A 56,388-nucleotide genomic window follows, 5' to 3' on the forward strand; every position below is an offset into this window, starting at 1 on the left:
CCCGCGCAAGCGGGAGTTCGACTCCGTCATCCTGGCCGCAGTGAAGTGGCCGGAGATAGATGGATGGGGACGCGAGTTCCCCCGACGATTCAAACGACGATGCAGTTGAACCAACAACCCCATGCAGCCCTGGCCCAAACCGAAGAACCTCGCTGTCAAGGAACGAAGCTCAGAAAGGACACCTGAGCTTCGTTTTCGGCCCGAGCTTATGCGCGTGGGGAGCGGGGTCAAGGGTCAAGATGAACGCCAAAAAACGGCGCCCTTGACCCCGCTCCCCACGACCGCGCCTTACTTCGCCCTTGACACCGCCAACGTCGTTAGAGATGTCAAGCCCTCAACGCACTTAAACAACGCCCCATCAACAACATAAAAGTGCCGATTGATTACCCCAATCCGCTATACTGGATATAAGCTTGAAAACACAGAAAGCCCCGGGAACCACACCGGGGCTTCCCTGCATCTGCTCAACAGGAAGTACCAACCTAAGTCCAATCAATCTAATACTTTGACGCAAAATGACGGGGGAGGATACTCACTGCACCCCGCGATACCCTTCACAGCATCACACGTTCGAACGAAGAAAGGCCCGGCCATGGCACCTCGTCCCCGAACCCTCCTGATCGTCCTCGGCAGCATCATTGCCCTCGTCCTCCTCGCCGCCCTCGCGATCCCGCTCGTCGTCAACGCTGACAACTTCCGCACCCGCATCGAGCAGGAGTTCTCCGAATCCCTCGGCCGCAAGGTCTCCCTCGGCAAGCTCGACCTCTCCGTCCTCTCCGGAGGCCTCGTCGCCACCAACGCCAGCCTCGCCGACGACCCTGCCTTCTCCACCGAGCCTATCCTCCAGGCCGCCCAGGTCAAGATCGACGTCGAGATGATCCCCCTCATCGTCAGCCGCCAGGTCCACATCACCGGATTCTCCATCCAGAAGCCCACCATCAACCTCATCCGCCACGCCGACGGAACCTGGAACTACTCCACCATCGGCAGCGCCCAGGCCAAACAGCCCTCAGGCGGCTCCGGCTCCATGACCGGCGTCACCATCGGCCACATCACCGTCTCCGACGGCACCCTCCACGTCTCCACCGAGCCCTCCGGCGGCGCCTCCGCCACCCCCAAGCGCACCTACGACCACCTCAACCTCGAAGCCAAAAACTTCGCCTTCACAAAAACCTTTCCCTTCACCCTCTCCGCTCACCTCCCCGCCGACGGAACCGTTTCCCTCGCCGGCAACGCCGGCCCCATCAACCAGAAGGACGCCTCCCTCACCCCCTTCGGAGCCAAACTCGAGGTCAAGCACCTCGACCCCATCGCCGCCGGCTTCCTCGAACCCTCCTCCGGAATCTCCGGAACCATCGACGCCATCAACGTCGAGTGCACTTGGAACGGACTGCAGCTCCACGTCACGAATCTCCTCATCGACACCCCCAAGCTCACCATCGTCCGCAAGACCACGCCTTCCGCCGCAGCCCCGCAAAGGGCGCCCAACTCCAGCGACATGCTCAGCACCCTCTCCGCGGACCACATCCAGGTCAGGAACGGCGCCCTCGCCCTCACCACGCCAGGCGAACCCAAGCCCGCCGTCTACCAGCAGCTCAACACCGAGATCACCAACGTCTCCCCCACCGCCTCCTCTCCCTTCAAACTCACCGCCCAGATCCCCGGCGGAGGCTCGATCACCGCGGACGGAACCGCCGGCCCCCTCAATCAGCAGTTCCCCGCCGCGACCCCGCTCAACGCCCACGCCACCCTCACCAACATCGACCTCGCATCCAGCGGCATCATCGCGCCCGACGCCGGAATCAGCGGCCTAGCCAACGTCGACCTCAGAGCGGTCTCCGATGGAAAAAATCTCAACGCCAACGTCTCCGCCAACGCCCAGAACCTTCGTCTCGCGGCCAACGGCTTGCCTTCCACCAAGCCCGTGAACCTGCAGATGTCGCTCGCCCAAACTATGACGTCCCTGGCCGGCCAGATCCAGAAGGCCGTCGTCACCGTCGGAAGCGCCGCCATCAACATCGCCGGAACCTACCAGACCAGCGGCCCCACCACTGCAATCAATCTCAAGGTAACCGGAAACTCCATCCCCATTGACGAGATCGAGGCCTTCCTTCCGTCCGTCGGTGTCCACCTCCCCACCGGCTCCCGGCTCCAGGGTGGAACCCTCACCGCAAACCTCGACGTCACCGGCTCCACCGCGCAGCCCATCATCAGCGGACCGATCTCGCTCAATAACACCAATCTCGCCGGCTTCGACCTCGGCTCCCAGCTCTCCGCAGTCACCGCGCTCACCGGCGCGAAGACCGGCTCCGCCACAGCCATCCGTTCCCTCACGACCAACATCCACGTCGCTGGCGGAAACGTCCGCACCGACAACCTCGCCCTCGACGTTCCCGCACTCGGCACAGCCACCGGCGCAGGCACCGTCGCGGCCTCCGGAGCGCTCAACTACAACGTCATTCTCAAGCTCACCGGGATCGTCGGCACCGGGAACAGCGGAGGTTCAACCTCCGGAGTCGGCGGAATCGCAGGCTCTCTCCTCGGCATGATCCCCAACAGCGGCACCGCAGGCGCCGTCGGAGGCTTCGCCACCAGCGCCCTCCGCAACGGAGTCCCCGTCGCCATTGGCGGAACCACCTCCAACCCCACCTTCACCCCAAACCTCAGCGGAGTCGCCGTCAGCGGAGCCTCCGCCTTCACCGGCGGCAACAAGGCGCCCAGCCAGGGCAAGCAGAGCACTACAGACGCACTCACCAACGCCATCGGAGGACTCCTCGGCAAGAAGCAATGACGATCGGTTTACCGCTCGCGCATCGCCATCACAACCTTGGCCGTCGTCACCGCCTGGCCCACATGCCTCTGCGTGTGATCTGCACAGTGCACCAGCAGCCCGCCCACTGTCGTCGGCAGTTTCTTCCTGCCCACAACGCACGGTTGATCGTAGCTCTCCTGAGAGATCGCAAGCACTCGCGTCACCGCAACCTCGATCCCCTCGGTGAACTCCATAAAAAGAGCCTCGCGATCCTGACCGTCCATCTCGCTCTTCAGCATCGTCAGCTGCCGCTCGCTCAGTTGCTGACCCTCCGCATACGTCAAGAGTCGGTCGAGCGATCGCGCAATGTGCCGCAAATGAAACCCAACCGGGGCCAGCCCGACCGGCCGCGCCCCAAGCTCCTCGTCGCTCAACCCCTTGCACCACCGAGCCACATCCTCCGCCGCAAGCTCGAGAGCATGAATCACACCACGTCTCACAGCATCCACATCCATCCGCGTCCCACGCAGCCACGGCTCAACCTTCTGTTCCATCAGCAGCCTCCATCCGCTCCACGCGAAAGTCGAAGCACCCCGCCTCATGATCGCGCACGAAAACATACTGCACCGCCGCATCCGCAAAGATCTCTCGCAGCACCATCTCGTGATTCCCGCCCGCAGCCGTGCGCTGCGTCACCAGCCGCTGCTCGAGATCATAGCCGTCCATCACCACCGGATACTCAAGCAGCTGCCGCGGATAACCCGCCGTCTCGTTGTACCGTTCGCACCCCTCCGTATGGATAAACACCGGCCCCGGCGCAGGAACCGGAGCAACCATATAAAACGCATTGCACGTAAACAGCGTCCGCAATTCCTCCCCCACACGAAACGTCTGCAGACCATGCCGGCACGGCCCATACCCCGACGCCAACTCCGTATACGCCGGATGCCCATACCCCGGCGATCTCTTCGTCCACAAAACCCTCTCGACCGTCTCGGTCGGCAACCGGATCACACGAATCTCAGTCATCTCTCAGCTCCGCGGCCCTCCGCCGCCAAAGCAAGTCTCACTAAATAGCATCAAATCGACACTCCGCAATGTTCACCCAAACTCAGGTTTCACCGCTTCTCAGCGATTCGCATCACTCTTCCCGTCTTTGGATCAAACAACCATTTGCTCAAGAAACCGTCGGGTTTGCGGCCTCCGTCAGCGTGCGCAATTACTACTACCTGTCCATCATCGCGGACACTTTCGAGCGTCTCGTAATAGTTCTCAGAGTCAACCAGCTTCTCTGTTGAATGCTTATAGATCTCATCGTTGATACTTCGAAACGACGACTTGCCCTCCTTCAGGTCCACTAGCTTTACTCGATGCTCAGTCCCATCTCCTTCCGCCAGCCAGAAATCAGCAACTAGTTTCGTCCCATCCGATGAGAACCCAATCAAATCCACGCCGGCGATTTCCCCCTCTTCGGTATGCCAATCCAGACCGGTCATCTGACTAAATTTCCCTTGTCCCTCTTCCATCATCAACCTGTAAACCACGGAACATCGCTTAGCACGAACGTCCTCTTCGGTACGTCGATGCCCCAGTACTCCATATGCTCGCCTACCCGTGACCGCGTTCCGACTGATTGCGGTCTTCTGGATATCTGGTTGCACGGTGACGTCTCCGCCGCACTCTCCTCCATCGACCGAAAACTTCTTTTGAGCCGAAAGAGCAGGTCCATTTATGAAAACCAGCATCATGAAAAACAGTAATGTCCTCAAAGCCCCTTCTCCTTGCGAAACTCCCGCACAACCTCCGCAACATCCTTATGTTGCCCATCCACAGCATCGTTCATAGCCCGCATCTCGTCAGCCGATATCTTCCCCGCCAACCGGTCCATTGCCGCCTGAATCCCCGGATGCCTCTTCAGCGAATCCTCCCGCACCAGCGGTACGGCCTCATACGGCGGAAAGTAGTGCTTATCGTCCTCAAGCGCAACCAGCCCCAGTGCCCGTATCGGTCCATCCGTCGAGTTCCCCGCCACCATATCCACCTGGTTTGACGTAAGCGCCCGATAAAGCAGCCCCAGATCCATCGTCCTCGGATCGCCGCTGAACCTCAGGCCGTACGCCGCCTCCAGCCCGCGCAGCCCATCCGGCCTCTCCTCAAACTCATACCCTACTCCCAAACGCATCTCCCCAGCACGCGGCACAGCGTCGGAGATCGTCCGCAGACTCCACCTCCTCGCATCGTCGCCTCGAACCACCATCGCAAACGTGTTCTCAAACCCCAGCCCTCGCTCCGCCTTCACGTGATAGCGCTGCGCATACAACCGCGCGACCGTAGCAAACACCTGCGCCCCACCGCGCTGGCCAAGCGGAGGCAGCGGCTGTTTCAGAATCGCCGTCAGCGCCGTTCCCGTGTACTCCACATACGCGTCGATCCTCCCACTCTCCAGTGCCTGCTGGCAGATATAACTCCCTGCCAGATAAAACCGCCGCGCAACCGGATCGCCCGTCACTGCTTCGATCTCCTGCGCCAGCAGTTCGCCGAGCACCACCTGTTCCGTAAAGTTCTTCGCCCCAATCGTCACCCGCGAAGACCGCGGCGGCGCACAAGCGACACAAAGCAGCAGCAAACATAGCGCCCCAGCCTGTGACCACCGCCCGAACCAGCAGTCCGCTGACTCGCTGACTCGCTGACTTGCTGACTTGCTGCGTCTCATATCCGCCGCACCGTCAAACGCTTCTCCACCCAACCCAGCAGCGTGTCGGCCAGCAGTGCCAGCAGTGCCGCAGGAACCGCCCCCGCAAGCACTAGTCCGTTGTCCACGCTCGCCACGCCGCGAAAGATCAGTTCTCCCAGGCCGCCCGCGCCGATCGCCGCCGCAATCGTCGCCACGCCGACGCACGTCACCGTCGCCGTCCTCAGCCCAGCCATGATGACGCTCGCCGCAAGAGGCAGCTCGACCTTCTTCAATCTCTGCCAGCCGGTCATCCCCAGAGCATCGGCCACATTGGCCAACTCATCGTCCACGCTCTCAATGCCCGCATAGGTGTTCCGCAGAATCGGCAACAGCGCATAGCCGGTCAGCGCCACGATCGCCAGCCGCGCCGCGTTCTCCCCCAGCCACGGAACCGGCAGCAGCAGTCCGAACAGAGCAAGGCTCGGCACCGTCTGCACGACGTTCGCAAAACCGATCACAGGCCGCGCCAGGGCGGGCCGCCGCGTCAGCAGAATCCCCAGCGGGAGCCCGATCGCAACAGCCAGCAGCATTGCGCTCGCCGTCAGCCACACGTGCTCGAAGGTCAGCCGCGCAATCTCCCAGCCGTGCGATGACAGGAAGCGCATCATCCCTTCACCACGCGACGAACTGCCGAGACATAATCTCTCACCTGTGGATGGAACGAGGCCAGCACCTCCTCCGGCTTCAGATCGGCAAACACCTCGCCATCGGCCAGGAACAGCACGCGATCCGCCAGATACAGCGCCTCATCCAGATCATGCGTCACCAGCAGAACCGTCTTCTTCATTCCCCGCAGAAGGTTCTTCAGCATCGTCTGCATCTCGGCCCGCGTCAGCGGATCGAGCGCTCCAAACGGCTCATCCATCAGCAGCACCGCGGGGTCCAGTGCGAGCGCCCGCGCCAGCCCGACCCTCTGCCGCTGCCCGCCTGAGAGCTGCCACGGATAGCGCCCCTTCACTCTGCCGAAGTCGAGCCCCACCAGCCCGACCACCTCACGCGCCCGCGCCGCCGCCTCTTCCTTCGAGCGTCCCTCCAGCTCCAGGCTGAGCCCGGCGTTCCGCTCCACCGTCATGTGCGGAAAGAGCCCCGTCTCCTGGATGACGTAGCCAATGCCACGCCGCAACGCGACCAGGTCCTTCTCCGTCTCAAGCCCGGCCACAGACCGTCCATTGACGATGACGTCTCCCGCAGTCGGCCGCACAAGCGCATTCACCATGCGCAGCAGCGTCGTCTTGCCTGACCCGCTGCGTCCGAGCAGCGCCGTCGTCGTCCCGCCCTCGAGCGCAATCGAAACGTCGCGCAAAACAAGATGCCCACCTGCCGGCGTATAGCTCACCTTCGCGAACTCGACGCCAACCGTGGGCATGTCGTCTACTCTACCGCGTGCTGTACCCTACTCCGCGGCCTCCGGATCAGCGCTGGTGCCACCCTGTTCTGCAGCGGCAGCCGGCTCGCCAGCCGTTCCCGGCTGTCCCTTCACCCGGACGACCGTGATCTTCTCAAAGCCTTCCTTGAAGGTCGGCGGCCGCAGACGCTCGGCCATCTTCTGCATCACCTCATCGGTCACGGCGCGCTCGCGCTTGCGGTTCCGGTCCATGCACACGGCCAGCGGAACGTCGAAGAACACCGCCTGAACCTCGTAGCCGAAACTCTTGGCCATCTTGATCCACTGCCTGCGCTCGTGCGGCGAAAGGTTCGTCGCATCCACGTAGTTCCATGGCATCTTGGCGATCAGCCGCGCCCGCAGCAGGCTGCGCAGCGTGGAGAAGACCAGCCCCTGGTAGCGCTGCTCCGTAATGTCGTCGAACAGGATCGTGCGCAGCAGATCGCTCGAAAGCGGCGTAACCCCGCGGCGCTTGTACCATGTCGTCTTGCCCGAGCCCGGAAGCCCAATGGTCAGCACCACGAAGCCCTTGGGCGACTTCAGCGCCGGCAGCTCGGCCGGCGGCGTCGCCAGCGACTCCGGCTGCGTCTCCACCACGACCTTCTGTTCCTGCAGTGGCTGCTCCTCCACAGGAGCGGCGGGGGCCGCAACCGATTCCTCGGGCTTCGCTTCAGCCACCGTTTCGGCCGGGCGCACCGGAGCCGCCTCGGGATACGACGGTCTCAGGGGAGCCGGTTGATTTGTGGGCAGTTCCTGCCCGCTCTTGCCCGTGGACTCCGAGTCATTCGGTCCACGTCTTGGGCGTCGTCTCATCTTTTCGCTTATCCAATCGCGCAGTTCGCGCATACGTCGCTTGTAACACACGGTCGAAGCCGCCCGCAAATCACCGAACCTACCCCGACACCTACCCCGACACCTACCCCGACACCTGCCCGGCCGTTTTGCAGCACTCGTCCGTGGGTGATAGCATCCGGTCCTGATGGCATGCTCGCCACTCTGCACGTTCTACAATGGTTAAACGCATAAATACCCTCGCATTATCGAGACAGGAGCAACCGCAATCATGGCTGTAAAGGTAGGTATCAACGGCTTCGGCCGCATCGGACGCAACGTATTCCGCAGCGCTCTCGGAAACCCTGACATCGAGTTCGTCGCCGTCAACGACCTCACCACGCCGGCCACGCTCGCCCATCTGCTCAAGTACGACTCCATCCTCGGCAACCTGCACCACAACATCACCCACGGGGCGGACTGCATCTCCGTCGACGGCAAGCAGATCAAGGTCTTCGCCGAGCGCGACCCCGCCAAGCTCGATTGGGCCTCCGTAGGCGCCCAGGTCGTCGTCGAGTCCACCGGTTTCTTCACCGACGCCGAAAAGGCCAAGGCGCACCTCGGTTCCACCGTCAAGAAGGTGATCATCTCCGCCCCAGCGACTAACGAGGACATCACCATCGTCCTCGGCGTCAACGAAGGCAAGTACGATGCCGCCAAGCACAACGTCATATCGAACGCCAGCTGCACCACCAACTGCCTCGCGCCCGTCGTCAAGGTGCTGCACAACGCCTTCGGCATCCAGTCCGGCATCATGACCACGATCCACAGCTACACCAACGATCAGGTCATCCTCGACACGCCGCACAAGGACCTTCGCCGCGCCCGCGCCGCCGCGCTCTCCATGATCCCGTCCAGCACCGGCGCCGCCAAGGCCCTCAAGCTCGTCATCCCCGAGATGGACGGCAAGCTCGACGGCTTCGCGGTACGCGTTCCCACCCCGAACGTCTCCGTCGTCGACCTCACCTTCGTCACCGAGAAGCCCATCGACATCAAGAGCGTCAACGCCGCACTCAAGGCCGCATCCGAAGGCGAGATGAAGCCCTACCTCGGCTACACCGAGGAAGAGCTCGTCAGCTCCGACTTCAAGGGCAACGCCCTCTCCTCCATCGTCGACTCCAAGCTGACCAAGGTCATCGGCTCGACAGGCAAGGTCATCAGCTGGTACGACAACGAGTGGGGCTACTCCAACCGCGTCAAAGACCTCATCCTCTTCCTGGTGAAGAAGGGTCTCTAAACCAGCGAGAACCTGCAGAAGATGAAGACATTCATCTCTGCAGGTTCTCCTGCTTCAGCTTCAGAACCGAACGAACTTCAAAATCCGCCAACTCCTTCCTTCTCCTCCCCAACCGAGTCCCAACTGAGAGAAGCATCATTTTTATCGGCAGCCTGCGGTATTCCTGTCCTCTAACTAAAGAGGCTTATACCTCTCGAAGAGTTGCTGGAACACGCGGGAAGGGCTGCATCACAGATTTTCTGCGGGATGTTTCCTTTAGGCGTTGTATGGTTGTGGAAAATGCCACCCGGATGATCAGCAGAAGATATAGAACGCCTATTGGATGGCATCAATGACAGAAGCCACGAAGCACGGGCGGATCTCACAGCTGGATGGCGTGCGGACCATCGCGATTCTTACGGTGGTTCTGAATCATGCCTTCAGTATCAAGCTGTTATGGATAGGCGTAGACCTGTTCTTCATCCTGTCTGGCTTTTTGATCACGGGAATCCTGCTGAAGCACAAGAAGTACCCGCTTGGCCGCTACTTCAAGGGGTTTTACAGCCGCCGGGTCCGCCGCATCCTTCCGCCGTATGCCCTGCTGATGATCGTCACGACGATCCTGTTCGGCACCGCGTGGATGAAGCATGCGTATCTTTATGTTTTGCTGATGAACTTCATACTGGCCTTCTCACTTGAAGACCCGAGACGCTTGGCATGCTATGGTCGCTGGCTATTGAAGAGCAGTTTTATCTATTTTGGCCGTTCGCCGTTTATCTGCTAAGCGAGGCCGCGCTGGGTTGGACTGCCGCGGTTCTGGTAGTAGCGGTTCCCGTCCTCCGTTGGGTCTGCACGCCGCTGTTCTCGAACCACTGGCCGATCTACTGTCTGACTCCATTCCGCATGGATCTGCTGCTGGTGGGTGCGCTGCTGGCGTTGGCTTGGATTCATCACCGGAAGACGATTGAGCGGTACGGGCATCTTGGTCTTCTGCTGCCGCCGATCGCCGCCGCGTATCTGTTCTACCTGGGGACACGTCTTCATGTGACCACGGATTCCAACTCGCGCCTGTCGAACACGATGGTGTACGAGGCGAGCCTGGTGGCGTGTACAGGCATCATGTTATGGGCGCTGAGTGGGAGATGGGTTGGCGTGTTGAAACTCGCGCCCGTGATGTATCTCGGTCGCATCAGCTACACGGTATACCTGATCCATGTGACCGCGCTTTACCTGGCAAGACGGGCGTTTCACAACACTGCCGCCATGGCAGCCATGGCCTTTGCGATGACGCTCGCGTATGCCACGCTTTCGTGGCGCTTTATGGAGCTCCCACTGCTGGGGCGGAATCCGAAGGAGTCGTCAGTCCTGATTACGAGTCAGTCCTGATTACGAGATAGCCGGAACGGGGCGAGTCATCTTGAGGTCGTTGATTCACCCCCAGATCGCATCCCCATAGGGAAACGGCCGATGCAGCTTACTCCTCCAGAAATAAGCCAGAATAATCACGCTGGCCGCCGCGGCATAAGCACACCACAGCGAAGTAAACGCGTACCGCTTCACCGCCATCACCGTCAGCAGAATCGCCAGATTCGCCGCGCCAAAGACCACCATATCTCTCACCTTCGAGAAGAACAGCGACCCGCACGTCGAGATCACATACAGCACCGCCAGTGCCGTGTTGTTCGTCCCGTCGTTGGTATAGACGATGCTGTTGTTCTGAACGAAAATCTGCAGCGGATACGCAATCAGCGCCCACAACATATAGAGCGCAGTTCCCGTTCCAATGGCAAGAAATGGCAGCATCCGTTGCCGGCTCCTGCGGTCCGGCTCAAACAGCAGCACGCTCAGCGGAATCACAAACGGCAGCAGGCCCTGCGCGTACAGCACAAACGCGGCTCCCGTCTTGTGCGTCACCTCAGGCGACAACACACCATCCAGCCCCAGCCACACAAAGCCGTCGATAAACTGATGGACCGCAAACAATGTCGGCAGCGAAGCGAACAGCAGCTCCCGTTTATGCTTCACCTTGGTCAGCGTCACCACCCCAACCGCCCCAAGCACTCCGCTCCCGACAAAGTTGGCCGCCGCAGAAAAGCACATCGATCCTGCCTCCTCAATCCGGATCAGCCGATCATACGTGATGTCCGGCAGATGGCCTCAATTGCCTGCATCACTGCCACTACAATCCATCCATGACCCAGCGCACCAACATCCCTGGCACATCTCCCTACGAGCCCATCATCGGCTTCTCCCGAGCCGTCCGCATCGGCAACTACGTCCACGTCTCCGGCACCGGCCCCGTCGGCGCCGATGACGACGACATCACCCGGCAGACCGAGCAGTGCCTCACCCTCATCGCCACTGCCCTCAAAAACGCTGGCTCCTCTATGGAACACGTCTATCGCACCCGCATCTTTCTCACTCACACCCAAGACTGGGAGGCCGCCGGTCGCATCCACGGGAAATTCTTCTCTCACATCCGCCCCGCCGCCACCATGGTCATAGTCAAAGAACTCCTCAACCCAAACTGGCGCATCGAGATCGAGGCCGACGCTCACATCCCCGAATAACATTTCCGCGCGCAATTGCTCCGGCTGTGGCTAAAATCGGTGCCAATGACAATCGCTGCGCGCCCGAGCCTCATCCAGGTCATCGCCGGAGCCGGTCTTCTCGTCGGCACGCTCGACATCCTCGACGCCATCGTCTTCTACGGACTCCGTGGCGTCTCTGCCACACGCATCCTGCAGGGCATTGCCTTCGGCCTCATCGGCCGCACCGCCTTCACCCAGGGCGTGCGATCAGCCGCCCTCGGCCTGCTCCTCCACTTCTTCATTGCAACAACGTGGGCAGCGATCTATCTACTCGCCAGCCGCAGGCTCCCGCTCTCGCGTCACCCGTGGATCTCCGGCACGCTCTATGGCATCACTGTCTACATCATCATGAACTACGTCGTGCTTCCGCTCTCGCACGTCGGCCTCCGACCGCTGCCGCCGCTCATTCCTCTCATCAACGGAGTCGGCGCGCTCATCGTGTGCATCGGACTTCCCCTCGCCTTCATCGCCCGCCGCTACATCTCCCATCAGGCCGCCTGAACTTTTCACAACCCCTGATCCCTAAGCTTTCCCCCGAACCGCTATGATGGAAGGCCGGAGACGTTCTCGTCACAGACGGAAGCTCCAGACTCTTGCCTGAAGGAACTCGCATGTCGAAGTTGTCCATCCGCGACCTTGATCTCACCAACAAGCGCGTTCTCATCCGCGTCGACTTCAACGTTCCCCTCGCCGTGAATGGTCCCGACAGCTCTCCGCGCATCAGCGACGACACGCGCATCCGCGAGACCATCCCCACCATCGAGTACGCCCTCCGCCGCAAGGCGCGCGTCATCCTCTGCTCGCATCTCGGCCGCCCCAAAGGCAAGGTGGTTCCCTCCATGAGCCTTCGCCCAGTCGTCGATCGCCTCCGCGAGCTGCTCGATCACGTCATCAGCGAGGAGGAGAACGTCGCCTTCTCTCCCGAGTGCGTTGGCGACATCGCCTCAGAGATGGTCGGCAACCTCGAGCCCGGCCAGCCTTTGCTCCTTGAAAACCTCCGCTTCCACGCCGAAGAAGAGCAGAATGATCCCGAGTTCGCCCGTCAGCTCGCCTCGCTCTGCGACATCTACATCAACGACGCCTTCGGCAGCGCACACCGCGCCCACGCCTCCACCGAGGGCATCACCCACTTCGTGCCTGTCGCCGCCGCCGGCCTGCTCATGGAAAAGGAGCTCACCTACCTCACCAAGGCGGTCGCCGACCCCATCAAGCCCTTCGTCGCCATCATCGGAGGAGCCAAGGTCTCCGACAAGATCGAGGTCATCGACAGCCTCCTCGATCGCGCCACCTCGCTCATCATCGGCGGAGGCATGGCCTACACCTTCCTCAACGCCCAAGGCCAGACCACCGGCAAGTCCCTCGTCGAGACCGACAAGATCGACGTCGCCAAAGCCGCGCTCGAAAAGGCAGAGAAGAAGGGGGTCAATCTCCTTCTCCCCGTCGACCACGTCCTCGCCGACAAGTTCGCCGCCGACGCGAAGACGCAGACCTTCTCCGGCACCGGTCCCTTCCCCGCCGAATGGATGGGCCTGGACATCGGCCCCGCCTCCATCGACCTCTTCAAAAAAGAGATCGCCGACGCCATCACCATCGTCTGGAACGGCCCTATGGGAGTCTTCGAGATGCCAGCCTTCGCCAAGGGAACCAACGCCATCGCCAAAGCCGTCGCCGCCAACCAGGACGCCACCAGCATCGTCGGCGGCGGAGACTCCGTAGCAGCCGTCCAGCAGTCCGGAGTCGCCGACAAGATCACCCACATCTCTACCGGCGGCGGAGCCTCCCTCGAGTTCCTCGAAGGCAAGACCCTGCCCGGCGTCGCGGCACTGACTGACAAGTAGTGAAACGCATTTTGTCGTCATTCTGACCCTGAGCGCAGCCGAAGGGGGAAGAATCTCAGCATTCGTCTTTACGCTGTTGAACCCTAGATGTTGAACCCTAGATATTGCTGCGAGGAATACTGTCTCCCATGCGCAAACTGCTCATCGCTGCCAACTGGAAGATGTACAAGACCCCCGCCGAGTCCACCGCCTTCCTCACCGCCTTCGCCCCTCTCGTCAAGCACCACGACAAAACCGAGATCGTCCTCTGTCCCTCGATGACCTCGCTCCCCGCGCTCGTCGACGCCGCCCGCTCCAAATCCGTCTCCATCGGCGCGCAGAACATGCACTGGCTCAACGAAGGCGCCTACACCGGCGAAACATCGCCCACAATGCTCACCGCCATCGGAGCCACCCACGTCCTCATCGGCCACTCCGAGCGCCGCCAGTACTTCAACGAGACTGACACTACCGTCAATCTCAAGCTCAAGTCCGCCCTCGCGCACTCGCTCACCCCCATCGTGTGCGTCGGCGAGCACCTCAACGAGCGCGAATCCAACCTCACTGCCAACGTCCTCAAACTTCAGGTCTCCGTAGCCCTCGAAGGCATTGACCCCGCCGCTCTCGCCCCGCTCGTCATCGCGTACGAGCCCGTCTGGGCCATCGGCACCGGGCGTACCGCCACCCCCGAGATCGCCGAGGAGGCCCACAAGATCATCCGCACCCAGATCGCCCAGGTCGCCGGCTCCAGCGTCGCCGCCGCAACCCGCATCCTCTATGGCGGCTCCGTCAAGCCCGACAACGCCACCGCGCTCTGCCGCCTCGACGACATCGACGGAGCCCTCGTCGGCGGAGCCTCACTCGACCCCGCCTCCTTCGCCCAGATCATCATCAACGCCACCCACTAGCCCCGCGCCGTCCAAAAGCCAAAAGCCGCGCGGCGAAGCCAGCACGGCAACTATTTTCCTACTCCCTATTCCCTACTCCCTGCCTTACCTCACTACTCCCACCTGCTCCATCGGCCAGTACACGAACGCCGCCTTCCCATAGATCAGGTCACGGTCCACTGGACCAAAGTCCCGGCTATCGCTCGAGATCGACCTGTGGTCGCCCATCACGAAGTACTCGTGCGCTGGCACCCTCGTCTCCGGCAGCGAGCGGTCGTCCTCGAACCGCGGCGGAACGTACTTCTCCACCAGCTCCTTGCCATTCACGAAGACATGGCCATGCTCAATTTTAAGATCGTCCCCCGGCAGCGCGATCACGCGCTTGATATAGCTCTTCTGGTGATCGTGCGGATAGAGGAACACCACTACATCCCCGCGCTGTATCTCGCCCACACGATACGCCAGCTTGTTGATGAACAACCGGTCCTGATCCTCGAGCATCGGCAGCATGCTCGTCCCCTCTACGCGCACCGGCTGATACAGGAAGATGATGATGAACGTCGAGACCGCCACCGAGACCACCAGGTCCCGAAGCCATGAATGCATCCCGCTCTTTCGCTTGCTGGTCTCACGCGGGTTGTTCCCTGGGCCAGCCGAAGCGGTCACCGGAGCCTCGCCGATCTGCTCCTCGTTCTGCACCTGATTGTTCGTCTCCTGTGTCATTTAGACGCACCCGATCCGGCTCCGGCAGCAGGCAGCGCAGCCAGTCCCAACCCGGGAACCAGCGTCTTGCCGTCCAGGCCCTCCGGCGACCAGGCCTCCACGATCTCCTTCGCGAGCCGTGCAACCATCATCTCAGCCTGATTGTCCGCCGTCCAGCTCTTGTCATCGTTGTCATACGTAAAGATCGAGATCACCATCGGCCCTGACTTCCCCGCCACGATCGCCACGTCGTTCCGTACCGCATTCAGGCTCCCCGTCTTGCTCGCAATCCCCGACCCCGTCTCGCTTGAATCCAATTTCTCAAGATATCGCGGTATCGTATTGCGATAGAACTGATTACGCAACATGGTCAGCGCCACCTGGCAGATCGTCGCATCCCCCGACTGCCCGGCCTCCCCTGGCCCCGCCAGCTCGCAGCGGCCGATCCGCTCCATCACCGTCGCCATCTCGCGTGCCGTCGTCTTCCCCAGCCCGAACTTCGGCTGGTCCGCCGGCATCGGCCCCGTCGCCGGCTTCATCACTTTTTTGTAAAGATGCGTGTCTTTCAGCCCCAGCCACGCGATCCGCGAATTCACCGCATCCACCCCGAACCGGTCGATCGCCAGGTTCGTCGCCGTGTTGTCGCTCACGATCACCATCATCGTCAGTACGTCCTTCAGCGTTAACGTCACGGGAGTGTCAAAAAATGTAAGCACCCCCGAGCCGCTCACCCCGTCGCCCTTCTGCAATGTCAATTTTTCGTCCCAGTGCGCCTTACCGGCTCGCACCTCCTCCATTGCCTCAAACAGGATCGTCAGCTTGATCACCGAAGCCGTCTGCACCGGCCGATCCGCGTCCACCGCGACCGTCTTCCCCGTGTTCAACTGCGTCGCATACAGGGCCACATGCCCCTTCAGCTGCGCTGCCAGCGCCTCCAGCCTCTGCTCCAGAGCACCATCCACGCCTCCGGCTCCAACGGGGACACCCCCGCGAGCGGCTTCCGCGTCTAATATCATGGCTGGAGGCTCCGCCACCATGCGTGCGGTCGTCGCCATTGCAAGAACAATCGCTCCCGCAGCGAACAGGGTGCGGACAAAGTTGTTGGTCATGTCTTGCATCTTACAAACAACCGCTGGATTCGTGACGGCTTTTGCGGCCGAACTTTCTCTAGCACATATTTCCCACTTCGCCCACAACAACTTCGTACCGTGCTGCTCACCCGGTACCAAACGGGAACGTTTCTATGCGCATCTAACTCCGAATAGGACTAGAATCGAGTAGGAATCCCCGCAAGTTCGTAGCAGGATCTTTTTATGGCAACCCTAACCATGCTCGAGCCGGCTCAGCAGAAGACTGTATCAGCCCCGACCCCTAATGGCCCCGACGAGTTCCAGGGGCTCATCACGGAGACCTCTAACGCCGCCTCCGAAGGACTCGATACCAAGTCCGCTCTCGAAATAGCACGCATCATCAACCACGAAGACGCCAAGATCGCCGCAGCCGTCAAGAAGGCGCTGCCTGAGATCGCCATCGTCATCGACACCGTCGCGCGTTCCCTCCGCGACGGCGGCCGGCTCATCTACGTCGGCGCGGGCTCCTCCGGCCGCATTGCGTCGCTCGACGCATCAGAGTGCCCGCCCACCTTCTCCACCGCGCCTGCGCAGGTACAGTACATCATGGCCGGCGGACCCAAGGCTCTCGCCTCCGCCTCTGACGTCAACGAAGACTCGCCCGAGCTCGGCCAGCGCGACATCGCCCGCCGCCGTCCCACGCGCAAAGACATCGTCATCGGAGTCTCCGCCTCCGGCCGTACGCCTTATGTTGTAGGTGCGGTCGAGTACGCGCGCGCCCGCGGAGCCAAGACCGCCGCCATCACCTGCAACCTGAACACCGCTCTCGCCGACGTCGCCGACACCACCATCGTCACCGAGGTCGGCCCCGAGGTCATCTCCGGCTCCACGCGCATGAAGTCCGCCTCCGCCCAGAAGATGATCCTCAACATGATCACCACTGGCGCCATGACGCGGCTCGGCTACGTCTACGACAACCTGATGGTGAACGTGCACATGAAGAACGCCAAGCTCGTCGAGCGCGGCATTCGCGTGCTCATGAAGGTCTGCAACATCGACCGCGAGGCCGCCATCCGCACCATCAAGTCCGCAGGCAAATCCATCCCCATCGCCGTCGTAATGCTAAAAGCAAACGTCGACAAGATGGAAGCCGTCCGCCGCCTCACCAAATCCGACGGTAACGTCCGCCTAGCCATCGACGACTCCAGACTCGAACTATAAGACCTCCTTTGATCAAGCCCATCGCAACGCTCACGTTGTTGGCCGCAGGTGTGTGCTTTGCACAGTCACCGCAGCTCCCGAAGTCTTACGACTGCCACCACACCAAAAAGCCCCTCACCATCGACGGCAAGCTCGACGACTCCGCATGGAAGAACGCCGCATGGACCGACGAATTCGTCGACATCGAAGGCGAGGCCAAGCCCAAGCCCCGCTTTCGCACCCGCATGAAGATGCTCTGGGACGCGACCTACCTCTACGTCGGCGCCGAGCTCGATGAGCCCGACATCAAGGCAAAGCTCACCCAGCACGACTCCGTCATCTTCCACGACAACGACTTCGAGCTCTTCCTCAAGCCGCCCACCGGAACCCCCGGCTACTTCGAGTTCGAGATCAACGCCCTCAACACCTCATGGGACCTCTACCTCAACAAGCCTTACCGCGAGAACGGCAAGGCCGACAACTCCTGGGACATCCCCGGCCTCAAGACCGCCGTCACGCTCAACGGCACCCTCAACGACTCCACCGACACCGACCACGGTTGGACCGTCGAGATCGCCATCCCCTGGACCGCCTTCACCTCGCGCCTCCCCGTCGAGCCACCGAAGCCAGGCGCCGAGTGGCGCGTCAACTTCAGCCGCGTCGAATGGAAGGCCGGCCAGCCCAAGGAAGACAACTGGGTCTGGTCCCCCCAGGGAGTGGTCAACATGCACATCCCCGACCAGTGGGGCTACCTCCACTTCCGCTAACCAGCCTGAACAATGGGTGCCCCACATCTCGATTCTGAGAAGTGGGGCAGGATGCCGCTCGGGGCGAAGGCCCCACCGAAACATTCCCCGCAGACCGTGTTTATTTCATCAGCACGTTCGCGCAGCCCCAATCGCTGACGCAAGGAGAACACACAATCATGAAACGTATTCTTCTCAGCTCCGCCCTGGCCCTCTCCCTCGCCGCCACCGCTGCCCTCGCCCAACAGCCAGCCCAGTCCACGCAGCCTTCAGGCGACACCACCACCCAGCAGCCCGCCGGTCACAACGGCCACCACTTCCGCCACCACAAGATGGACCCCCAGAAGGCCGCCCAGCATATCGGCAAGCGCCTCAACCTCTCCGCCGACCAGACCGCGAAGCTCGAGCCCATCTTCACCAACCAGCAGCAGAAGATGGCCGCCCTCCACAGCGACACCAGCCTCACCAAAGCCCAGCGCCGCGAGCAGGCCCGCGCCATCTTCAAGGACACGCACGACCAGCTCTCTCAGGTCCTCACACCCGACCAGATGCAGCAGCTGAACTCCATGCACCGCGGCTTCCGCGGCGGCAAGCACCAGCAGCCCCAGCAGCAGCCTGAGCCGACCACGCCTCCGTCCAACAGCTAACGCTCTTGCTGCACACATCAAGCCGCCCCCGCCCGAGGGGCGGCTTCCCTTTTCCGCACCAATCTCAACACCCATTTCCTCCTGACTCTTTCGTAAACTGTCCCAATGGACAAGTTCGTTGTACGCGGCGGAAACCCCCTTCTCGGAACCATCAAAGTCTCCGGAGCCAAGAACTCCGCCCTCCCCTGCATGGCCGCCGCCATCCTCACCGAAGACGAGGTCATCCTCGAAAACATCCCCCAGGTCCGCGACATCGAGACCGAGCGCAAACTCCTCGTCTCCATGGGCGCCGAGGTCGAGCTCGGCTACGGCCGAGCCCAGCACCGCACTCGCATCAAGTGCGGCATCCTCTCCGACCCCGTAGCCAAGTACGAGATCGTCAAGACCATGCGCGCCTCCTCGCTCGTCCTCGGACCCCTCATCGCGCGCACCGGCATGGCCCGCGTCGCCATGCCCGGCGGCTGCGCCATCGGCGGCCGCCCCATCGACCTCCACATCAAGGGCCTCGAGTCCATGGGTGCCACCATCACCTACGACCACGGCTACCTCGAAGCCCGCGCCGACCGCCTCAAGGGCGCACACATCGTCTTCGACAAGATCACCGTTACCGGAACCGAAGACCTGTTGATGGCTGCCGTCCTCGCCGACGGCGAGACCATCTTCGAAAACTGCGCCCGCGAGCCCGAGGTCACCGACCTCGCCGCCCTCCTCACCGCCATGGGCGCCAAGATCGAAGGCGCCGGAACCTCCACAATCAAGGTCCAGGGCGTCACCCGCCTCCACGGCGCGCGCCACCGCATCAACCCCGACCGCATCGAAGCCGGAACCTTCCTCGTCGCCGGAGCCATCACCGGCGGCGACCTCAACGTCGACTCCTGCGAGCCCGCACACCTCGGCGCCCTCATCGCCAAGCTCGAAGAGTGCGGCGTCCGCCTCGACATCGGCAAAGACTGCATCCGCGTCCGCTCCGGAGCCGGCGAGCTCAAGGCCACCGACATCTCCACCGAGGAGTACCCCGGCTTCCCCACCGACATGCAGGCCCAGTACATGGCCCTCGCCACCCAGACTGACGGCACCTCCGTCGTCACCGAGAACATCTTCGAGAACCGCTTCATGCACGTCGGCGAGCTCAACCGCATGGGAGCCAACATCACTGTGCAGGGCCGCACCGCCACCGTCCGCGGCAAGACTCCACTCCAGTCCGCTGCCGTCATGTGCTCCGACCTCCGCGCCTCCGCCTCGCTCGTCCTCGCCGCTCTCGTCGCCGACGGCGAGACCATCCTCGACCGCGTCTACCACATCGACCGCGGCTACGAGCGCATCGAAGAAAAGCTCCGCGGCGTAGGAGCCCAGATCCGCCGCATGGGCGACGTCTTCGGCAAAAAATAATTGCCTCGCCTCTGATGTGTCATCCTGAGCGAAGTCTGGCGCGCACTTTGGCCAGACGCAGTCGAAGGATCTGCGGTTTGCCTGCACAGGCCTACACCATGGTCTCTAACAATCGCAGCCTCTAACTCTCAAACTCCTTCCAATACATCGCCGCATCCACCCCCGGCCCATAAAATCCCTTCTGCCCACCCACCCGCCGATACCCCAGCCGCTCATAGAACCGAACCGCCCCCGCGTTCTTCACATACACATGCAGCATCATCCCCACGCCCCCCGACGCCCGCACCCACGCCTCCCCCTCGGCAAGCATCCGTTCCCCCAGCCCTCTGCGGCGAAACCCCTCGCCGACGTCGATCGTCACCACATACCCCACCTCCACTGCCTCCGCCGGCTCGATATGCACAATGCAGAACCCCGCCAGCGCATCTCCTGCCTCAGCGATCACAGCCCACGCATTCTCCGCCTCGGCAAACCTCCGCATCGCCTCCCTGCTGAACCGGAACGGCGGCGCAAAGCACTCCGCATCCAGCGCAACGATGGACTCCAGATCGCGCCGCTCGTACCTGCGAAGTACCATCCCACTCCCCTTGCGCATTCCCATCCCAACACAACCGTGCTCAAAAAGAAAAGGCGCCCACAAGGAGCGCCTCTCCACACACAGTTCATCTGTCCTAGAAGATGATCCTTCCCGCCAGTTGCAGCTGACGCGACGATCCTGCATCGCCGATGGCACCACGAGTCTGTGAGATCTGACCGAACGTACTCGCCGCTCCCGTCGTGGCCGTCAGCACAGGATTGCCGTAGTTCACCTGGTTGAACACATCGAACGCATCCATCCTCAGCACCAGGTTCACCGACTCTGCAATCCGTGTCGTCTTCTGCAGCGAAACATCCGTGTCCGAGAAGCCCGGCCCCGTCAGAGCGTTGCGCTGCAGATTGCCAAAGCCCAGCGGCTGCGTATAGAACGCGCAGCCCGCCACTGGCGTCGTACACACCGAGCCGCGGATGAACGGAATATTCCCATTCGGCAGCACATTGCCCACACCCGTCGAGTACGGCCCCAGCCGCGTCGGCCTTATCTGCCCCAGCCCCGCCGCCGTGCTGCCCGAATAAGTCGAGGTCGTCACCACGTTCATCGGATTGCCGCCCTGGATCTGGTTGATCAGCGCCACCATCCACCCGTCCTTCAGCCGGTTCCCATGGAACGGCAGCGTCCACGTCCCGCTGAAGACAAAGTGATGACGAACGTCGAAGTCCGACAAACCGTAGCTGCCTGCCGGATTCGTGCTGTCCTGAACACCATTGCCAGCCTGCGAGTTCAGGTCCATCGACTTCGAGTACGTATACGTGGTGTTGAACTGAATGCCGCCATGCAGCGACTTCCGCACCGTCAGCCACAACGCGTTATAGTTCGACATCCCTACCGAGTCGTTGTACGTGATGTTGCCCAGCGCAGCGTTCGGACGATACGGGCTCGTCGACGAGACGGTAGGATACGGCCGCGTCCCCGTCGTCGCTCCCGGCGCATACACCAACTGATTCAGGTTGCGATTCAGCCGCAGATGACGCCCGCCCGAGCCGATATAGCCCACCTGCAGCGCCGTTCCCCAGCCCAGGTCTTGTTGCAGGTTCAGGTTGTACGACTCCATGTACGCGTTGCGGAACTTCGGATTCACCGATGCCGGCGCCAGGCTGGACGCTGCCGCGCTGGGATACAGCGTGCCTACCGGAAGCTGTGGCCCTGTCGCCGTAGCCGTAAGGCTTACCGGATTCGAGTTCGGAGGGTTCTGTGCAAGCCCCGCCACATTGCTGATGATCGGCTGGTCCGCCATAATCCCGAAGCCTCCGCGCACCGTCGTCTTTCCATTCCCGAAGATGTCGTAGATAAAGCCCAGGCGCGGCTCGAAGTTGTTGTTCTGCTGGTATGGCTGATCCACCTGCACGAATGACCGGGTGGTCGGATCGAAGGTTACGAAACGCTCGCCTCCCTCCGTCGGCGTCCCATTCCATTCATACCGGAAGCCGATCTCCGCGGTGAACGTCGGCGAGATCTTCCAGTTGTCGTCGACAAAACCCGCAACTGAATTGATAAAGATGCGGTTCGTCAGATACTGCGGGTTTCCGGTAAACGCATTTCCCAGGCCCGCGATAAAGTTGGCCGTCGACGTAAACGCGATCGTCCCCGCCGTCTGCTGAAAGTTGTTCCCATTAAAGCGCCGGTACTCGCCGCCCATCTTGATCGCGTGTTTCGACTTGAGATAGCTCAACGTATCCGACAGCACGTACGTCGTCACGTTGCGTCCCTGCGGAAACCCCGATGGCCCACCGAAGTTCAGGCCCAGGTCGCTGACCGTCATCTGCGGCAATCCAATCGGATCCGTCACGCCATTGTTGATCCCGTATTTGCTAGCGCTCTCAAGAAAGTTGTCCGAGAACCGGATTGCAATGCGGTTGAATCCGAGCCGCGCCTCGTTCACCACGTTGGGCGAAAACACATGGACATCGTTGATCGTACCGATCTGCCGATGCGCCGTCCGATGATCGCCAAATCCCGTGACATTGTTCAGCTGCAGGTTAGGCTCGGTCCGCGCATCCTGCTGCCATGCGTAATAAAGATGCAGGGTATTCGCAGAAGTCACGTTATGCAGAAGATCGCCGCTGAACTGGTCAGTCTTCACCGGCCCCGGTGAGGATCCGGTCGCAGTGGCCACCCTCACTCCGTTCACCGTGGACTCCACGCCAACAGGAACCAGGTTAATGATCTGCGCATACGCCGGGCCCGCCGGGCTCGTAGCGAACTGCGCGCGCTGCGCCGCCGTAGGAACATTGCTGCGAAGCAGAATGTCCTGCGACTGCCGCAGTCCCTCATAGCTCAGGAAGAAGAACGTCTTGTCCTTGTAGAGCGGACCGCTGAACGCACCTCCAAAATTGTTTCTCTTCAGAGAGCTCTGCCGCGTCCCCTTCCGGTTGAAGTAGTTCCGCGCATCGAACCAATTGTTCCGCAAATAATCGAATGCCTCGCCGTGAAACTGCTTCGTCCCCGAACGAGTCGACACATTCACCACCGACCCCGAACTCCGCCCATACTCCGCGCTGAAGGTCGAGTTCGAGATCTTGAACTCCGACGTCGTGTTGATCGAGGGCTGGAACGTAATCTGATTCTGCGTCATGTCATTCAGATTGATTCCGTTAATCTGAAAGTTCGCCGAATCCTCGCGTTGGCCGGCCGTGATGTACGAATTCGCTCCCAGGCCGCGGCTCGCCGAAGTAAGAAATCCGTTCGCCGGCGGAACCACAGCGCCAGGCGTCAGCTGCGTCAGGTCCAGAAAGTGACGGCCATTCAGCGGAATATTCTGCACCGTCTCTTTATCGATCACCTGCCCTACCGTAATGGTGCTCGAATCGATGATCGGAGTCGATCCCGTCACCTCCACCGTCGTTCCCGTAGAGGCGATGTTCATCTTCACGTTCATCGTTGCCCGCTGGTCCACCTGCAGCGTCAGGCTCGGCACCGAATACTGGCCGAATCCCGCAGCATTCACCTGGATCATGTAGTTGCCCGGCTGCAGTGACGGAACGAAGTAGGTGCCCGACTCATCGGTCGTCACCTCGCGATCGGCGTTCGTATCCAGCGAATGCACCTTCACCGCCGCGCCTGCAACCACCGCGCCTGTCGCATCCGTCACCGTGCCCGACAGCGTCGCCGTTGACTGCGCGCTCGCCGTGCACACAAACACCAGGCCAAGAACAACAACACCAACACACAACCGGAAAGACAACGTTGTACGCTTCACGGACAGCCTCCTGAAGGAACGTCAATCTCTACGCATCGCGGCGCAAAGCACTAATTTTCAACTTCTGATTCAAGTCCTCGCGGCGTGCGTAGAATCCGCCGCACCATCGATAACTACACCGCCCGGACTTCCTCGGCCGCTCAAGGGCCGATGAAATACGGAACCACGGTCAAATGGGGAACAATATGTCATTAATTTACATGGAATCTCTTCCATGTCAACGAAACCTGTCACAAACCCCGCGCGTTGCAGGCGCCTCTGCCGCAACCACACGGCGCGCGCGCTTGCCTGCCACGCTACTTCGCCAGCCCGGCTCGGTTGTCAGCGCATCATCGAATCCGCGTCATTTTCCTGTAAAAGCGCCCGTTCCACACCGCACCGGCGGTGTTAGAAGTGTCATCCTGAGCGAAGCGCGAGTCGAAGGATCTGCGGCTCTTTGCAGGCTGCCACGCGCTCCAAACGACCCCTGCTCTCCTCACAATCTCATTTCCAAGCGAAGCCCAGTGTTCGATGTGTCATCCCGAGCGAAGCGGCGAAGCCACGCAAAGCCTGCCCTGAGCGAATTCGAATGGGAGGAACCCCTCATTTCGTTCACATCGCCCATAAGCCCGGCCACACTTCAGAAATTGTCATCCTGAGCGGAGCGCAGCGAAGTCGAAGGACCTGCATTTCGCCCCCCACGGCCACGAGCCCCGGCGCTCCCATACAATCTCCGCCCCCCAAACCTGATACCCTCAATCCCCGGATGTCCACCGACCATTCCTCCAACTCCTCGCGCCTCGTCGCCCCCATCTTCTTCTACTTCGTCGCCGCCGGAATCGTCACCGTCATGCTCGGCCCTCTGCTCCCCTCGCTCATCACACGATGGCAGCTTGAGGACGCCCAGGCCGGAACCCTCTTCGCCTCCTCCTTCTTCGGCCAGCTCATCGGAGCATGGTTCGCCACTCGCAACCTTCGTCTCAGCGTCCTCCTCGGAGCGGCCTTCACCGCCGCCGGTTGCGCCGCGCTTGCCTGGGCCACCTTCCATACCGCGCACCTCGCCCTCTTCACCGCCGGACTCGGTCTCGGATTCTCGCTCACCGCCGGCAACGTCATCGTCGGAACGGCCTCGGCGTACGTCCCCCATCGCGCCCGAACCCTCGCCCTGCTCAACGTCGCATGGAGCATCGGAGCCATCGCCTGCCCCGCGCTCGTCCGTGCCTGCGCCCCCTACGGTCCGCGCCTCTTCTTCCTCCTCACCGCATCCCTGCTCGCCCTCGGAGGACTCTTCGCCACGACCATCCCTCATCCCGCCACCAACGCCTCGCAGTCACCACTCCCCACTACGCGTATCCCTCTGCCCGGTGCGGCCATCGCTCTCTTCGCCGCGTCCCTGCTCCTCTACATCGGCAACGAAAACGCCCTCGGAGGCTGGCTTCCCAGCTTCGCCATCCGCAACAACCCCGCCACCGCCGCCTCCACCATCGCGCTCTTCTACTGGCTCTCACAACTCATCGGCCGCCTCCTCATGGCCGCGCTCCTCTACCTCGTCACCGAACCCTTCCTCTACCGCGCCTCGCTCACGCTGCTCCTGCTCACCCAGATCGCTCTCATCCTCACTCCACACCCCGCTCCCGCTCTCGTCTTCACCGCCACCATCCTCAACGGAGCAGCCCTCGGCCCGCTCTACCCCCTCATCGTCTCCTTCCTGCTCACGCGAACCGGACAGCACGCCCGCCTCGGCCCGCTCTTCTCCTTCGCCTCACTCGGCGGAGCCACCCTTCCCTGGCTCACCGGCGTCGTCTCCACCCGCTTCGGCGGCCTCCGCCCCGGACTCCTCGTCCCCGCCGCTGCGACTCTGCTCCTCCTCTTACTCTCCCCCGCCATCATCCCCCGCCCAAACAACACCTCCGCACGCTGACCGCTCACGCCCCCCCCCACCACAAAAAGAAAGCCAGGCCCGCAGGCCTGGCTCTCCTCACCATCCTTCAACGTGTCGCGTTATCGCCGCGCCACAAACCGGAACTGATCCCGAAGCTGGATCGAGCTGATGACGATCAGAGCAAGCATAGACGGCAGAAAGAATACGTACATGGGGCCTCCTCAGGCGAAGTGATATGTCCTGCAAGTTGCACCGCAAAGCCACAGGAGGAACGCCCGTGCCATCGCGGTTACCGCAACGAAGCTTGGCTTTCAGCGAGATCAGATCTACGTGCGACCATCTCCCGCAGACACAATATTCCCCCGAAAAATGGCCTCTAAGCACACATTCTCGGCGCACGAACCTCCGCAACAACGATTAACTGCGCAGGAACCTGCCTTGATTCTCCGCCTGCATTACACCCCCTCCGTGCACTGACGCACGAACTCACTCCATCCCAAAAGAAAAACCAGGCCCACAGGCCTGGCTCTCTTCAGCATCCTTCAGCATGTTGGAGGTTAGCGGGTCGTAAACCGGAACTGATCCTTCAGCTGAATCGAACCGATGACGATGAGAGCAAGCATAGACGGCAGAAAGAAGATGTACATAAAGCCTCCTCAGGCAATTTGATTTTGGTACTGCTGTGTTTCCCCCGCAGCGCCATGTGCCCCGTGGCGTTGCGGGAATGTCGTTTACGAAGCGCGGCTACCGAACTTCCGGCGAATCGCTCCCGCAGCGCCTACCTGACCCGAACCGTACAACACCAGGGTCGAGGGCTCAGGCGCGTGCGCGGGAGGAGTGGTCGTCCCGTTCTGTTCAATCTGGTACGGACCCGTGCCTCCCGACGAGCCGTTGAACGTCTGTGCGCCGGCCTTCATCGAACCCGGGAGAGCCACAAGGCAGATAGCAGTTAGCAGATAAGCAAATCTCTTCAAGTTGTCCCCCTCGCTCATCGCGAGTTCTATTTATGCTTTTAGTGCTCTGCCACGACGGCATTCCGTCGTCTTCTGCTGCGTCTCCTGGTTCGCAACTCCGGCTTACACTTTCCTTCGCAACGACACTCTTGCGCGCGAAGATTCACAGTTGTGGCTACGCCTGCATCTCCGGCCAAAGAGAAGTGGCGACGTGACCGCCTCCATATGCGTTTGCTGATGCACTCTGGCGTATTGCAAACAGGCGGCCATTCCCCAAACTCGCCGGATTTTGAGAAATCCCCAAAAATCCCCGACCGGAGGCCGCTCACGCCTCGAAACAGCGATCAACTGTGCAGTAATGTGCCGTTAAAGTTCCAAAACATTGCCCTCACCCGTGGGCAAAACATTTCACACACACTTGCCGCAACTTACCTCGAACTGCCACCGCTCACCGGCGGCAGCAGTGCCACCTCATCCCCATCCCGCAAAACATCCTCCGGCCGCGCATACTCCCGGTTCACGGCCACTGCAATCGAGCGCATCCACCCCGCGCATCTCTCCTCATACAGTGCCATCAGGTCCCCCACGCACGCCCTCTCAGCAAGCTCCACCTGCTCGCTCTCCCGGCCGAAGCTCTCCTTCAGCACCCCAAAGTAAAGCACCTGTACGCGCATCTCTCTTGAAGCATACGACCCGCAGGTCTCTCGTGGCCACCTCGAAGAGCCTCACCCAAACAGCACCGGCTCCTTCGGATACCACACTCTGCCCCCACTCACCTGCGCGAAGCTTGTCATCACATGTGGCCTCCGCTCGCTCTCCCCATCCGCCTTCACGAACACATCCTCCACCGCCACGCCACGCGCCATCACCGCGTCCGTAATCAAAGACCGATGACACCGCCACGGCACAGCCTCCGCGCACATCACCACCGTCTGATCGATCTCCGGCAACCCCACCAGCCAGTCCACCTCCGCCTCGAACTGCGCCGTCTGCATATAGTCCGCATACCCACGAAAGCTCTCGTTCCTCCACCCCGTATTCACGCTGCCCGCAACCGCCTCCCGCCGCCCGCCCATCCCCTCACGCCACACCCCGCGAATCCCCGCCTCCTCCAGTCGCCGAAACAGCGCCGCCTGCGTGAACTGCGGATGTCGCCGCGACCCCGGAAACCTCCGCACATCCACCAGCATCCGCACGCCGTTGTCGCGCAGCGCCCGCAGAAACGCCTCAATCGTCAGCGTCGAGTGCCCAATCGTCATCATCGCCAAACATCCTCTCGCAAAACAAAAGAGGCGGCCGGCCAAAGCCGAACCGCCCTTACTCACATCATCAAGCCTTACGCCGAGGCGTGAATCACCTCTTCCCGCACAGCCTCGTCCTCGGCCTCTTCCTGCACCGTCTTCGGCAGCGCGACCGCCAGCACCTGATCGATCTGCGTGGCGTAGTGAATCTTCACGCCCTCGATCTGGTCCGGAGTCAGGTCCTCTTCCACCTGCGTCTTGCACTCCAGCGGAAGAACCACGTCCCGCACTCCCGCGCGTTTGGCCGCAAGGAACTTCTCCTTGATGCCTCCCACCGGCAGCACGTTGCCGCTCAGCGTAATCTCCCCCGTCATCGCCGTCAGCGGATGCACCGGTGTGTCCGTCAGCAGACTCACCAGCGCCGTCGCCATCGTGATGCCGGCCGAAGGCCCATCCTTCGGAATCGCTCCCGCAGGCACGTGGATATGGATATCCGTCTCCTTCGTGAAGTCCTCCTCCAGCCCGAACTGGCTCGCGTTCGACCGAACCCAGGTCAGCGCCGCCTGCATGCTCTCCTTCATCACATCGCCGATCTGGCCCGTGATCGTGAAGCCGCCCTTGCCCTTCATCTTGTTCGCCTCGATAAAGAGCACGTCGCCTCCCGCCGGTGTCCACGCCAGGCCAACCGCCACGCCCGCGCGCTTCGTCCGCTCCGCGATCTCCGTGTCCACGCGAACCTTGATCCCGCCCAGGAACTCGTGAATCACCTCCGGAGTAATCGTGACCTTTTCCGTCGCTCCCTCGGCGATCTTGCGAGCCACCTTGCGTGCAACCGTTCCGATCCTCTGCTCCAGCTTGCGAACCCCGGCCTCACGCGTATAGTGCCGCGCAATCATTGCCACACTCTCCGTCGGGAACTCGATCATCCCCGGATCGACTCCGTTCTCCTTGACTTGCCGCGGAACCAGATACCGCTCCGCAATATTGACCTTCTCCTCCTCCGTGTAGCCGGTCAGTTCGATGATCTCCATCCGGTCCAGCAGCGGAGCAGGAATCGTGTCCAGCTGGTTCGCCGTGCAGATAAACAGAACCTTGCTCAGATCGAACGGCTGATCCAGATAGTTGTCCCGGAACGTATTGTTCTGCTCCGGATCCAGCGTCTCCAGCAGCGCGCTCGCAGGATCGCCTCTGAAGTCACGCCCCAGCTTATCGATCTCATCCAGCATGAAGACCGGGTCGTTCACCTCCACCCTCTTCAGGTGTTGAATGATCTGTCCCGGCAGAGCTCCGATGTACGTCCTGCGGTGGCCGCGGATCTCCGCCTCGTCATGCATGCCGCCCAGCGAGATGCGCGAGAACTTCCGTCCCAGCGCCTTCGCAATCGACCGCCCCAGCGAGGTCTTGCCCACGCCCGGAGGTCCGACGAAGCACAGAATCGGCCCCTTCATGTCCGGCTTCAGCCGCCGCACACTCAGGTAATCCAGAATCCGGTCCTTTACCTTCTTCAACCCGTAGTGGTCCGCATCAAGAATCTCCTTCGCCTTCTTGATGTCCACCTCCGTTGCCGAGCTCTTCGCCCACGGCAGAACCGCCAGCCACTCCACATAGTTCCGCGTCAGGCTGTAGTCAGCCGCCATCGGGCTCATCCTGCTCAGGCGCGCCAGCTCCTTCAACGCGTCCTTCTTCGTCTCGTCCGGCATCCCGGCCGCTTCGATCTTCTCCCTCAGCTCGGCAATATCCTTCTGGCTCTCGTCAACATCTCCCAGCTCCTTCTGGATCGCCTTCAGCTGCTCGCGCAGGTAGTAGTCCCTCTGCGACTGCTGCACCGAGTCCTGAACCTCGCTCTGGATCTTGTTCCTCAGCTGCTGAACCTCGATCTCCTTCGCCAAGTGCTTGTTGATCCGCTCCAGCCGAGCCGTCACATCCGGAGTCTCCAGAAGCTCCTGCTTGTCCGCCGTCGTCAAAAACGGCAGCGACGAGGCAATAAAGTCCGCCAGCCTCCCCGGCTCCTCGATGTTGATCGCAATCGTCTGCAGATCGTCCGACAGCGTTGGCGACGACGTAACAATCTGCTGAAACTGGCTCACCACATTCCGCTGCAGGGCCTCCGTCTCCGGAGTCTTCTCCGGCTCCGTCTCCGGAACCACCTCGAACTCCGCCGTCATAAACGGCGTCAGCTGCGTAAACTCGCCCAGCTGCACCCGCTCATTGCCCTCCGTAAACACGAACAGGCTCTGGTTCGGCATCTTGACGACCTTGTGTACCGTCGCCCGCGTTCCTATCGCGAACAGATCCGCCGTCTGGGGCGCGTCCTGACGAGCATCCCGCTGCGCCACCACCAGGATCGACTTCTCCTCTCCCAGGGACTGGATCAGTTGAATCGAGCTGTCACGGCCCACCGTCAAAGGCAGAACCGCATGCGGAAAGAGAACCGTATCGCGCACTGGCAAAACCGGAACCGGCCGCTTGCCATTCGCGCCCTCGCCCCCTTCGGCGTTCTTTGCTGTTGGCTTGATTACACTTACGAAGTCGTTTGCCATTGAGTGTCCTTCTGTCAAATTATCAGATATTCGATGCAGCAACTATCATATAAGTCGCAACCACCCAACTCAACCCAAACTCCAGGCCACGAATATACCCATGACTAGGCAAACCAGTGCATGTTCTCCTTAAGACGCCTCATTCATCCCCTCAGTATCGGCGCCCATCCCATTTTCTTGATCTCTTTTCCACCGCCGTCGCTCATTCTCCCCGATACCGGCAGCACGGTTCGTCATCGGCCCGGACGTCCGGCCATCCTTCTACCGAATCGTAGTCCCTTCCCTGCCACAAATGCCTGTTAACCCAAGGACCGTCATTCTGACCCTGAGCGCAGTCGAAGCGGGAAGAATCTCAGTAGTTCGCGTGCTCCGCCACCGCGGTTGTCGCTTCACCCGCACTTCGAAACCAGCGCCTTTGCTTCTGAAACCAGCGCCTTTGCTTCTAAGGTAGAGCGGGGCTTCAGCCCCGCGTCTATACCCGTCGCGAAAAGGCGACGCACCACTCTGCCGAAGGCTGGAGCGAAGTCCGAAGGACGAAGCGACTCAAATCTCAGCGAGGCCAAAAACCTTGTCAAGCCCCAAAACCACGTATCTCTCTCAATCCAAAAGAAATAAAAAGTGCCGATTAATTACCTCCGGTTTGCTAAACTCAAATCAGAATCAGAAAAGAGAAAGCCCCAGCCACATAAGGCCGGGGCTTTCCCCTTTTGAATCAAGATTTTGACCCCTAAACCCTGAAGATTCAATATTTTAGGCTGTAGGAATCAAGCAAACCGAAGAAACAAAAGAACTTATCTTACCACCAGGGGGGAGGGGTCAGTTGAACATCTCCTTCACCTTGTCCAAGATCCCCCGCGAGGTCGGCGTGTTTTCCACGTGCATTGTCTCGCCAAGCTGCCGCAGAAGCTCCTTCTGCTGTTTGTTGAGCTTCGCCGGCGTCTGCACCCGTATCTCGACGATCAGGTCGCCCTTGCCCCGCTCGTTCAGGTGCGGAACGCCCTTACCACGCAGCTTGAACTCGCGCCCGCTCTGCGTGCCCTCGGGAATCTTGATCGTCTCGACCCCCTCGAGCGTCTGGATCTCAAGCTCCGTCCCCAGAGCAGCCTGCGGGAACGAGATCGGCAGAACGCAGTGCAGATCATCGCCGTCGCGCTCGAAGAACTTGTGCGCCCTCACGTTCAGGATCACGTAAAGGTCGCCCGAAGGCCCGCCGAACTTCCCGGCCTCGCCCTCGCCCTGATAGCGGATCCGCGTGTCCTGCTCGACGCCCGCCGGAACCTTCACCACGATCGTGTGCTCGGCCTGCAGCCTCGTCTCGCCGTGGCACGTCGGGCAAGGATCGACGATCAGCGTCCCTGTTCCGCCGCACACCGAGCAGGTCTTCGCCACCGAGAAGAAGCCCTGCTGGAACCTCTGCTGGCCGCGACCGCCGCACTGCGTGCACGTCACCGGCTGCTTGCCCTTGGCTGCGCCCGATCCGCGGCAGTCCCTGCACGCCTCGCTGCGGCGAATCTTGATCTCGCGCTCGACCCCGAAGACCGCCTCTTCGAACTCCAGCGTCAGGTCGTAGCGCAGATCGCGCCCGCGCTGCACCCGCGAGGCCTGACCGCGCGAGCCGCCCATGTTGAACATCTCGCCGAACAGGTCGCCGAAGATGTCCCCAAGGTCCTGAGCGTTGCCAAAGCCGCCGCCGAACGGGCTGCCGCCGAAGCCGCTGCCGCTCGAGCTGCCGTTGAACGCCGCATGGCCGTAGCGATCGTACGCCGCGCGCTTCTCCGGGTCGCTCAGAACCTGGTAAGCCTCGCTGCACTCCTTGAACTTCTCTTCGGCGGTGTGATCGCCCGGATTGCGGTCCGGATGATACTGCATCGCAAGCTTGCGATAAGCCGTCTTCAGCTCCTGATCGGAAGCGTCCCGCGAGACGTTCAGCACTTCATAGAAATCGGTCTTGGTCACGTTTGCCGTCGCACTCATTCTTTCAACAACTCCATCTTCAACAACCCAGACTAGTCACTCACCATCGCCGGATTCACCGCGATCTTCACCAGCGCCGGACGAAGCAGCTTATCGCGGACCTTGTACCCGCAACGAACCTCTTCCAGCACCTGATGATCGGGAAACTCCTTGGTTTCGATGCTCCCCAGAGCTTCGTGGACTCGCGGGTCGAACTGCGCCCCGACGCTCTCCACCGGAACCACGTTCAGCCCGCGCAGAGCGTCTTCCATCTGCTTTAGAATCAGCTCCACGCCCCCGCGAAGTTGCTCGGCCGAACCATCCGACTTCAGCGCCAGCTGGAAGTTGTCCATCACGCCCAGGAACGGCTCAACCGTACTCGAAACCGTGTAATCGCGAGCGTCCTGACGCTCCTTCGCCTCGCGCCTGCGCGCATTGTCGAACTCCGCCTGCAGCCGCGCCAGCCGGTCCAGAAGCTGATCGCGCTCGCCCTTCACCTGCTCAAGCTCCACCTGAGCTGCATCCTGCACTGCCTCCTCAGAAGGAGTCGTCACAACATCACCCTCCTGCACGGCTTGCACAGTGGTCTCGTCCTGCATTGGATCATGTCTCCTCATGGAATCGTTTCCCTCTTCTATTATCGCCCATCGCGCAATCCCAGGCGTAGAAGCCCAACTACTCGTTTGGATGCAGGACAATCCGGTCGAAGACCCGAGACAGATAGCCGACCGCGTTCATCGTGTTCTCGTAGTCCATCCGCGTGCTTCCGATCACCCCGATCGTCCCGCGATTCTCGCCCCCCATCCGCGCCGGCGCCGCGATCAGCACCAACCCAGCCATCTCCGGAGCCTGCTCCTCGAGATCGAAGACCACGCGAACGCTCTCCTGCCGAGAGTCGATATACGCATTCAGCAGCTCCACCAGCCTCTGCTTGGCTTCAAGTGCGACCAGCATTTCGCGCAGCCGTTCGCCATCAACCTGCGTTCCAATCAGGTTCGCCACGCCCTCGACGTAGACCGACGCAACAGGAGTCTCCGCCGCCGGAACCGTCTTCACCCAGAGCTGCTGTACCGAGTTCAGCAGCCGCTGATACTCCGTGCGCTCGCGCTCCACCATCCGCGCCAGCTCCGCGCGAACCTGCTCTACGCTCCAGCCCCGGAAGTGCTCGTTCAGAAAGTTCGCCGCCGTCTCCAGCTCGCCCAGCGTCAGGTCATGATCGAGCGCCAAAACACGGTCGCGAACCATTCCCGACCGCGTCACCACAACCGCCAGAACCCGCGCCGGAGCCAGCCGCGAGAAGTGCACATGCTCCAGCGCATCGCCCTCCGCAGCCGTCGCAATCGCAAGCCCGACGCCGCTTGAAAGCGTCGCCAGCACATGCGACGTTCGTTCCAGCACCGCCTGCGTTCCCGCAACGCCCACAAAGCTCGAATCGATCTGCCGCCGCGACCGCGCCGGAAGCCGCCCGGCATCGATCCGCGGATGCGCCCCACCGCTCAGCTGTTCCACGTACATCCGGAACGCGCGCGCCGTCGGAATCCGCCCCGCCGAGGTATGCGGCTGCTCCAGCAAACCCGCCTCGGCCAACTCCGCCATCTCGTTGCGGATGGTCGCCGAGCTCATCGCCGGAATCTCGCCGTACGCCAGCCGCGCAATCGTTCCCGAACCCACAGGTTCGCCGGTCGCGATATAGCTCTCGATGATGGCCGTCAGGATGGCCCGCTGCCGCGCCGTGATCCGCCCTTCCTCTGCCATCGCGATTCCTCCCGCTCGAGTCCAGTCTACCGTTACCGTCAACAGGCCTAACTGATCTCCAGCACGTCCTCACTCTTAGACGCAGCCTCGCGCGCCTTGTCGGCCACGCGCCGAGCCACCGCATAGAACTCCGCCGAAAGCTTCGCTTCCGGCCCCGCAAGCGCAACCGGAAGTCCTTTGTCGCCGCCCTCGCGGATCGTCGGACTCAGCTCCAGCGCGCCCAGAAACGGCAGCCCGAACTGTGCCGCCGTCCGCTCCGTTCCGCCGGCGCCAAACACATCGATCACCTCGCCCGAAGGCAGCGTCATCTGCGACATATTCTCCACCAGACCCAGAACCTCGACCTTCACCTGGTGAAACATCTCCAGCGCCTTCCGAGCATCCTCGAGCGCGACGCTCGATCCCGTCGAGACCACGATCGCCCCGGTGAGCGGAACCGTCTGGACCAGCGAGATCACAACATCGCCCGTCCCCGGAGGAAGGTCGATGATCAGGTAGTCCAGCTCGCCCCACTCCACCTGCTGCAGAAACTGCCGGATGATCTGGTGCAGCATCGGCCCGCGCATCACCAGCGGCTTGTCCCCCGGCGAGATCAGCCCAATCGAGATGAATTTCACCCCGTGCGCCAGGATCGGCTCGATGCGGTTCCCTTCGAGCACGCTCGGCTGCCGCGTCGCTCCCAGCATCGTCGGCACGTTCGGCCCATAGATATCGGCGTCGATCAGCCCGACCTTATAACCCAGCTTGCCCAGCGCAACCGCCAGGTTCACCGCGATCGTTGTCTTGCCGACCCCGCCCTTGCCGCTGCCAACTGCTACAACGTGCGCCACTCCAGGCAGAGGCTGCGGCCCCTGCGGAACTCCTGCTCCCATGTGTCCCATAACCCTCTCCTGATCTCTTTTCACGGCGCGCGAACGCGTCAGATATGCCACTCATCGCCGAGCGCGGCGCGCATCTCCTTCTTGCGCTGCGTCTCGCCTGCCCGCATCTCGCGGCGGCGTCCTGCGTCTTCGAACCGCCGCTTCTGGTGCTCCGTCTCCGGAATCACTTGCGGCACAACAATCCTGCTCCCTTCCTTATCCACAGCGACAAAGGTGAGATACGCCGACGAGACGTGACGCAATCTGTTCTTCCGGACGTCCTCCACCATCGCCTTCACCCCAACCTCCATCGAGGTGCGATACGCGCGATTCACACTGGCCTTCAGGATCAGCAGATCGCCCACACGCACCGGCGCGACGAAGTCCAGATGATCCATGCTCGCCGTCACCGTAGTGGCCCGTGCATGACGGCTCGCCGCCATCGCTCCAACCAGGTCGATATACTGCATCAACCGTCCGCCAAAGAGATTTCCCAGGGCATTCGCGTCCGAGGGAAAGATAATCTCACTGCGTTCCGATTGCGACTCGCATACCGTTCTTGCCAAAACTACGTCACTCATCCCTTTCCAGTGTAAATCGCGACGGCTTGCCAACTCCATGCGAGACAGCGCACCATCGTTCTATGGATCGAATCGCGCTTCTCAACCAAGTGCTCGAGCAGAACCCTGCCGATGCCTTTGCCCGTTACGGCCTGGCGATGGCTCACCTCTCGGAAGGCCGAACCGACGACGCGCTCGCCGAGTTCGACATCCTCATTCGGCACAATCCCGAGTACATTCCGGCCTACCAGATGTCCGCCCAGACGTTCGCCAAACTCGGCCGCTCCGCCGAGGCCATCGAGCGCCTACGCCACGGCATCGCCACCGCCGTCCGGCACGGCAACGCCCACGCCGCCTCCGAGATGCAGGCCCTGCTCGACGATCTCGCACACTGACGCCACTCCCATCGAACCCTTCGCCCGCCCCGAACATCTATACTCTCACCATGGCGAATCGACTCCCCGCGACCCTCGGCGCTCTCCGGAGCAGTGACTACACCCCCGAACGCCTGGCTCGCAGCGTCAAGGACGAGCTTCGCGAGAACCTCATCTGCCGCCTTCGCACAAGTGCCCGCGGCAAGGAAAACCAGGAGACTATCTTCCCCGGCATCGTCGGCTACGAGGACACCGTCGTCCCGCAGATCGTCAACGCCATCCTCTCGCGTCACAACTTCATCCTGCTCGGACTGCGCGGACAGGCGAAGTCGCGCATCCTCCGCGCGCTCACCACGCTGCTCGATCCGCACACGCCCTACATCGCAGGCTCCGAGATTCGCGACAACCCCTACGCGCCCATCAGCAAGTACTCGCGCGATCTGATCGCCAAAATGGGCGACGAGACGCCCATCGCGTGGGTCACCCCGGACGACCGCTTCGTCGAAAAGCTCGCCACCCCCGACGTCACCGTGGCCGATCTCGTCGGCGACATCGACCCGATCAAGGCCGCCCGCTCCAACCAGGACCTCGGCTCCGAGCTGACGATGCACTACGGCCTTCTGCCCCGCGCCAACCGCGGCATCTTCGCCATCAACGAGCTTCCCGACCTCGCGGGCAAGATCCAGGTCGCTCTCTTCAACATCATGCAGGAGGGCGACGTGCAGATTAAGGGCTACCCCGTCCGCCTGCCGCTCGACGTCGCCATCGTCTTCTCCGCCAACCCCGAGGACTACACCGCGCGCGGCAAGATCGTCACCCCGCTCAAGGACCGCATCGGCTCGGAGATTCGCACACACTACCCCGAGGACATCGAAGAAGGCATCGCGATCACCGCGCAGGAAGCATGGTCAAAGCGTCCCGCGGCAAACATCGAGATTCCCCACTACATCCGCCAGGTTGTGGAGCAGATCGCCTTCGCCGCCCGCGAGGACAAGAAGGTCGATAAGAAATCCGGCGTCTCGCAGCGGCTTCCCATCAGCACAATGGAACTCGTGCTCTCGAACGCCGAACGCCGCGCCCTCATTCACGGCGAGAGCCTCGTCGTTCCCCGCGTCGGCGACATCTACGCCGCGCTGCCCGGCATCACCGGCAAGATCGAGCTCGAATACGAAGGCGAGATGCGCGGCGCCGACACCGTCATCCGCGAGATCATCCGCGTCTCCGTCTCCCACATCTTCGATCAGTACTTCGGCGACACAGACACCCAGCAGATCGAGCAGTGGTTCAATCTCGGAGGCACCGTCCAGCTCAACGACGCCCAGCCCGCCGCCGGCTCGCTCGCCGAGCTCAAACAGATCCAGGGCCTCTTCGAGAAACTCTCCCCGCTGAACATCAACGGCAAGTCCTCACCCGAAACCACCGTCAGCGCCGCCGAGTTTCTGCTCGAAGGCATGTACGCCCACAAGCGAATAAGCCGCGCCGAAGAACGAGTCTTCACCGCCGCCGAAAAGAAGCAGCGCGTCGACCAGGCCGCCAGCTATGCCGAGCGCATGCGCGAACGCGAACAGGAAGAGTACACCACACGCAATCGCACGCGGCGTGGCTTCAATTAGGAATCGGTTCCCGCATGCAGGCCGAATGACAAATATTTCTTAGTGCAACTCAGGATTCTGGGATACATTGAGCTGCTGCAATGACTTCCCGGAGCCCAACCCGTTTTTACGGGATACAGGTTTTGCGCGGCATCGCGGCCGTACTTGTATTACTGCATCACCAGATCGTGGCAATTCGCGACATTCGGATCGCGGGGGCAGAACGCTTCTTTATCCTTACCCGCGGAGCGTTCGGTGTAGACATCTTTTCCCCAGTCAGCGGATTTGTCATGTATCTCGCTGCTTCGAAAGCGCTTCGCCAGCCGGAGGCCGGCCGTGCGGCGGGGGAGTTTGCCTCGCGACGCTTCATTCGGGTCGCATCGCTCTATTGGCTCTTTACAACGCTCAGGCTCATTGTTGTCCGAATCACGGCCGCCGTCAGCCTGCTTAGTCATTTCTCTTTTTGGTACATTGTCACGTCCTATCTCTTCCTGCCGGCCTACAATCCGCAGGGACTCGTACTCCCGGTTCTTTCGGCCGGTTGGACGCTCTCATATGAGATGCTGTTATACGCAGTCGTATCGGTTTGCATTCTCTGCCGTGCGCCGTTGCTCACATGGTGTACAGTCGTCATTGGCACGCTCTCTGTGGCTGGCATCGTCATTCCCCATTCCTGGGGAGCCACCTGGCTGGCCAATCCTATCGAACTGGAGTTTCTGGGTGGACTCTTTCTGGCAGCTCTGTGCCTGCGAAGAGTGCTCCTTCCTCCTGTCTTGGCGATCTCGATTGCCATTGCATCCATACTCTTTGTTGCCCTCATCCCCTGGGAGGCCGAAGAGTCCCTTCTTCGCGCCCTCCTCTGGGGCGTTCCTGGATGCCTTCTGCTCTGGGCCTTCACATCGCTGGAATCCGTCGCTGATCTCTCGCGACACACGTTTTTGCTTCTCCTGGGAGACGCTTCCTACTCTCTCTATCTGACGCATCTCTTCTTCGTGCCAATCACGGCTAGGGCGATCGGCAGACTGCATCTTGAGGGAATGCTCACTCTGGCGATCGCACAGGCCGTCGGCGCAGCAATTACCGTTGGCTTTGCAATTGCCATCCACCTCAGGATTGAGCAGGCTTTGATGTCGTTTTTCTCCGGCCGTATCCCGTGGTCGCTCCGGTCAGTCGAAGAACGGGCCTAATGCTGATTCGGTGTGGGTATCGATGGTCATGCCCACGAACAAGAAGAGTACAGCGCCCTCCCCGCACGCGATCTTTAGAGGGCTCGAGACGCCAACCTTTTACACCTAGACGGCAGCACGACGATCATCGACGGCTACGCGCTCGGCGCGGTTGGTAAATGATGGCTCTCTGCAAGGCGAGCGGAATCTAAACCGCAGGGTCTACACTCTAAAGCAGAGGACTTTGCCGCCCGGGAGGAATCAACCCATGAAACGAGTCCGCTACACCAAATTCACCGGCGACCTCTCCTCGAGCTTCGGCCTCGAAGACCTCATGCAGGCCCTCTCGGACTTCTTCCTCGACTCCGGCTTCAACGACCCATACGCCAGCTTCCACGAGTTCAACGACCAGACGCTCGAGAACCTCCGCGATGCCATCCGCCAGGCGCTCGAGTCCGGCGAACTCTTCGACGAAGAGGCGCAGGAGAAGTTCGACACGCTCGCCGAAGACCAGGTCGAGGAGCTCATCGACAAGATCATCCAGAAGATGCAGGAGCAGAACTTCATCAACGCCGAGCAGCCTCCCCAGGGCCAGGGCCAGATGGGCAACGGCAACGAGAATGCACGCTTCGAAGTCACCGACAAGGGCATGGACTTCCTCGGCTACAAGGCCCTGCGCGAGTTGCTTGGCCCGCTCGGCCGCTCCAACTTCGGCCGCCACGACACCCGCCACGAGGCTGCCGGCGTCGAGATCAACGGCTCCTCCAAGCTCTACGAGTTCGGCGACACGCTCAACCTCGACGTCACCGCCACCTTCTCCAGCGTCTTTGCTCGCGAGGGCATCCGCACCGCCGTCGAAGGCGAGGAACACACGCCGCTCAACGTCGAGTACTCCGACCTCCACGTCCACCAGTCCGACTACCAGTCCTCCTGCGCCACCGTCGTTCTGCTCGACTGCTCGCACTCGATGATCCTCTACGGCGAAGACCGCTTCACTCCGGCCAAGCGCGTCGCCATGGCGCTCTCGCACCTCATCCGCACGCAGTTCCCCGGCGACACGCTCAACCTCGTCCTCTTCCACGACACCGCCGAGGAGGTCCCCGTCTCGCAACTCTCCCGCGTCCGTGTTGGCCCCCACTACACCAACACCCGCGACGGCCTGCGACTCGCGCAGCGCATCCTCGCCAAGCAGAACAAGGACATGAAGCAGATCGTGATGATCACCGACGGCAAGCCCTCGGCCCTCACCCTGCCGGACGGACGCATCTACAAGAACGCCTTCGGCCTCGACCCGCTCGTCATCGAAGAGACGCTCGAAGAGGTCTCGCGCTGCAAGCGCTCCGGCATCATGATCAACACCTTCATGCTCGCCAACGACTTCACCCTCATGCAGTTCGTCCAGAAGGTGACCGCGATGTGCCGCGGCAAGGCCTACTTCACCACCCCGCAAACCCTCGGCAACTACCTGTTGATGGACTTCATGTCACGCCGCATGAAGACGGTGCATTGAAATCGAGCGAAGCTGTCTGAACCTCGCTTTGCGTCATGAAGACAGTGCACTAGGGCCCTCAGCGTCTGCCCGCTGAACCCTTTCGCTACCTTTCCGTATCTATTCGCGTCTTACTACACGACTCGCGTGGGAAAGCCTCCCGCGTGCCGGAGGAGATCCCATGACACCGCAGGAACAACAGATGCTTGAGCGCCTGATTCAGCGCGTCAATCAGACCAAGCTCCAGGAAAAGGACTTCGACGCCGAAGAGATGTTGCAGCAGACGCTCGGCCGTAACTCGGATGCGCTCTACATCCTCGCACAGACCGTGCTCGTACAGCAGTATGCTCTCGAACAGGCGCAGAAACAGCTCGAGGAGCTTCGCCAGCAGCAGGCACAGCAGCCGCAGCGCTCAACCAGCTTCCTCGGCAGCCTGCTCGGCCGTGACGACACCTCACGCCCAGCACCACCGCCTGCTCCGCCGCCCACGTATTCGACTTCGACGCCGCAGTATGCTCCTGCTCCAGGCTATGCTCCGGCATACGGGGCCCCGCAGTCCGGAGGCTTTCTACGCGGTGCCATGCAGACCGCAGCCGGTGTCGCCGCCGGCGCACTCGCCTTCCAGGGGATCGAGAGCCTGATGCACGGCTTCGGACACGCCGCAGGCTACGGACCAGGCTTCGGCAGCTTCGGTGAAGGGGATCGACCAGAGATCATCAACAACTACTACGGCGACGACGAGCGCGGTCACGAGAGCCCTCTCTCGCCCGACATCGAAGACCGGCGCGGCGAATCGCGCTTCTCTCAAGCCGTCGACAAGGACGACCACGGCGACGCCTTCATGAACAGTGATGACAAAGCAGACAACTTCGCCGACGACACCTCGTCCTTCGACGACAGCTCCGACTTCGGAGACGGTTTCGACTCAGGAGACGACAGCGGCTTCTAGTTGCTCTCACCCTTAGGACTGTATTTGTCCTTATGTTTCAGGTCGAGACCGAACTTCGGTTCACCGGTCGTCCCCGTGATCTTCACAGGAATCTCCGCTCCCGCACCATTCTTCTTGAAGAACGGGTCCACCGGCTTCAGCAACAGCGACTTCCAAGTCGACGCCACCATCTGCGAGATCTTCGCGTCCGTCCTGACGATCCCGCCAAAGTCGAACTCCCTGCCGTCGAGCGAATACACGCCCGCCAGCCGCACCCTGGCGCCGGGCAACTCGTAGTCCAGCTGCCTGAAGTCCATCCTCCCCCTGCCCAGCGTAAATTGCCCGGTCATCTTCGACCGCACATCCTCTGCGCCGGGCTTTGCCTGCTTCGCCGCGCCCTGCGCCCGCAGGCTAAGCATGTCCACCTTGTCCTGCACCGCGACGTTCGTGAAGTGAATCCTCGACAGCGTGAATCGTCCCGTCAGCCCCAGCTTTTCGATCACTCGTTCCTTGCCCGGCTGGATCTGCAGCTTCATCTTCATGTTGAGCGACCCCGTCATGATGACGGGCTGCGTCTTCACACCAAGCTCCAGGAAGTCCTGAATCCTCCCGTGTGGAACATCCACGTCAAGATCGATCAGATGCCCTTTGCCCTTGATATTCACAATCGCGCCGTTACCGCTGAACTCCGACCTGCCCAGCGTCGCCTCCACAGGCTGCAGGTAGGTGTCTCCGCTCGTTCCATCCACAATTGCGTGAAACTTCGTATGCAGCGGCATCGGATGATTCGCCGTGTCCAAGGAGAAGTCCGACATATCGGTCGTCCCATCCACCACAATCCGATTCAGTTGCCCGGTAAACTCACCCACCGACGACAGCACGCCACCAATGCCGCGGATCGTATTTAGATCCGCATGATCGAACGTGTACCTTCCCGTCACCGTGGAATCTCCCGGACTCTCATTCACCCACGGGCCAAATGTCCCAGTTGCATGAATATCTCCCCTTGGAATGGCGTTGACCAGCGTCGCATCGTACCGCCACGGTGCATTCGGACCCACGTTGTGCATCACGATATGCTCCAGGTCGAACTCCTTCGGATCCTTGTCCGGCTTGGCCGTCTCGATCACCAGCTTCGAGTCATCGCAAACGATCTCGTCCACCACAATCTTGATCTTGCCCAGGTGGCGGTTGCTCTTCGGCACCTGTCGTCGCACCTCGCGCGGCGGAATATGGATCGCCATCCCGGTGACGTGCACCGTCCCCACATGCATCGGTTTCAAGAACAGGCCGCGTACATCGGCATGAAACGCGAAATGACTCAACTCGATCAGAGGGTTCTTCGCTCCGGCCGCCAAGACATCATCCGTCGGATAAATGCGCAGTTCCTCTCCCGAAACTTCAAGGCCCTTCAGCACCGACACATGAAAGCCGCCCAACTCCACCCTGCTGTTGAAACGCGTGCTCAGAGTCTCGATCACCCGCCCCCTCAGAATCGGCTCGGCGCGATGCAGCATAAACTCCACAACGGCCGTAACCACGATCACCGCAAGCAGAAGAGAGATCGCAGTCCAGCCCCACACTCCGCGGCGCCGCTTCCCGACGCCCTTCCTGCTTTCGGGCTCCTTGCCTGTGTCCTGCTTAACGCCGTTCACAATCAATTGGATGCGGAAATGATTCGCCTCGTCTTCCCTACTTTCCCCGTGACAAAAACTCTATAAAAAGCTGTTACCCTTCTCTTCGCCTCGTATCTAACGGGGCAAGACGGGGCGCTGATTAGCCCTTCCCAAAACCCAAGGAGATGTCATGAAAAATTCCTTCAAGGCAATGATGCTGAGCGCCGCTGTCACCGGCCTGCTCAGTGGCTCGGCTACTCCCCTCAACGCTTCCATCAATAACCACGACGGCGCCCAGTTCGGCGCTGCTGCACTCTCCTCTGCCTCGATGATGGCGCAGGACAAGGACAAGCACTCCTGTAAAGGCAAGAACGACTGCAAAGGCAAAGGCGGATGCAAGTCCAGCGACAACGGCTGCAAGGGCAAGAACAGCTGCAAGGGCAAGGGTGGATGCGCCACCGATGGCTCCAAGCCCCCGGCGTAGCAGCTGGCCCTCCAACTCACAAGCTGATAGGTTCTGTTCCGCCGCGACACTGCCCCAGTGTTATGGCGGAACAGAACCAGCCTCCAGGCTAAGGACTCCGCAATGCCAGCAAATCGCTTCAACGGATTCACGGACTACGGCGTCGGCATTGGTCTCCGCGTGCCACACTATCGGCACATCCTCGAGAAGAAGCCCGTCGTCGACTGGTTCGAGATCATCTCCGAGAACTACATGATCGACGGCGGCCGCCCGCTCTCCGTGCTCGACAGCATCCTCGATCAGTACCGCGTCGTGCAGCACGGCGTCTCGATGTACTTCGGCTCCGCCGATCCGCTCTCACGCGAGCACCTCCGCCGCCTCAAGGCGCTCGTCCGTCGCACCAACACGCCCTGGCTCTCCGACCACCTCTGCTGGGGCTCGGTCGATGGCACCTACACTCACGACCTTCTCCCCATACCCTACACCTTCGAGGCCGCGCGCATCACTGCCGAAAAAATCCGCCAGGCCCAGGACTTCCTCGAGATCCCCATCGCCGTCGAAAACGTCTCCAGCTACGCCGAGTTCCACGTCTCCCAGATGACCGAGTGGGAGTTCCTCAACGAAGTCGTCGAGCAGGCCGACTGCGGCATTCTCCTCGACGTCAACAACATCTACGTCTCGTCACAAAATCACAACTTCGATCCTCACGATTACATCGAGGCAGTCCCCGCCGAGCGCGTCGCCCAGATCCACATCGCCGGCCACTCCAGATTCGAGAAGTACATCCTCGACACCCACGACCACCCCGTCCTCGACCCGGTCTGGTCGCTCTACGCGCGCGCCATCGAGCGCTGCGGCCCGACCGCCACGCTGCTCGAGTGGGATGACTCCATCCCCTCCTTCGACGAGGTGCACGCCGAAGCCCTCAAAGCCAACCGCTTCCTCCAACCGCAGGAACAGCCGCTCAAGGTGATCGCATGACCGGCCCCGATCTCCAGACCCTGCAGCGCCGCATGGCCAACGCCGTCATGCGCCCGCTCACCCGCAACGAGACGATGCACAAGCGCAGCGCCGGCAAGTCCATCGCCGCCGAAGCCGACACCTTCATCAAGCCCAACGACCGTCTCTCCTCCTTCGAGCGCCTCGAGATATACAACCGCCAATACTGGTTCCGTCTCTTCTCTTCCTTTGAAGAGGACTTCCCCGGCCTCAAATCCATCGTCGGCACGCGCCGCTTTGAAAACCTCATGCGCGCCTACCTCGAAGCCAACCCTTCGCGCTCCTTCACGCTGCGCAATCTCGGCCGCTCCCTCGTCGTCTGGCTGCGCGAAAACCCGCAATACACCCAGCCCGACACTGAAGCCGCCCTCTCCATGGCCGCGCTCGAGTGGGCCCACATCGAAGCCTTCGACAACGAACAGCGCACTCCTCTCTCTGCCGACGAGATCGCCGCCATCGACGACACGTCGCACCTCGAACTCCAGCCCTACCTCCGCCTCGTCGAAGCTCCCTACGCTGTAGACGACGCTCTGATCGCCATCCGCGACGCATCCCACGCCTCCGGCACCCAGGCCTCGAACGCGGTCAGCATTCATCTCGTTCGCCGCACTCGCTCCCGCACTCTACGCCGCGAGCAGATCTACCTCGCCGTCCACCGCCACGACGACTCCGTCTACTACAAGCGCCTCTCGCGCGAAGACTACCTTCTCCTCCACGCGCTCGATGGCGCCGCCACGCTCGGCGACGCCATCGAAGCCGCCTTCACCGACAGCGCTGTCCCCGAAGCCGACCGTCCCGTGCACATTCAATCCGTCTTCCACTACCTCATGCAGATGGGCTGGCTCTGCACTCCACGCACACAGGAGCCCGTATGAAACTCCTCTCAGGCATCGCCTCCGCTCACGCCGTCCTCTGCGACATCGCAGACAGACTTTGCTCGCCGCTCCTGCTCGCGGTCCGTCTCTACTGGGGGTGGCAGTTCGTCCAGACCGGCCTGGGCAAGCTGCGCAACCAGGAAAAGGTCGTCGACTTCTTCACCTCGCTCAACATCCCTTTCCCCGCGCTCAACGCGCACTTCGTCTCCGGACTCGAGTTCTTCGGCGGAATCCTGCTCATCCTCGGCCTCTTCTCACGCCCCATATCGCTGCTTCTCACCGGCTCCATGTTCGTCGCCTACTGGACCGCCGACCACGAGGCCCTCCTCTCCATCTTCTCCAACCCCGAAAAGTTCTACGGCGCCGATCCCTTCCCCTTCCTCTCCGCCGCCGTCCTCATCTTCGCCTTCGGCCCCGGCAGGTTCTCGCTCGACGCGCTCATCGCCAGCAAATTCAAGCTGTACATGCACACCAAAGACACGCACACGCCACACTGGGGAACGGATGCAGTCGCCGGCTAAAGAGAGAGACGAGGCAGCCATGATCGCGGATGTGCTGGCCGGCAACACCGAAAGCTTCCACGAACTCATTCGCCCCCACGAGCGAAGCGTCTACCTCATGGCCCTCTCCTTGCTCCACAACGAGGCCGAGGCCGAGGACGCCGCGCAGGAGGCCTTCATCAAGGCCTACCGCAACCTCGACCGCTTCCGCTCCGAGTCGCGCTTCAGCACCTGGCTCATCGCCATCGTCCTCAACGAGGCCCGCGCCCGCCTGCGCCGCAAGCAACCCGCCCTCACCGACTCCATCGACGACACCTCCGAAGGCTCCGTCGCTCCCGCGCAGCTCACCGACTGGCGCGAGATCCCCTCCGAATCCCTCGAACGCCAGGAGGTCCGCACGCTCATTCGCCGCGCCCTCGCCTCGCTCCCCCTCGCCTACCGCGAGGTCTTCGTCCTCCGCGAGCTCGAAGAGCGCAACGTTCAGGAGACCGCCGAAACCCTCGGCATCACCATCGCATCCGTTAAGATGAGGCTTCACCGCGCCCGCTTGATGTTGCAGAAACAACTCGCACCGCAACTCGTCAGCGCTGCCCCCGCACGCCGAAGGAGGTTCCCATGGTTCTGAGCTGCCGCCATGTCTGGGACTACATCTCCGGCTACCTCGACAACACGCTCGACGCCCAGACCCGCGCCGATGTCGAAGAGCATCTTGCGCACTGCGAGATCTGCTCCGCCGTCCTCGACTCCACGCGCAACATCCTCATCCTCACCGCCGACGACCGCGTCTTTGAGCTCCCCCTTGGCTACAGCGAGCGACTCCACGCCCGCCTCGCCCAGGCAATGCTCGAAGTCCCACCGCCAACAAATGAATCCTCACCCTGAAAGCGCAACGACATCTGAGCCAGGCCTTGACCTGTTGTCACTCCGAGCAAAGCGCAGCGAAGTCGAGGTACCCCCCGTATTTCATTTGAAACGCCACGAAGCTCAGGGGGCAACCAAATGAAACGGATCGCGCGTTTTTTTCACACCCGGTGCACCATCGGGTGCGCAATCCACTCCACCGCCAGCAGCACCAGCGTCACGATCGCCAGCGCCACCTGCAGCCGCTCCGAACGCAGCTTCTCTCGCGACACCGGTTGCACCCGCCACTGCGCCGCAGGCCGCGCCCGCAACGACCGCACCCGCCACACCGAGTACAGATTCGCCACAGAGCCCGCCAGCGCCAGCCACATCATCGGAATCCGTATCGCGTCCTGATGAAAACCCTTCGCCGGCGCATGAATCCCCGCCGCAGCCGCCAGCGCGCTCAACCCGATCAACACCCTGAATCCGCTGATCGCAAGCACCGCCGTGCACGCACTCTGCAGCAGCGCAAACAGAACGCTCCCCACATTCACCCAGCGCACCCGGCGCTCCGTACCCTCGGCCTGCTTCAACTGTTCTCCAAACGGCTCGTCGCTCATCGCGTCACCTCGCCGCCCGTCCGTGCTCCAGCCAAATCTTGTACAGCCCCCACGCGGCGATCGAGCAGTTGTCCACAATCTCCCCGCTCAGCACCATCCGCTCGAACTCCGCCACACGCACACGCCGCACCACCAGGTCATGCTCCTCCGCATCGGGCTGCGCCTCACCGTGCGTCAAGCCCTCCGCAAGAAAGACATGGTGCTTCTGGTTCATCACTCCATACGCGATCTGCACGGTGCTCAGGTGCGTCATCCGCGCTGCCTCAAGCCCCGTCTCCTCCCGCAGCTCCCCACGCGCCAGCTCTTCCGGATCAACTTCAGCCTGTTCCCATCCGCCCTGCGGAAACTCCGCGAACGTCCCGCCCACCGTGTATCGATACTGCTCGATCAGGTAGACGAACTCGCCCTCCGCCGTGACCTCCAGCGGAATGATGATCGACGCCGGATCCTTGTCGATCACGCCATAGATGCCGCGCTGTCCGTTCGCGCGCTCGATCACATCCTCGCGCACGCTCGTCCACGGGTTGCGATACACCTCACGACTGCTGATCGTCTTGATGCTCAAGCCTTCCTCGCAGTTCTGTTCAACCTACTCGGGCATCTCAAACTCAAGATGCGAAGGATACTTCGGCGACTCATAGATCGAGATCGTCTGCGCCTTGTACGCACTCGCCGGAGCCGTCATGATGTTCGGCACATACGTCTGCGGATTCCGGTCGTACAGCGGGAACCAACTCGACTGCACCTCGACCATAATCTTATGTCCCTTCAGGAACGTGTGGTCCGCTCCATGCAAACTCCACCGGTACTCCGTCACCTCGCCCGGCTTCACCGGCTCCGGCTTCTCGAAGCTCTTGCGATACCGGCCGCGAAGAATCTCATCGACCACCATCAACTGATAGCCGCCCATGCCGTTCGGCGCGTCGTCCGGATAGACATCGATTAGCTTCACCACCCAGTCCGCATCGCTGCCCGTAGTCGCCGCGAAGATGTCCGCCATCACATCGCCCGTCACCGTCACATCATGATCCAGCGGCGCCGTCGTGAAGTTCGCCAGGTCCTTGCGTCCACTCACAAACCGCTGGTCTTCCACGAGCCAGGTGCGCCACTTCGATCCACGCCCATACGTCGGCTGAATCGGCCTGTTGCGATACGGCACCGGATTCGCTGGATCAGCCATGTAGTCCGTCTTCACCTCTCCTGATGGAGCGTTGAAACTCAGACAATTTCCCGGAGCCAAATACAGTTTCGCCGCTTTGAATCCAGCCTTCGGCGGCCACACATCATATCGCTTCCACTGGTTCACACCTGTGCGGAAGCTCGCCGTATCCTTCAGATCAAATGCAGCACGATCCTTCAGGTACTTCTCAAAGAACGGCGCCTCGATCGTCTTGCGATACTGATCGCCCGTCGCCGCGCCAAAGTCCACCACGCCCAGATGCCGCGTCGTCGGACCCCACCCACCGTGATTCCACGGCCCCAGGACGATGAAGACCTCGTGCTGCTTATCGTGCGGCTCCAGCGCGGCATACTCGGCCTGCGGGCCCCACATATCCTCCTGGTCCCACCATCCTCCAACCTCCAGCGTCGGAACCTCCACCTTCGTCAGGTGCGGCTCCACCGCCATCGCCTGCCAGAACTTCGTATACTCCGGCTGCGACAGAAACGCCTTCGCCGTCGGCAGCTGCGTCATCCCTGCGCTCTTCGCCGCACCCGCAAAGTTTCCGTTCTTCAAAAAGAAATCAAACGTGTCCTCGCTCGACTGCACGGGCACATCCGTCTTCTGCGCCTCCAGCTGCTGCACATAGTCGAATCCGTACGTCTGGCGAAACGCTCCGTTGTGAAAGAAGTCGTCGCCGATCCAGATATTCGTCATCGGTGCCTGCGGCGAGATCGCCTTCACCGCCGGGTGTGCATCGATCCCGGCCATGATCGCCAGGAACCCTGGATACGAAACCCCGTACACACCCACACGCCCGTTGTTGTTCGGAATATTCTTCAGCATCCAGTCGATCGTGTCATTCGTGTCCGTCGTCTCGTCCACATCCTTCTTCGTCTTGTGCTCGACGATCGGACGGTTCATCACGAACTGCCCCTCCGACTTGTACCGCCCGCGAATATCCCCGGACACAAAGATGTATCCGCTCGCCGCCAGCTCGGGCTTCGAAGCATTCACTCCCGTCGACGATGCGCCGTCCACGCCGTACGGCGTCCTCTCCAGCAGAAACGGCAGCGGCTCCCCCGACTTCTCCGCCCCCGCCGGCCGCAGGATCACCAGGTGCAGCTTCGCCCCGTCGCGCATCGGCACCATCGCCTCCGTGCGCGTGTACTCGCGAAAGTGATTCAGCTTCGCCGGCTCCGCGCTGAAGCGAGCCATCGTTACCTCGCCCCCGCCGCTCCGCTGCCCCAAACCGGTCGTCTTCAATCCCGCGACATTTCCTGAAGCGTCACGTTCAAACGTCACCCGCAACGGCGTGCCTGGAACAAAGAAGTGGTCCTGCGACTCCGCCTTCAGCTCGCGCGTTGCCATGCGCTCGCCCTCGACACACAGCGTGTCGCCATTCACCGAGACCGAGTTGACAACATCCGGCTCCGAAGCGGACCGGTACTGCCCCACATACTCCGTCAGCTTCGCCGCCGGCAGCGTCACCGCCACCGGATCAGAGGCCGCCCCACCAGCCTGCGCCCACACCAACGTCGAACCAAGCAGAACAACCGAGAACAACCGAGCCGGCCAGCCGCAAACCTTCATCGAGCCTTCCTTAACAAAGCATTATTTGGGAAAACGCCGCCTCGATCCGCGAGCAGACTCGCCCAATCAAGGCGGCAGAATCCTCTACGTCAACACGGCCGGACTCGCTGCGCACTGGAATCCCACGCGGTTGTGCGACCCGTCGCAAAACGGCCGCTTCTCGCTATGGCCACAACGGCACAACGAGATCGCCGGCTTGCCCGTCAAATCCCAATGCCTTCCATCCGCGTCCGTCAACGAGATTGGACCCTCCACCCGCAACGGACCGTTCGGGCGAACCGTAATCTTTACTGCCTGTTCTGACATCGTTGCTGCTCACTCTCTTTTTGAAGATGAGCCAAGCATAGCAAACCCGGCGTTTCGAGTTGACGCAACGGCAATCTGGCATCAACGATCACGATTGGTCACATGGTTCAACTTCTGGGAAAATGCTTCCTCGCCTGCAAGACCGAAGACAACGAAAATCCAGCTCCTCTGATTGAGGAATCTCGTTTATTGCTTGTCCGACGCCATATACACCACGCCCCCGAACAAAGCGATCGCCATCAAACCAACCATCAGCACCGTCAAATTATTCCCAAACGCCGCAAAAAACGGCTGCAGATCGACTCGCACCCCAGCCAGCAGTTCCTGCAGGTCCCTCAAAGCAACCCAGCCCAGTCCTCTGCTCCACCCCCAGATCAAAAACCCGCACGCCGTAATCAAACCGATCATCAGCGCGAATCCCTGAGCCAGCGCCGCAGGCCTGCCCACCTGCCTCAGAGCCGCATCACGCTGGCGAAGCTGCGCCTTCCACCACAACGCCTGCGCGCTGCCCAACCGCGCCTCTCCTATGGACTCCAGGCGAGCCTCCTGAAAGCTCTGCGTAATCAGAACCTGTTCTTTGCATCGGCTGCAGCCATCGATGTGAGAGCGCAGACTTACTTCACACGCATCCGGCCAATATCCATTGCGCAGCATCGCAGCCACATCTTCCCTGCGGCTGCACGAGATCATCGTCATCCCAGCCTCCCATTCCGACCACCAGATCGTAGCTGTCTGGCCATCTCCTTCCGCGCCCGAAAGAGTAGTAGCCGGATGCTCGTTACTCCAAGTCCTGTGATCTCCGCAATCTCGCGGTGAGAGTAGTTCTCCGCGTGCGCCAGCCATAACAACTGCCGGTCACGCGGTCTCATCCTTGCCATCGCAGGACCAAGCATCGCGCGACAGTCCATCTCGGCTGAGTCATCCTCTCTCATCAGCAGATGCTCCGGCAAACCCTCGATCGAGATCACACCCGGCCGTCGCCAGTGATCGCGCAACAGGTTGCTCGCAATCCGAAACAGGTAGCGCCTCGCAGCCACTTCGCCGTCATTAGGAGTCGACGCACACAAAAATCGCACATAGCTCTCCTGCATCAGGTCTTCGGCCAGCTAGGCATCCCCCGAAACCCGCGCCAGATAGGCCCACAAGGGACGAGCCGAGCGTTCGTAGAATGCCGCAAAGGTCTCGCTGTCCATGGCTGGTTCCGCAGTCTGCGCCGCATCTCGGGTTCCCGCACCGGAAAGGACATGCTCCCAGTTCATATCGCCAGGCTCCCGGGCTGCGCATCACGAGTTCGCCTCACAGCCGCCCTCCCTGATCCACAGGTTCACCCGCGCCCCGAGGCATCAGACCCAGCCGACCGGCCAGAATCCAGGTAATGCCCGCGGAAACAACCAGTCCCACACCGGGCATCAGGACAACCACGCCAAACACCAGTAACGGCGCGGCGATCTCCGGAAGGCTATGCCGCAGAAACAGCAGCCCAGATCCCAACAACGTCAGTACGACGCCCACCTGCAGCGGAACAAGAACGCGTGTCAAAACTGCGGGAACCCGACGGTCCCTGTCAAAATCCACAGGAATGGGCGCTGCCTCCAGAAAACGCCTTCCTGCTTCCGTTCCCATGTAGTTCAGCAGTTCTTCGTTGCTGCTGAACCGCTCTATCAACCGTCCATGCACATCACTCTGCATCTTGAAGATGCGGCTCCAGCGCCGGTTATCAATGAGCGTCCGGATCAGCCACAAAAATGCGCCAAGCAGGACGAGGAATCCCAGCGAGCCTACCAGTATCCCCATAAAGTCTCTCAGCCGTGCGTCGTCATCACGAAATCGCTCCGGCCATAGCCGTCGCTGCAGCCCTTCAACACGTCTGCCGTGATTCCCGGAAAGGTCAGCGAAGAGATAGAAATCCGGATTCCGCACAACCTCGGGGTGAGCCTGCAGAAATCTCGCCAGCTCAGGATTGCTGCGCGCAATATACTCCTGGTTCGCCAGCAAAGAAGGATCGTTCGCAATCACCGTAGCCAGCGTAGGACTCATGCGAAGCAGAACCATCAGCTGCTCTCTGGTCTCAATAACCCTGTCCTTCGACATCTCTGGCGTGGCCGCTGGAGCAGCTGCCGGTGGCTGTGCCGTCGCATACGGCAACCCGCTCAGCAGAACTCCCCCTAAAACCATGGAGCGTACCGCTCCCCGCATCAACCAACAGTTTTTCAACATTCCGCTCTCCGTGTCATGATCTTCCGTCGCTCATACAACGGTTCAGCGGCCACTCTGGTTAACAAGCAATCTTCATTCAGCGCTTCGTCGAAAAATCCAGCTCCACCTCATCCACAAAGCACCAGCCCCAATTCTCCCCCGGCTCCATCGACCGCATGATCGGATGCTTCACCGCATGAAAGTGCTTCGTCGCGTGCTTATTCGGTGACGAGTCGCAGCACCCCATATGCCCGCAGACCATGCACATCCTCAGATGAACCCACCATCCCCCCACCTTCAGGCAGTCCTCGCATCCCTTCGCCGAAGGCGTTACCTCACTGATCTGATCCAGATGCCTGCATCGCATGCCCATCTCTCCTCTCGGTCTATACGATGCTAGCGCAACGCGCCTCTCCCTGATTCCCGATCGAGGTGCATCTGCTGGCCGGCGTTACTCCCCCATCCCCTCCGTGATCCCGTACTCCTTCAGCTTGCGATAGAGCGTCGTCTTCCCGATACCCAGCAGCTTGGCCGCCAGCAGCTTGTCGCCATTCAGCTGTCGAATCGTCCCCAGGATCGCCTGCTTTTCCATCTCGGCGATCGACACAATCCCGTCCTCACCCGCGCCCGCGCCCCGCGACCCCTCCGCCGCCGCCCCGGCGCCATTGCTCTCGGCCATGCTTCGATGCATCCTGAAGTCCTGCAGCTGCGTCGGCAAGTCGCCCATGTGCAGCACCGGCCCGCTTGAGAGCGCACACGCTCGCTCGATCGCGTTCTCCAACTCCCGCACATTGCCCGGCCAGTCGAACTTCTGCATCACCCGCAGCGACTCGTCCGAGAACGTCCGCTCAACTCCCGTCTGCTTCTCCATCCGCGCCAGAAAGTGCATCGCCAGCAGCGGAATATCTCCCCTGCGTTCGCGCAGCGGAGGAATCCTCAGGTTCACCACATTCAGCCGGAAGAAGAGGTCCTTGCGAAACCTCCCCTGCTCCACCATCGCCGTCAGATCGCGGTTTGTCGCCGCCAGCACCCGCGCCGAGATCGGCCGAGCCTGCGTCGACCCCACCGGCCTGATCTCCTTCTCCTGCAGCGCCCGCAGCAGCTTCGCCTGCAGGTCCAGCGGCAGCTCTCCAATCTCATCCAGAAACACCGTGCCACCCTCAGCCGCTGCCAGCAGACCCTCCTTCGCACGGTCCGCTCCAGTAAACGCTCCCTTCACATGCCCGAACAGCTCGCTCTCGATCAGACTCGGAACCAGCGACCCGCAGTCCACCGGCACAAACGGCTTCGCCTTGTTCGGCCCGTTGAAGTGGATCGACCGCGCCACCAGCTCCTTGCCCGTCCCGCTCTCCCCCAGAATCAGCACCGGATGCGTCGAAAACGCCACCTTCGAAAGAATCCGGTACAGCTTCTCCATCTCCGGAGAGCGCCCAACCAGCCCGTTGGTGTCCTTCTGTGACCGCAGCCTCTCCCGCAGCAGCCGGCTCTCGCGGTCGAACTGCACCCTCTGCCCCGCGCGCTCCAGCACCGTCGTCAGCTCCTCCAGCGCAAACGGCTTCGTCAGGTAGTCGCGCGCTCCAATCCGCATCGCCTCCACCGCCGAGGCGACCGTCGCGAACGCCGTCATCACCACCACCGCCGTCTCCGGATACAGCGACTTCACCTGCTCCAGCAGCTCCAGCCCCGCGCCATCCGGAAGCTTCAGGTCCAGCAGCAGCACGTCGATCTTCTGGTGCTTCAAAATCGCCCGCCCCCGCGCCACGCTCTCGGCTCCCACCACCGCACAGCCCATGCCCTCAGCGATCGTCACGCATGCCTTGCGCACCGCCGAGTCATCGTCCACCACCAGGACATGCAGCGTTGGCACAGCTCCCTGCACGCGCTCCGCCTTCGCCGGCGACCCCAGATCCGAGACCCCAACCAGCACTCCCGACGGAGCATCCGTGCTTCTCATCTGCGCTCCCTCTCTCCTCATCGCCTGCTCTCCCAGCATCACTTCGCTCATCCTTCTCTGTCCGTCTCCGCTCAGCACGCGATCCATCCCGCCGCGCCCCGCATCACTCGTCTCACGCCGTCGCGCCCTTCGAGCTCCAGCTCCTCCACCGCGCGCCACTCCACCGTGACACCGGTTCCCTCACCCGGACGGCTCGCGATCGTCAGGCAGCCCTCCGACATCGCCACCAGCTCGCGCACCACACGAAAGCCCAGCCCTCGCCCGCCCGCCTTCGCCACAGCAGACTCGCCCAGCACGCGGACCGTCACCTCGGTCATCCCGCAGCCGGTATCCGAGACCGTCAGCACCACCCGCGGCTCCGCCGTCCCCCAGCCATCCTCCGCAGCATCCTTCGCGCCGGCGACACTCACCGTTATCGTCCCGCCCTCGCCGCTCATCGCCTCCGACGCATTCTTCACCAGGTTCGTCAGGATGCGCTCTACCGCCTCGACCGGCACATTCACCGGCCGCTCGGCTCCCGGCCCGAAGACCACCTCCACCCTCCGCCCCGCCACGCGGCTCAGCAGGCCGCGGCATCGCTTCACCACGGCAGGCAGAACCGTCATCGCCTCCACGATCTCCGCCTCGCCGCTCTGCGCATGCTCCACCAGCCGCGCAATCATCGCGTGGCTCCGCTCGCTCAGCATCCTCAGCTCAGCCGCGTACTCCCGATACTCCTCGTTCAGAACCCCCGGCGCCGCCAGCAACTCCGAGTAAAGACTTAGCGCCCCCAGCAGATTCCCCGCATCGTGCGCCAGGCCCGCGCCTTCGGCCACCCCCAGCGATCCCGCCCCGTTCCTGTGCCCCCCCCGCGCCTCTCGCTCCAGACCCTCGCTCGGCTCGCGATCCACCATCCCGGCCGTCTCCTCGACGATTCCGAGATCCAGCCGCCGGCTCACAAACTGTAGCGCCGAAAACTGTCTTGAAGCTTCCTTCTCAAACACGGCAGTACTGCTCTGCATTGCCCGCATCGTCTTCTTCACTCCTGCACCGCGTGTTACTCCCCTGGCGGCTGCAGCACTTCAATAATCACGTGGAGTGCCAAACTGGAACTGCTCTCCCTAAGTGCTTGCTTAACAAGGAGCAGCCTCGATTCCACGTCCCTACGCTGTCAAGACAACCACGCCTCGCCCTTAAGAGCAATTCCCAAATCGGAACAGTCACCCCGCCGATACGTCCCAAATCCCTACAAAATTTACCCACACAGCTTTTCCCAAAACGGAATCATTCCCAATCCGGGAAGATCCGTCCCCCTCATCGCGCCACCCGCCTTCTACTCCCTATTCCCAACTCCCTATTCCCTGCTCCTCTATAATCGCCAAATGTCCGCCGCTCCACCCCAGATCTTCCGTCCCGACTCCCGCACCGCCGACTCCCTGCGCTCCATCCGCATCACCCCCGGCTTCATCGCCATGGCCGAAGGCTCCGTCCTCATCGAGGCCGGCAATACCCGCGTCCTCTGCAACGCCTCCATCGAGCAGGGCGTCCCCGCCTGGCTCCGCAACTCCGGCCGCGGCTGGGTCACCGCCGAGTACGGCATGCTCCCCCGCGCCACACTCACCCGCACCCCCCGCGAGGCCGAGCGCGGCAAGATCGGCGGCCGCACCCATGAGATCCAGCGCCTCATCGGCCGCAGCCTCCGCTCCGTCGTCGACATGAAGACACTCGGCGAGCGCACCGTCATCCTCGACTGCGACGTCCTCCAGGCCGACGGCGGAACCCGCACCGCCGCCATCACCGGAGCCTCCGTCGCCCTCGCCATCGCGCTCGAAAAACTCGTCGCCGCCGGAACCCTCAAGACCTCCCCCCTCCGCCAAATGGTCGCCGCCACCAGCGTCGGCATCGTCGACGGCAACACCCTCCTCGACCTCTGCTACGAAGAGGACTCCCGCGCCACCGTCGACATGAACGTCGTCATGCTCGCCAACGGAGGCCTCGTCGAAACCCAGGCCACCGCCGAAAAAGACTCCTACTCCCGCGCCCAGCTCAACGAGATGCTCGACTATGCCGAAAAGGGCATCCGCGAACTCTTTGCCGCCCAGCAATCCGCCCTCGCCTCCGCCGTCTAGCCCACCCGCAGCATCCAAACTGAATCGCTGTCCGCCATTCAAACAGGTGTCATCCTGAGCGAAGGCTGGAGTGCACTTCGCGCCAGACGCAGTCGAAGGATCTGCGGTTGAACCGTTGTCGGCA

Annotated in this window: 58 protein-coding genes; 25 read left to right on the top strand and 33 right to left on the bottom strand. The window is 61.6% G+C overall.

Annotated elements, in window-relative coordinates; genetic code table 11:
- The first annotated feature begins 592 nt into the window (after positions 1-592).
- On the top strand, positions 593-2,791 hold the full coding sequence (locus Q363_RS13605) for a DUF748 domain-containing protein (protein WP_035351005.1): 2,199 nt from the start codon (positions 593-595) through the stop codon (positions 2,789-2,791).
- An 8-nt stretch (positions 2,792-2,799) separates the two neighbouring features.
- On the opposite strand, the gene Q363_RS13610 is transcribed toward Q363_RS13605, so the two are convergent.
- The 7 genes from Q363_RS13610 to Q363_RS13640 form a co-directional block, all read right to left on the bottom strand.
- On the bottom strand, positions 2,800-3,306 hold the full coding sequence (locus Q363_RS13610; RefSeq protein ID WP_035351007.1) for a DinB family protein: 507 nt from the start codon (positions 3,304-3,306) through the stop codon (positions 2,800-2,802).
- Complete coding sequence (locus Q363_RS38100) at positions 3,290-3,781, bottom strand: DUF1203 domain-containing protein (RefSeq protein WP_084080343.1); 492 nt, start codon at positions 3,779-3,781, stop codon at positions 3,290-3,292. Before Q363_RS38100 ends, Q363_RS13610 begins: the two co-directional genes overlap by 17 nt.
- An 89-nt stretch (positions 3,782-3,870) precedes the next feature.
- Positions 3,871-4,521: a hypothetical protein gene (locus tag Q363_RS13620; RefSeq protein ID WP_035351010.1), complete on the bottom strand. Its 651-nt coding sequence runs from the start codon at positions 4,519-4,521 to the stop codon at positions 3,871-3,873.
- Positions 4,518-5,378 carry a glycine betaine ABC transporter substrate-binding protein gene (locus Q363_RS42765; protein WP_035351140.1) on the bottom strand — a complete coding sequence of 287 codons (861 nt, stop codon included), beginning with the start codon at positions 5,376-5,378 and terminating at the stop codon, positions 4,518-4,520. The genes Q363_RS13620 and Q363_RS42765 overlap by 4 nt, the downstream gene beginning before the upstream one ends.
- An 83-nt stretch (positions 5,379-5,461) precedes the next feature.
- The gene (locus tag Q363_RS42770; protein ID WP_035351012.1) at positions 5,462-6,094 is read right to left on the bottom strand and encodes an ABC transporter permease; all 633 of its coding nucleotides are present in this window, start codon (positions 6,092-6,094) and stop codon (positions 5,462-5,464) included.
- Positions 6,091-6,852, bottom strand: coding sequence for an ATP-binding cassette domain-containing protein (locus tag Q363_RS13635; RefSeq protein WP_035351014.1), 762 nt, complete (start codon positions 6,850-6,852; stop codon positions 6,091-6,093). The genes Q363_RS42770 and Q363_RS13635 overlap by 4 nt, the downstream gene beginning before the upstream one ends.
- Before the next feature lie 27 nt (positions 6,853-6,879).
- The gene (locus Q363_RS13640; protein WP_035351142.1) at positions 6,880-7,683 is read right to left on the bottom strand and encodes an ATP-binding protein; all 804 of its coding nucleotides are present in this window, start codon (positions 7,681-7,683) and stop codon (positions 6,880-6,882) included.
- Positions 7,684-7,933: 250 nt separating this feature from the next.
- On the opposite strand from Q363_RS13640, the gene gap reads away from it, so the two are divergent.
- From gap to Q363_RS45470, 3 genes are all read left to right on the top strand, one after another.
- Positions 7,934-8,938: a type I glyceraldehyde-3-phosphate dehydrogenase gene (gap, locus tag Q363_RS13645; RefSeq protein WP_035351017.1), complete on the top strand. Its 1,005-nt coding sequence runs from the start codon at positions 7,934-7,936 to the stop codon at positions 8,936-8,938.
- A gap of 331 nt (positions 8,939-9,269) precedes the next feature.
- Complete coding sequence (locus tag Q363_RS45465; protein WP_051978746.1) at positions 9,270-9,701, top strand: acyltransferase family protein; 432 nt, start codon at positions 9,270-9,272, stop codon at positions 9,699-9,701.
- On the top strand, positions 9,635-10,303 hold the full coding sequence (locus Q363_RS45470; protein WP_084080345.1) for an acyltransferase family protein: 669 nt from the start codon (positions 9,635-9,637) through the stop codon (positions 10,301-10,303). The genes Q363_RS45465 and Q363_RS45470 overlap by 67 nt, the downstream gene beginning before the upstream one ends.
- A 45-nt stretch (positions 10,304-10,348) precedes the next feature.
- On the opposite strand, the gene Q363_RS13655 is transcribed toward Q363_RS45470, so the two are convergent.
- Positions 10,349-11,017, bottom strand: a complete 669-nt coding sequence (locus tag Q363_RS13655; protein ID WP_035351018.1) for a DUF6629 family protein — start codon at positions 11,015-11,017, stop codon at positions 10,349-10,351.
- A 92-nt stretch (positions 11,018-11,109) separates the two neighbouring features.
- Between Q363_RS13655 and Q363_RS13660 the strand changes: the two genes are divergently transcribed.
- The 4 genes from Q363_RS13660 (at position 11,110) to tpiA (ending at position 14,233) form a co-directional block, all read left to right on the top strand.
- Positions 11,110-11,487, top strand: coding sequence for a RidA family protein (locus tag Q363_RS13660; protein ID WP_035351019.1), 378 nt, complete (start codon positions 11,110-11,112; stop codon positions 11,485-11,487).
- A 39-nt stretch (positions 11,488-11,526) separates the two neighbouring features.
- Complete coding sequence (locus Q363_RS13665) at positions 11,527-12,009, top strand: hypothetical protein (protein WP_211256184.1); 483 nt, start codon at positions 11,527-11,529, stop codon at positions 12,007-12,009.
- A 110-nt stretch (positions 12,010-12,119) separates the two neighbouring features.
- Positions 12,120-13,346, top strand: coding sequence for a phosphoglycerate kinase (locus Q363_RS13670; protein WP_035351022.1), 1,227 nt, complete (start codon positions 12,120-12,122; stop codon positions 13,344-13,346).
- 128 nt (positions 13,347-13,474) lie between these two features.
- Positions 13,475-14,233, top strand: coding sequence for a triose-phosphate isomerase (gene tpiA / locus Q363_RS13675; protein ID WP_035351024.1), 759 nt, complete (start codon positions 13,475-13,477; stop codon positions 14,231-14,233).
- A gap of 84 nt (positions 14,234-14,317) precedes the next feature.
- Here tpiA and lepB read toward each other — a convergent pair whose 3' ends face one another.
- Positions 14,318-14,818, bottom strand: coding sequence for a signal peptidase I (lepB, locus tag Q363_RS13680; protein WP_051978756.1), 501 nt, complete (start codon positions 14,816-14,818; stop codon positions 14,318-14,320).
- Positions 14,819-14,931: 113 nt separating this feature from the next.
- The gene (locus Q363_RS13685) at positions 14,932-16,023 is read right to left on the bottom strand and encodes a serine hydrolase (protein WP_245632211.1); all 1,092 of its coding nucleotides are present in this window, start codon (positions 16,021-16,023) and stop codon (positions 14,932-14,934) included.
- A 204-nt stretch (positions 16,024-16,227) separates the two neighbouring features.
- Here Q363_RS13685 and murQ point away from each other — a divergent pair, with 204 nt between their 5' ends.
- The 4 genes from murQ to murA all read left to right on the top strand — a co-directional run bounded on the left by murQ (position 16,228) and on the right by murA (position 19,966).
- Positions 16,228-17,205 (top strand): N-acetylmuramic acid 6-phosphate etherase, encoded by a 978-nt coding sequence (gene murQ / locus Q363_RS13690; RefSeq protein ID WP_035351029.1) that lies wholly within the window; start codon positions 16,228-16,230, stop codon positions 17,203-17,205.
- Between the two features lie 8 nt (positions 17,206-17,213).
- Positions 17,214-17,951 carry a carbohydrate-binding family 9-like protein gene (locus Q363_RS13695; RefSeq protein ID WP_035351032.1) on the top strand — a complete coding sequence of 246 codons (738 nt, stop codon included), beginning with the start codon at positions 17,214-17,216 and terminating at the stop codon, positions 17,949-17,951.
- 158 nt (positions 17,952-18,109) lie between these two features.
- Complete coding sequence (locus Q363_RS13700) at positions 18,110-18,577, top strand: hypothetical protein (RefSeq protein ID WP_035351145.1); 468 nt, start codon at positions 18,110-18,112, stop codon at positions 18,575-18,577.
- Positions 18,578-18,682: 105 nt separating this feature from the next.
- Positions 18,683-19,966, top strand: coding sequence for a UDP-N-acetylglucosamine 1-carboxyvinyltransferase (murA, locus tag Q363_RS13705; RefSeq protein ID WP_035351035.1), 1,284 nt, complete (start codon positions 18,683-18,685; stop codon positions 19,964-19,966).
- Positions 19,967-20,087: 121 nt separating this feature from the next.
- On the opposite strand, the gene Q363_RS13710 is transcribed toward murA, so the two are convergent.
- Both Q363_RS13710 and Q363_RS13715 read right to left on the bottom strand, forming a co-directional pair.
- Entirely contained in the window at positions 20,088-20,543 is a 456-nt protein-coding gene (locus Q363_RS13710) for a GNAT family N-acetyltransferase (protein ID WP_169746984.1), read from the bottom strand.
- A gap of 94 nt (positions 20,544-20,637) precedes the next feature.
- Positions 20,638-23,760: a TonB-dependent receptor gene (locus Q363_RS13715; RefSeq protein ID WP_245632212.1), complete on the bottom strand. Its 3,123-nt coding sequence runs from the start codon at positions 23,758-23,760 to the stop codon at positions 20,638-20,640.
- A gap of 745 nt (positions 23,761-24,505) precedes the next feature.
- Here Q363_RS13715 and Q363_RS13720 point away from each other — a divergent pair.
- A complete protein-coding gene (locus tag Q363_RS13720) occupies positions 24,506-25,660 on the top strand; it encodes an MFS transporter (RefSeq protein WP_035351043.1) in 1,155 nt (384 codons plus the stop codon).
- Between the two features lie 692 nt (positions 25,661-26,352).
- On the opposite strand, the gene Q363_RS13725 is transcribed toward Q363_RS13720, so the two are convergent.
- From Q363_RS13725 to Q363_RS13765, 9 genes are all read right to left on the bottom strand, one after another.
- Positions 26,353-26,595 (bottom strand): hypothetical protein, encoded by a 243-nt coding sequence (locus tag Q363_RS13725; protein WP_157466846.1) that lies wholly within the window; start codon positions 26,593-26,595, stop codon positions 26,353-26,355.
- A 407-nt stretch (positions 26,596-27,002) separates the two neighbouring features.
- Positions 27,003-27,248 carry a MoaD/ThiS family protein gene (locus Q363_RS13730; protein ID WP_035351047.1) on the bottom strand — a complete coding sequence of 82 codons (246 nt, stop codon included), beginning with the start codon at positions 27,246-27,248 and terminating at the stop codon, positions 27,003-27,005.
- 51 nt (positions 27,249-27,299) lie between these two features.
- Positions 27,300-27,836 carry a DUF488 domain-containing protein gene (locus Q363_RS13735; protein WP_035351048.1) on the bottom strand — a complete coding sequence of 179 codons (537 nt, stop codon included), beginning with the start codon at positions 27,834-27,836 and terminating at the stop codon, positions 27,300-27,302.
- Between the two features lie 74 nt (positions 27,837-27,910).
- Positions 27,911-30,355 carry an endopeptidase La gene (gene lon, locus Q363_RS13740; protein WP_035351050.1) on the bottom strand — a complete coding sequence of 815 codons (2,445 nt, stop codon included), beginning with the start codon at positions 30,353-30,355 and terminating at the stop codon, positions 27,911-27,913.
- 816 nt (positions 30,356-31,171) lie between these two features.
- A complete protein-coding gene (dnaJ, locus tag Q363_RS13745) occupies positions 31,172-32,329 on the bottom strand; it encodes a molecular chaperone DnaJ (protein WP_035351052.1) in 1,158 nt (385 codons plus the stop codon).
- A 32-nt stretch (positions 32,330-32,361) separates the two neighbouring features.
- A complete protein-coding gene (locus Q363_RS13750) occupies positions 32,362-32,907 on the bottom strand; it encodes a nucleotide exchange factor GrpE (RefSeq protein ID WP_245632213.1) in 546 nt (181 codons plus the stop codon).
- A gap of 76 nt (positions 32,908-32,983) precedes the next feature.
- Positions 32,984-34,063, bottom strand: a complete 1,080-nt coding sequence (gene hrcA, locus Q363_RS13755) for a heat-inducible transcriptional repressor HrcA (protein ID WP_035351057.1) — start codon at positions 34,061-34,063, stop codon at positions 32,984-32,986.
- 47 nt (positions 34,064-34,110) lie between these two features.
- Complete coding sequence (locus tag Q363_RS13760) at positions 34,111-34,944, bottom strand: Mrp/NBP35 family ATP-binding protein (protein ID WP_051978749.1); 834 nt, start codon at positions 34,942-34,944, stop codon at positions 34,111-34,113.
- A gap of 38 nt (positions 34,945-34,982) precedes the next feature.
- A complete protein-coding gene (locus Q363_RS13765) occupies positions 34,983-35,504 on the bottom strand; it encodes an acyl-CoA thioesterase (RefSeq protein WP_035351060.1) in 522 nt (173 codons plus the stop codon).
- Positions 35,505-35,566: 62 nt separating this feature from the next.
- Between Q363_RS13765 and Q363_RS13770 the strand changes: the two genes are divergently transcribed.
- The 5 genes from Q363_RS13770 to Q363_RS13790 all read left to right on the top strand — a co-directional run bounded on the left by Q363_RS13770 (position 35,567) and on the right by Q363_RS13790 (position 41,053).
- Positions 35,567-35,878, top strand: coding sequence for a tetratricopeptide repeat protein (locus Q363_RS13770; protein ID WP_035351064.1), 312 nt, complete (start codon positions 35,567-35,569; stop codon positions 35,876-35,878).
- A gap of 50 nt (positions 35,879-35,928) precedes the next feature.
- Positions 35,929-37,470: a sigma 54-interacting transcriptional regulator gene (locus Q363_RS13775; protein WP_035351066.1), complete on the top strand. Its 1,542-nt coding sequence runs from the start codon at positions 35,929-35,931 to the stop codon at positions 37,468-37,470.
- 80 nt (positions 37,471-37,550) lie between these two features.
- Positions 37,551-38,636, top strand: a complete 1,086-nt coding sequence (locus tag Q363_RS13780) for an acyltransferase family protein (RefSeq protein ID WP_084080348.1) — start codon at positions 37,551-37,553, stop codon at positions 38,634-38,636.
- Positions 38,637-38,883: 247 nt separating this feature from the next.
- On the top strand, positions 38,884-40,125 hold the full coding sequence (locus Q363_RS13785) for a vWA domain-containing protein (RefSeq protein WP_035351070.1): 1,242 nt from the start codon (positions 38,884-38,886) through the stop codon (positions 40,123-40,125).
- 160 nt (positions 40,126-40,285) lie between these two features.
- The gene (locus Q363_RS13790; protein WP_035351072.1) at positions 40,286-41,053 is read left to right on the top strand and encodes a DUF2076 domain-containing protein; all 768 of its coding nucleotides are present in this window, start codon (positions 40,286-40,288) and stop codon (positions 41,051-41,053) included.
- On the opposite strand, the gene Q363_RS13795 is transcribed toward Q363_RS13790, so the two are convergent.
- Positions 41,050-42,687 carry an AsmA-like C-terminal region-containing protein gene (locus tag Q363_RS13795; RefSeq protein ID WP_245632214.1) on the bottom strand — a complete coding sequence of 546 codons (1,638 nt, stop codon included), beginning with the start codon at positions 42,685-42,687 and terminating at the stop codon, positions 41,050-41,052. The genes Q363_RS13790 and Q363_RS13795 overlap by 4 nt on opposite strands.
- Before the next feature lie 151 nt (positions 42,688-42,838).
- Between Q363_RS13795 and Q363_RS13800 the strand changes: the two genes are divergently transcribed.
- From Q363_RS13800 to Q363_RS13825, 6 genes are all read left to right on the top strand, one after another.
- Positions 42,839-43,132, top strand: coding sequence for a hypothetical protein (locus Q363_RS13800; protein WP_035351073.1), 294 nt, complete (start codon positions 42,839-42,841; stop codon positions 43,130-43,132).
- A 102-nt stretch (positions 43,133-43,234) separates the two neighbouring features.
- A complete protein-coding gene (gene bufB / locus Q363_RS13805; RefSeq protein WP_035351075.1) occupies positions 43,235-44,092 on the top strand; it encodes an MNIO family bufferin maturase in 858 nt (285 codons plus the stop codon).
- On the top strand, positions 44,089-44,985 hold the full coding sequence (locus tag Q363_RS13810) for an HvfC/BufC N-terminal domain-containing protein (protein ID WP_035351078.1): 897 nt from the start codon (positions 44,089-44,091) through the stop codon (positions 44,983-44,985). The genes bufB and Q363_RS13810 overlap by 4 nt, the downstream gene beginning before the upstream one ends.
- The gene (locus tag Q363_RS13815) at positions 44,982-45,506 is read left to right on the top strand and encodes a DoxX family protein (protein ID WP_051978750.1); all 525 of its coding nucleotides are present in this window, start codon (positions 44,982-44,984) and stop codon (positions 45,504-45,506) included. Before Q363_RS13810 ends, Q363_RS13815 begins: the two co-directional genes overlap by 4 nt.
- Entirely contained in the window at positions 45,490-46,110 is a 621-nt protein-coding gene (locus Q363_RS13820) for a sigma-70 family RNA polymerase sigma factor (RefSeq protein WP_035351080.1), read from the top strand. The genes Q363_RS13815 and Q363_RS13820 overlap by 17 nt, the downstream gene beginning before the upstream one ends.
- On the top strand, positions 46,101-46,367 hold the full coding sequence (locus Q363_RS13825; RefSeq protein ID WP_035351083.1) for an anti-sigma factor family protein: 267 nt from the start codon (positions 46,101-46,103) through the stop codon (positions 46,365-46,367). The genes Q363_RS13820 and Q363_RS13825 overlap by 10 nt, the downstream gene beginning before the upstream one ends.
- A 140-nt stretch (positions 46,368-46,507) precedes the next feature.
- On the opposite strand, the gene Q363_RS13830 is transcribed toward Q363_RS13825, so the two are convergent.
- From Q363_RS13830 to Q363_RS13875, 11 genes are all read right to left on the bottom strand, one after another.
- The gene (locus tag Q363_RS13830) at positions 46,508-46,948 is read right to left on the bottom strand and encodes a hypothetical protein (RefSeq protein ID WP_051978751.1); all 441 of its coding nucleotides are present in this window, start codon (positions 46,946-46,948) and stop codon (positions 46,508-46,510) included.
- A gap of 4 nt (positions 46,949-46,952) precedes the next feature.
- On the bottom strand, positions 46,953-47,513 hold the full coding sequence (locus Q363_RS13835; protein WP_035351085.1) for an NUDIX domain-containing protein: 561 nt from the start codon (positions 47,511-47,513) through the stop codon (positions 46,953-46,955).
- A 24-nt stretch (positions 47,514-47,537) separates the two neighbouring features.
- Positions 47,538-49,700, bottom strand: a complete 2,163-nt coding sequence (locus tag Q363_RS13840) for a CocE/NonD family hydrolase (protein WP_035351087.1) — start codon at positions 49,698-49,700, stop codon at positions 47,538-47,540.
- Positions 49,701-49,784: 84 nt separating this feature from the next.
- The gene (locus Q363_RS38115; RefSeq protein ID WP_084080349.1) at positions 49,785-50,006 is read right to left on the bottom strand and encodes a CDGSH iron-sulfur domain-containing protein; all 222 of its coding nucleotides are present in this window, start codon (positions 50,004-50,006) and stop codon (positions 49,785-49,787) included.
- A gap of 186 nt (positions 50,007-50,192) precedes the next feature.
- Positions 50,193-50,702, bottom strand: coding sequence for a hypothetical protein (locus Q363_RS13850; RefSeq protein WP_035351091.1), 510 nt, complete (start codon positions 50,700-50,702; stop codon positions 50,193-50,195).
- Positions 50,699-51,097 (bottom strand): RNA polymerase sigma factor, encoded by a 399-nt coding sequence (locus Q363_RS13855; RefSeq protein WP_035351094.1) that lies wholly within the window; start codon positions 51,095-51,097, stop codon positions 50,699-50,701. Before Q363_RS13855 ends, Q363_RS13850 begins: the two co-directional genes overlap by 4 nt.
- 15 nt (positions 51,098-51,112) lie before the next feature.
- The gene (locus tag Q363_RS40490) at positions 51,113-51,265 is read right to left on the bottom strand and encodes a hypothetical protein (protein WP_157466848.1); all 153 of its coding nucleotides are present in this window, start codon (positions 51,263-51,265) and stop codon (positions 51,113-51,115) included.
- A gap of 37 nt (positions 51,266-51,302) precedes the next feature.
- On the bottom strand, positions 51,303-52,223 hold the full coding sequence (locus Q363_RS13860; RefSeq protein WP_157466850.1) for a hypothetical protein: 921 nt from the start codon (positions 52,221-52,223) through the stop codon (positions 51,303-51,305).
- A gap of 76 nt (positions 52,224-52,299) precedes the next feature.
- Positions 52,300-52,569: a UBP-type zinc finger domain-containing protein gene (locus tag Q363_RS13865; RefSeq protein WP_035351158.1), complete on the bottom strand. Its 270-nt coding sequence runs from the start codon at positions 52,567-52,569 to the stop codon at positions 52,300-52,302.
- An 84-nt stretch (positions 52,570-52,653) separates the two neighbouring features.
- On the bottom strand, positions 52,654-54,207 hold the full coding sequence (locus Q363_RS13870) for a sigma-54-dependent transcriptional regulator (RefSeq protein ID WP_245632215.1): 1,554 nt from the start codon (positions 54,205-54,207) through the stop codon (positions 52,654-52,656).
- Between the two features lie 20 nt (positions 54,208-54,227).
- The gene (locus Q363_RS13875; RefSeq protein WP_035351100.1) at positions 54,228-55,157 is read right to left on the bottom strand and encodes a sensor histidine kinase; all 930 of its coding nucleotides are present in this window, start codon (positions 55,155-55,157) and stop codon (positions 54,228-54,230) included.
- Positions 55,158-55,517: 360 nt separating this feature from the next.
- Between Q363_RS13875 and rph the strand changes: the two genes are divergently transcribed.
- Positions 55,518-56,264 carry a ribonuclease PH gene (gene rph, locus Q363_RS13880; RefSeq protein ID WP_035351103.1) on the top strand — a complete coding sequence of 249 codons (747 nt, stop codon included), beginning with the start codon at positions 55,518-55,520 and terminating at the stop codon, positions 56,262-56,264.
- Positions 56,265-56,388: the final 124 nt, after the last annotated feature.

This window comes from Edaphobacter aggregans DSM 19364, assembly GCF_000745965.1.
Lineage (GTDB): Bacteria > Acidobacteriota > Terriglobia > Terriglobales > Acidobacteriaceae > Edaphobacter > Edaphobacter aggregans.

What these genes read in the sequence shown, in the direction of transcription:
- Q363_RS13605 (WP_035351005.1), top strand. Translation starts at nt 593, where the DNA reads ATGGCACCTCGTCCCCGAACCCTCCTGATCGTCCTCGGCAGCATCATT.
- Q363_RS13610 (WP_035351007.1), bottom strand. Translation starts at nt 3,306, where the DNA reads ATGGAACAGAAGGTTGAGCCGTGGCTGCGTGGGACGCGGATGGATGTG.
- Q363_RS38100 (WP_084080343.1), bottom strand. Translation starts at nt 3,781, where the DNA reads ATGACTGAGATTCGTGTGATCCGGTTGCCGACCGAGACGGTCGAGAGG.
- Q363_RS42770 (WP_035351012.1), bottom strand. Translation starts at nt 6,094, where the DNA reads ATGATGCGCTTCCTGTCATCGCACGGCTGGGAGATTGCGCGGCTGACC.
- Q363_RS13635 (WP_035351014.1), bottom strand. Translation starts at nt 6,852, where the DNA reads ATGCCCACGGTTGGCGTCGAGTTCGCGAAGGTGAGCTATACGCCGGCA.
- Q363_RS13640 (WP_035351142.1), bottom strand. Translation starts at nt 7,683, where the DNA reads ATGAGACGACGCCCAAGACGTGGACCGAATGACTCGGAGTCCACGGGC.
- gap (WP_035351017.1), top strand. Translation starts at nt 7,934, where the DNA reads ATGGCTGTAAAGGTAGGTATCAACGGCTTCGGCCGCATCGGACGCAAC.
- Q363_RS45465 (WP_051978746.1), top strand. Translation starts at nt 9,270, where the DNA reads ATGACAGAAGCCACGAAGCACGGGCGGATCTCACAGCTGGATGGCGTG.
- Q363_RS45470 (WP_084080345.1), top strand. Translation starts at nt 9,635, where the DNA reads ATGCTATGGTCGCTGGCTATTGAAGAGCAGTTTTATCTATTTTGGCCG.
- Q363_RS13655 (WP_035351018.1), bottom strand. Translation starts at nt 11,017, where the DNA reads ATGTGCTTTTCTGCGGCGGCCAACTTTGTCGGGAGCGGAGTGCTTGGG.
- Q363_RS13660 (WP_035351019.1), top strand. Translation starts at nt 11,110, where the DNA reads ATGACCCAGCGCACCAACATCCCTGGCACATCTCCCTACGAGCCCATC.
- Q363_RS13670 (WP_035351022.1), top strand. Translation starts at nt 12,120, where the DNA reads ATGTCGAAGTTGTCCATCCGCGACCTTGATCTCACCAACAAGCGCGTT.
- tpiA (WP_035351024.1), top strand. Translation starts at nt 13,475, where the DNA reads ATGCGCAAACTGCTCATCGCTGCCAACTGGAAGATGTACAAGACCCCC.
- lepB (WP_051978756.1), bottom strand. Translation starts at nt 14,818, where the DNA reads ATGCATTCATGGCTTCGGGACCTGGTGGTCTCGGTGGCGGTCTCGACG.
- Q363_RS13685 (WP_245632211.1), bottom strand. Translation starts at nt 16,023, where the DNA reads ATGACCAACAACTTTGTCCGCACCCTGTTCGCTGCGGGAGCGATTGTT.
- murQ (WP_035351029.1), top strand. Translation starts at nt 16,228, where the DNA reads ATGGCAACCCTAACCATGCTCGAGCCGGCTCAGCAGAAGACTGTATCA.
- Q363_RS13700 (WP_035351145.1), top strand. Translation starts at nt 18,110, where the DNA reads ATGAAACGTATTCTTCTCAGCTCCGCCCTGGCCCTCTCCCTCGCCGCC.
- murA (WP_035351035.1), top strand. Translation starts at nt 18,683, where the DNA reads ATGGACAAGTTCGTTGTACGCGGCGGAAACCCCCTTCTCGGAACCATC.
- Q363_RS13710 (WP_169746984.1), bottom strand. Translation starts at nt 20,543, where the DNA reads ATGGTACTTCGCAGGTACGAGCGGCGCGATCTGGAGTCCATCGTTGCG.
- Q363_RS13720 (WP_035351043.1), top strand. Translation starts at nt 24,506, where the DNA reads ATGTCCACCGACCATTCCTCCAACTCCTCGCGCCTCGTCGCCCCCATC.
- Q363_RS13730 (WP_035351047.1), bottom strand. Translation starts at nt 27,248, where the DNA reads ATGCGCGTACAGGTGCTTTACTTTGGGGTGCTGAAGGAGAGCTTCGGC.
- Q363_RS13735 (WP_035351048.1), bottom strand. Translation starts at nt 27,836, where the DNA reads ATGATGACGATTGGGCACTCGACGCTGACGATTGAGGCGTTTCTGCGG.
- lon (WP_035351050.1), bottom strand. Translation starts at nt 30,355, where the DNA reads ATGGCAAACGACTTCGTAAGTGTAATCAAGCCAACAGCAAAGAACGCC.
- dnaJ (WP_035351052.1), bottom strand. Translation starts at nt 32,329, where the DNA reads ATGAGTGCGACGGCAAACGTGACCAAGACCGATTTCTATGAAGTGCTG.
- Q363_RS13750 (WP_245632213.1), bottom strand. Translation starts at nt 32,907, where the DNA reads ATGCAGGACGAGACCACTGTGCAAGCCGTGCAGGAGGGTGATGTTGTG.
- hrcA (WP_035351057.1), bottom strand. Translation starts at nt 34,063, where the DNA reads ATGGCAGAGGAAGGGCGGATCACGGCGCGGCAGCGGGCCATCCTGACG.
- Q363_RS13760 (WP_051978749.1), bottom strand. Translation starts at nt 34,944, where the DNA reads ATGGGACACATGGGAGCAGGAGTTCCGCAGGGGCCGCAGCCTCTGCCT.
- Q363_RS13765 (WP_035351060.1), bottom strand. Translation starts at nt 35,504, where the DNA reads ATGAGTGACGTAGTTTTGGCAAGAACGGTATGCGAGTCGCAATCGGAA.
- Q363_RS13770 (WP_035351064.1), top strand. Translation starts at nt 35,567, where the DNA reads ATGGATCGAATCGCGCTTCTCAACCAAGTGCTCGAGCAGAACCCTGCC.
- Q363_RS13775 (WP_035351066.1), top strand. Translation starts at nt 35,929, where the DNA reads ATGGCGAATCGACTCCCCGCGACCCTCGGCGCTCTCCGGAGCAGTGAC.
- Q363_RS13780 (WP_084080348.1), top strand. Translation starts at nt 37,551, where the DNA reads ATGACTTCCCGGAGCCCAACCCGTTTTTACGGGATACAGGTTTTGCGC.
- Q363_RS13785 (WP_035351070.1), top strand. Translation starts at nt 38,884, where the DNA reads ATGAAACGAGTCCGCTACACCAAATTCACCGGCGACCTCTCCTCGAGC.
- Q363_RS13790 (WP_035351072.1), top strand. Translation starts at nt 40,286, where the DNA reads ATGACACCGCAGGAACAACAGATGCTTGAGCGCCTGATTCAGCGCGTC.
- Q363_RS13800 (WP_035351073.1), top strand. Translation starts at nt 42,839, where the DNA reads ATGAAAAATTCCTTCAAGGCAATGATGCTGAGCGCCGCTGTCACCGGC.
- bufB (WP_035351075.1), top strand. Translation starts at nt 43,235, where the DNA reads ATGCCAGCAAATCGCTTCAACGGATTCACGGACTACGGCGTCGGCATT.
- Q363_RS13810 (WP_035351078.1), top strand. Translation starts at nt 44,089, where the DNA reads ATGACCGGCCCCGATCTCCAGACCCTGCAGCGCCGCATGGCCAACGCC.
- Q363_RS13815 (WP_051978750.1), top strand. Translation starts at nt 44,982, where the DNA reads ATGAAACTCCTCTCAGGCATCGCCTCCGCTCACGCCGTCCTCTGCGAC.
- Q363_RS13820 (WP_035351080.1), top strand. Translation starts at nt 45,490, where the DNA reads ATGCAGTCGCCGGCTAAAGAGAGAGACGAGGCAGCCATGATCGCGGAT.
- Q363_RS13825 (WP_035351083.1), top strand. Translation starts at nt 46,101, where the DNA reads ATGGTTCTGAGCTGCCGCCATGTCTGGGACTACATCTCCGGCTACCTC.
- Q363_RS13830 (WP_051978751.1), bottom strand. Translation starts at nt 46,948, where the DNA reads ATGAGCGACGAGCCGTTTGGAGAACAGTTGAAGCAGGCCGAGGGTACG.
- Q363_RS13840 (WP_035351087.1), bottom strand. Translation starts at nt 49,700, where the DNA reads ATGAAGGTTTGCGGCTGGCCGGCTCGGTTGTTCTCGGTTGTTCTGCTT.
- Q363_RS38115 (WP_084080349.1), bottom strand. Translation starts at nt 50,006, where the DNA reads ATGTCAGAACAGGCAGTAAAGATTACGGTTCGCCCGAACGGTCCGTTG.
- Q363_RS13850 (WP_035351091.1), bottom strand. Translation starts at nt 50,702, where the DNA reads ATGACGATGATCTCGTGCAGCCGCAGGGAAGATGTGGCTGCGATGCTG.
- Q363_RS13855 (WP_035351094.1), bottom strand. Translation starts at nt 51,097, where the DNA reads ATGCAGGAGAGCTATGTGCGATTTTTGTGTGCGTCGACTCCTAATGAC.
- Q363_RS40490 (WP_157466848.1), bottom strand. Translation starts at nt 51,265, where the DNA reads ATGAACTGGGAGCATGTCCTTTCCGGTGCGGGAACCCGAGATGCGGCG.
- Q363_RS13860 (WP_157466850.1), bottom strand. Translation starts at nt 52,223, where the DNA reads ATGTTGAAAAACTGTTGGTTGATGCGGGGAGCGGTACGCTCCATGGTT.
- Q363_RS13865 (WP_035351158.1), bottom strand. Translation starts at nt 52,569, where the DNA reads ATGCGATGCAGGCATCTGGATCAGATCAGTGAGGTAACGCCTTCGGCG.
- Q363_RS13870 (WP_245632215.1), bottom strand. Translation starts at nt 54,207, where the DNA reads ATGAGCGAAGTGATGCTGGGAGAGCAGGCGATGAGGAGAGAGGGAGCG.
- Q363_RS13875 (WP_035351100.1), bottom strand. Translation starts at nt 55,157, where the DNA reads ATGCAGAGCAGTACTGCCGTGTTTGAGAAGGAAGCTTCAAGACAGTTT.
- rph (WP_035351103.1), top strand. Translation starts at nt 55,518, where the DNA reads ATGTCCGCCGCTCCACCCCAGATCTTCCGTCCCGACTCCCGCACCGCC.